General features: G+C 21.5%; 47 protein-coding genes and 3 tRNA genes (1 of these 50 running past the window's edge). 32 read left to right on the top strand and 18 right to left on the bottom strand.

All coding sequences use genetic code 11. The features are described from left to right. Positions 1-323: 323 nt before the first annotated feature. From H0H41_RS03050 to rpmA, 13 genes are all read left to right on the top strand, one after another. Positions 324-1,610, top strand: a complete 1,287-nt coding sequence (locus H0H41_RS03050) for a mechanosensitive ion channel family protein (RefSeq protein WP_185872226.1) — start codon at positions 324-326, stop codon at positions 1,608-1,610. Then, positions 1,603-2,358, top strand: a complete 756-nt coding sequence (locus tag H0H41_RS03045) for a pyridoxine 5'-phosphate synthase (protein WP_185872225.1) — start codon at positions 1,603-1,605, stop codon at positions 2,356-2,358. Before H0H41_RS03050 ends, H0H41_RS03045 begins: the two co-directional genes overlap by 8 nt. Before the next feature lie 474 nt (positions 2,359-2,832). Then, positions 2,833-5,091, top strand: a complete 2,259-nt coding sequence (locus H0H41_RS03040; protein WP_185872224.1) for an aconitate hydratase — start codon at positions 2,833-2,835, stop codon at positions 5,089-5,091. A gap of 11 nt (positions 5,092-5,102) precedes the next feature. Continuing rightward, entirely contained in the window at positions 5,103-5,324 is a 222-nt protein-coding gene (gene yidD / locus H0H41_RS03035; RefSeq protein ID WP_185872223.1) for a membrane protein insertion efficiency factor YidD, read from the top strand. A gap of 12 nt (positions 5,325-5,336) precedes the next feature. Continuing rightward, positions 5,337-6,218 (top strand): prolipoprotein diacylglyceryl transferase, encoded by an 882-nt coding sequence (gene lgt, locus H0H41_RS03030; protein ID WP_185872222.1) that lies wholly within the window; start codon positions 5,337-5,339, stop codon positions 6,216-6,218. Further along, entirely contained in the window at positions 6,205-6,714 is a 510-nt protein-coding gene (locus H0H41_RS03025; RefSeq protein ID WP_185872221.1) for a DUF192 domain-containing protein, read from the top strand. The genes lgt and H0H41_RS03025 overlap by 14 nt, the downstream gene beginning before the upstream one ends. 54 nt (positions 6,715-6,768) lie before the next feature. Beyond that, positions 6,769-7,098, top strand: coding sequence for a HesB/IscA family protein (locus tag H0H41_RS03020; RefSeq protein WP_185872220.1), 330 nt, complete (start codon positions 6,769-6,771; stop codon positions 7,096-7,098). Between the two features lie 3 nt (positions 7,099-7,101). Further along, complete coding sequence (gene sufB, locus H0H41_RS03015) at positions 7,102-8,547, top strand: Fe-S cluster assembly protein SufB (RefSeq protein WP_185872219.1); 1,446 nt, start codon at positions 7,102-7,104, stop codon at positions 8,545-8,547. Between the two features lie 23 nt (positions 8,548-8,570). Then, positions 8,571-9,329 (top strand): Fe-S cluster assembly ATPase SufC, encoded by a 759-nt coding sequence (gene sufC / locus H0H41_RS03010; protein ID WP_185872218.1) that lies wholly within the window; start codon positions 8,571-8,573, stop codon positions 9,327-9,329. Between the two features lie 29 nt (positions 9,330-9,358). Beyond that, complete coding sequence (gene sufD, locus H0H41_RS03005) at positions 9,359-10,684, top strand: Fe-S cluster assembly protein SufD (protein WP_185872217.1); 1,326 nt, start codon at positions 9,359-9,361, stop codon at positions 10,682-10,684. Positions 10,685-10,690: 6 nt separating this feature from the next. Then, positions 10,691-11,929 carry an aminotransferase class V-fold PLP-dependent enzyme gene (locus H0H41_RS03000; protein WP_185872216.1) on the top strand — a complete coding sequence of 413 codons (1,239 nt, stop codon included), beginning with the start codon at positions 10,691-10,693 and terminating at the stop codon, positions 11,927-11,929. Positions 11,930-11,935: 6 nt separating this feature from the next. After that, positions 11,936-12,262, top strand: a complete 327-nt coding sequence (gene rplU, locus H0H41_RS02995; RefSeq protein ID WP_185872215.1) for a 50S ribosomal protein L21 — start codon at positions 11,936-11,938, stop codon at positions 12,260-12,262. Positions 12,263-12,267: 5 nt separating this feature from the next. Continuing rightward, positions 12,268-12,558 carry a 50S ribosomal protein L27 gene (gene rpmA / locus H0H41_RS02990; RefSeq protein WP_185872214.1) on the top strand — a complete coding sequence of 97 codons (291 nt, stop codon included), beginning with the start codon at positions 12,268-12,270 and terminating at the stop codon, positions 12,556-12,558. 44 nt (positions 12,559-12,602) lie between these two features. Here the strand turns inward: rpmA and H0H41_RS02985 are convergent. Beyond that, positions 12,603-12,676: transfer RNA gene (locus H0H41_RS02985), tRNA-Ile, on the bottom strand. Between the two features lie 122 nt (positions 12,677-12,798). Here H0H41_RS02985 and H0H41_RS02980 point away from each other — a divergent pair. Both H0H41_RS02980 and H0H41_RS02975 read left to right on the top strand, forming a co-directional pair. Further along, entirely contained in the window at positions 12,799-13,116 is a 318-nt protein-coding gene (locus H0H41_RS02980; RefSeq protein WP_185872213.1) for a ribosome-binding factor A, read from the top strand. An 8-nt stretch (positions 13,117-13,124) separates the two neighbouring features. Further along, positions 13,125-14,330, top strand: coding sequence for an ABC transporter permease (locus tag H0H41_RS02975; protein ID WP_185872212.1), 1,206 nt, complete (start codon positions 13,125-13,127; stop codon positions 14,328-14,330). On the opposite strand, the gene H0H41_RS02970 is transcribed toward H0H41_RS02975, so the two are convergent. Together H0H41_RS02970 and H0H41_RS02965 are read right to left on the bottom strand one after the other, a co-directional pair. Then, positions 14,325-15,242 carry a ribonuclease Z gene (locus H0H41_RS02970; protein WP_185872211.1) on the bottom strand — a complete coding sequence of 306 codons (918 nt, stop codon included), beginning with the start codon at positions 15,240-15,242 and terminating at the stop codon, positions 14,325-14,327. The two genes, H0H41_RS02975 and H0H41_RS02970, sit on opposite strands and share 6 nt — an antisense overlap. Positions 15,243-15,346: 104 nt before the next feature. After that, on the bottom strand, positions 15,347-16,147 hold the full coding sequence (locus tag H0H41_RS02965) for a type II CAAX endopeptidase family protein (protein ID WP_185872210.1): 801 nt from the start codon (positions 16,145-16,147) through the stop codon (positions 15,347-15,349). A 252-nt stretch (positions 16,148-16,399) separates the two neighbouring features. On the opposite strand from H0H41_RS02965, the gene H0H41_RS02960 reads away from it, so the two are divergent. Continuing rightward, complete coding sequence (locus H0H41_RS02960; RefSeq protein ID WP_185872209.1) at positions 16,400-17,563, top strand: M14 family zinc carboxypeptidase; 1,164 nt, start codon at positions 16,400-16,402, stop codon at positions 17,561-17,563. A gap of 5 nt (positions 17,564-17,568) precedes the next feature. Here the strand turns inward: H0H41_RS02960 and rpmH are convergent, their stop codons facing one another. Next, positions 17,569-17,718, bottom strand: a complete 150-nt coding sequence (gene rpmH, locus H0H41_RS02955) for a 50S ribosomal protein L34 (protein ID WP_185872208.1) — start codon at positions 17,716-17,718, stop codon at positions 17,569-17,571. A gap of 234 nt (positions 17,719-17,952) precedes the next feature. Between rpmH and fabZ the strand changes: the two genes are divergently transcribed. From fabZ to gap, 7 genes are all read left to right on the top strand, one after another. After that, complete coding sequence (fabZ, locus tag H0H41_RS02950) at positions 17,953-19,272, top strand: 3-hydroxyacyl-ACP dehydratase FabZ (protein ID WP_185872207.1); 1,320 nt, start codon at positions 17,953-17,955, stop codon at positions 19,270-19,272. A 14-nt stretch (positions 19,273-19,286) separates the two neighbouring features. Continuing rightward, on the top strand, positions 19,287-19,850 hold the full coding sequence (locus H0H41_RS02945; protein WP_185872206.1) for an elongation factor P: 564 nt from the start codon (positions 19,287-19,289) through the stop codon (positions 19,848-19,850). A 28-nt stretch (positions 19,851-19,878) separates the two neighbouring features. Then, the gene (gene sucD / locus H0H41_RS02940) at positions 19,879-20,754 is read left to right on the top strand and encodes a succinate--CoA ligase subunit alpha (protein WP_185872205.1); all 876 of its coding nucleotides are present in this window, start codon (positions 19,879-19,881) and stop codon (positions 20,752-20,754) included. Positions 20,755-20,768: 14 nt separating this feature from the next. Next, the gene (gene pth, locus H0H41_RS02935) at positions 20,769-21,341 is read left to right on the top strand and encodes an aminoacyl-tRNA hydrolase (protein WP_185872204.1); all 573 of its coding nucleotides are present in this window, start codon (positions 20,769-20,771) and stop codon (positions 21,339-21,341) included. Further along, positions 21,340-21,412, top strand: a tRNA-Arg gene (locus tag H0H41_RS02930). The genes pth and H0H41_RS02930 overlap by 2 nt, the downstream gene beginning before the upstream one ends. Positions 21,413-21,454: 42 nt before the next feature. After that, the gene (gene lepA, locus H0H41_RS02925) at positions 21,455-23,245 is read left to right on the top strand and encodes a translation elongation factor 4 (protein WP_317168639.1); all 1,791 of its coding nucleotides are present in this window, start codon (positions 21,455-21,457) and stop codon (positions 23,243-23,245) included. A 35-nt stretch (positions 23,246-23,280) separates the two neighbouring features. After that, positions 23,281-24,291, top strand: a complete 1,011-nt coding sequence (gene gap / locus H0H41_RS02920; protein ID WP_185872202.1) for a type I glyceraldehyde-3-phosphate dehydrogenase — start codon at positions 23,281-23,283, stop codon at positions 24,289-24,291. Positions 24,292-24,310: 19 nt separating this feature from the next. On the opposite strand, the gene H0H41_RS02915 is transcribed toward gap, so the two are convergent. Next, positions 24,311-24,745, bottom strand: coding sequence for a type I restriction enzyme HsdR N-terminal domain-containing protein (locus H0H41_RS02915; protein ID WP_185872201.1), 435 nt, complete (start codon positions 24,743-24,745; stop codon positions 24,311-24,313). Positions 24,746-24,781: 36 nt separating this feature from the next. On the opposite strand from H0H41_RS02915, the gene trxB reads away from it, so the two are divergent. Further along, complete coding sequence (gene trxB / locus H0H41_RS02910) at positions 24,782-25,717, top strand: thioredoxin-disulfide reductase (protein ID WP_185872200.1); 936 nt, start codon at positions 24,782-24,784, stop codon at positions 25,715-25,717. Then, complete coding sequence (locus H0H41_RS02905) at positions 25,714-27,156, top strand: glycine--tRNA ligase (protein ID WP_185872199.1); 1,443 nt, start codon at positions 25,714-25,716, stop codon at positions 27,154-27,156. The genes trxB and H0H41_RS02905 overlap by 4 nt, the downstream gene beginning before the upstream one ends. Here H0H41_RS02905 and pheT read toward each other — a convergent pair. The 3 genes from pheT to H0H41_RS02890 form a co-directional block, all read right to left on the bottom strand. Then, a complete protein-coding gene (gene pheT, locus H0H41_RS02900; protein ID WP_185872198.1) occupies positions 27,144-29,249 on the bottom strand; it encodes a phenylalanine--tRNA ligase subunit beta in 2,106 nt (701 codons plus the stop codon). The genes H0H41_RS02905 and pheT overlap by 13 nt on opposite strands. Next, positions 29,246-30,433, bottom strand: a complete 1,188-nt coding sequence (locus H0H41_RS02895; RefSeq protein WP_185872197.1) for a DNA polymerase III subunit beta — start codon at positions 30,431-30,433, stop codon at positions 29,246-29,248. Before H0H41_RS02895 ends, pheT begins: the two co-directional genes overlap by 4 nt. A 33-nt stretch (positions 30,434-30,466) precedes the next feature. Further along, positions 30,467-30,540 (bottom strand) — tRNA-Met (locus H0H41_RS02890). A gap of 68 nt (positions 30,541-30,608) precedes the next feature. Here H0H41_RS02890 and pdxH point away from each other — a divergent pair. Then, positions 30,609-31,268 carry a pyridoxamine 5'-phosphate oxidase gene (gene pdxH / locus H0H41_RS02885; protein WP_185872196.1) on the top strand — a complete coding sequence of 220 codons (660 nt, stop codon included), beginning with the start codon at positions 30,609-30,611 and terminating at the stop codon, positions 31,266-31,268. Between the two features lie 52 nt (positions 31,269-31,320). Here the strand turns inward: pdxH and H0H41_RS02880 are convergent, their stop codons facing one another. Together H0H41_RS02880 and fmt are read right to left on the bottom strand one after the other, a co-directional pair. Further along, positions 31,321-31,587: an HU family DNA-binding protein gene (locus H0H41_RS02880; protein WP_185872195.1), complete on the bottom strand. Its 267-nt coding sequence runs from the start codon at positions 31,585-31,587 to the stop codon at positions 31,321-31,323. A gap of 139 nt (positions 31,588-31,726) precedes the next feature. Further along, complete coding sequence (gene fmt / locus H0H41_RS02875; protein WP_223843727.1) at positions 31,727-32,740, bottom strand: methionyl-tRNA formyltransferase; 1,014 nt, start codon at positions 32,738-32,740, stop codon at positions 31,727-31,729. 74 nt (positions 32,741-32,814) lie between these two features. On the opposite strand from fmt, the gene H0H41_RS02870 reads away from it, so the two are divergent. The 3 genes from H0H41_RS02870 to H0H41_RS02860 all read left to right on the top strand — a co-directional run bounded on the left by H0H41_RS02870 (position 32,815) and on the right by H0H41_RS02860 (position 36,987). Next, complete coding sequence (locus H0H41_RS02870; RefSeq protein ID WP_012840601.1) at positions 32,815-33,048, top strand: DUF2795 domain-containing protein; 234 nt, start codon at positions 32,815-32,817, stop codon at positions 33,046-33,048. A gap of 29 nt (positions 33,049-33,077) precedes the next feature. Then, a complete protein-coding gene (gene secA, locus H0H41_RS02865) occupies positions 33,078-36,377 on the top strand; it encodes a preprotein translocase subunit SecA (RefSeq protein ID WP_185872194.1) in 3,300 nt (1,099 codons plus the stop codon). A 100-nt stretch (positions 36,378-36,477) separates the two neighbouring features. Continuing rightward, positions 36,478-36,987: a SanA/YdcF family protein gene (locus H0H41_RS02860; RefSeq protein WP_185872193.1), complete on the top strand. Its 510-nt coding sequence runs from the start codon at positions 36,478-36,480 to the stop codon at positions 36,985-36,987. On the opposite strand, the gene menD is transcribed toward H0H41_RS02860, so the two are convergent. Genes menD through prfB form a run of 6 tightly spaced genes read right to left on the bottom strand, consistent with a single transcriptional unit; the run spans position 36,979 to position 43,540 of the window. After that, a complete protein-coding gene (gene menD, locus H0H41_RS02855; RefSeq protein WP_223843726.1) occupies positions 36,979-38,670 on the bottom strand; it encodes a 2-succinyl-5-enolpyruvyl-6-hydroxy-3-cyclohexene-1-carboxylic-acid synthase in 1,692 nt (563 codons plus the stop codon). The genes H0H41_RS02860 and menD overlap by 9 nt on opposite strands. Positions 38,671-38,713: 43 nt before the next feature. Next, a complete protein-coding gene (gene fabG, locus H0H41_RS02850; protein ID WP_185872192.1) occupies positions 38,714-39,448 on the bottom strand; it encodes a 3-oxoacyl-[acyl-carrier-protein] reductase in 735 nt (244 codons plus the stop codon). Next, positions 39,445-40,152 (bottom strand): (d)CMP kinase, encoded by a 708-nt coding sequence (gene cmk, locus H0H41_RS02845; protein ID WP_185872191.1) that lies wholly within the window; start codon positions 40,150-40,152, stop codon positions 39,445-39,447. Before cmk ends, fabG begins: the two co-directional genes overlap by 4 nt. An 11-nt stretch (positions 40,153-40,163) precedes the next feature. After that, positions 40,164-41,036: an agmatinase gene (gene speB / locus H0H41_RS02840; protein ID WP_185872530.1), complete on the bottom strand. Its 873-nt coding sequence runs from the start codon at positions 41,034-41,036 to the stop codon at positions 40,164-40,166. Next, complete coding sequence (locus H0H41_RS02835; protein WP_185872190.1) at positions 41,029-42,423, bottom strand: type III PLP-dependent enzyme domain-containing protein; 1,395 nt, start codon at positions 42,421-42,423, stop codon at positions 41,029-41,031. The genes speB and H0H41_RS02835 overlap by 8 nt, the downstream gene beginning before the upstream one ends. Before the next feature lie 19 nt (positions 42,424-42,442). Beyond that, on the bottom strand, positions 42,443-43,540 hold the full coding sequence (gene prfB, locus H0H41_RS02830) for a peptide chain release factor 2 (RefSeq protein ID WP_185872189.1): 1,098 nt from the start codon (positions 43,538-43,540) through the stop codon (positions 42,443-42,445). A gap of 110 nt (positions 43,541-43,650) precedes the next feature. Here prfB and clpB point away from each other — a divergent pair, with 110 nt between their 5' ends. Further along, on the top strand, positions 43,651-46,281 hold the full coding sequence (gene clpB, locus H0H41_RS02825; RefSeq protein ID WP_185872188.1) for an ATP-dependent chaperone ClpB: 2,631 nt from the start codon (positions 43,651-43,653) through the stop codon (positions 46,279-46,281). 163 nt (positions 46,282-46,444) lie between these two features. Here the strand turns inward: clpB and tyrS are convergent, their stop codons facing one another. Continuing rightward, on the bottom strand, positions 46,445-47,722 hold the full coding sequence (gene tyrS / locus H0H41_RS02820) for a tyrosine--tRNA ligase (protein WP_185872187.1): 1,278 nt from the start codon (positions 47,720-47,722) through the stop codon (positions 46,445-46,447). A 422-nt stretch (positions 47,723-48,144) separates the two neighbouring features. Next, positions 48,145-49,701 carry a hypothetical protein gene (locus H0H41_RS02815; protein ID WP_185872186.1) on the bottom strand — a complete coding sequence of 519 codons (1,557 nt, stop codon included), beginning with the start codon at positions 49,699-49,701 and terminating at the stop codon, positions 48,145-48,147. A gap of 143 nt (positions 49,702-49,844) precedes the next feature. Between H0H41_RS02815 and H0H41_RS02810 the strand changes: the two genes are divergently transcribed. Together H0H41_RS02810 and leuC are read left to right on the top strand one after the other, a co-directional pair. After that, positions 49,845-51,065 carry a 2-isopropylmalate synthase gene (locus H0H41_RS02810; RefSeq protein ID WP_185872185.1) on the top strand — a complete coding sequence of 407 codons (1,221 nt, stop codon included), beginning with the start codon at positions 49,845-49,847 and terminating at the stop codon, positions 51,063-51,065. Positions 51,066-51,067: 2 nt separating this feature from the next. Then, a protein-coding gene (leuC, locus tag H0H41_RS02805) for a 3-isopropylmalate dehydratase large subunit (RefSeq protein ID WP_185872184.1) crosses the window boundary here: on the top strand, positions 51,068-52,220 show its 5' portion. The gene runs 242 nt beyond the window's last position; 1,153 of the gene's 1,395 nt are visible here — the first part of the coding sequence; the start codon lies at positions 51,068-51,070; its stop codon lies beyond the right edge, outside the window.

Raw genomic sequence — 52,220 nt, 5'->3', positions numbered from 1 at the left:
AAATTTAAAATTTAAAAATTGAATCAAAATTTTTATCTTTCACAAGAAATAAATTCAATATCTATTATATTATTCAATCTAGCAAAACATAAGAAATAAAAATGAAATTTTTGAAAAAAACTTATAAAACAACTTAATGAATGTAATAATAATGTTATTATTTAATTATTTAATAACATTTAAATAATTAAATATTAGTATACATTATATACATTAGTAGTATATTACTAAATTATTTTGATCTATATCATAGATCAATATAAATATATATCAGTATATCATTATTTCATTATTATTAAGAATAAGAAGAAGAATATTTATTTATGTATTATAAAATTTTTATTGAAAAAATATTAGTAAAAATTTTTCAAATTCAAGGAATTTATGAAATTTTTCAAAATTTTGATTTAAAAAAATGGGGAACTGTAACTTTTATTATAATTGGAAAAATATTATTTTTTACTATTTTATTAATAATTTTAGAATTTATTTTTAATAAAGGTGTACGATTTATAGGTAGAAGAATTGTATATTCTACTCATTTTTTATGGGATAACATTTTATATGAAAATAAAGTTTTTGACAGTTTAGCTCATTTTTTTCCTTTATCTATTGGATTTTTATTAATTAAACCTTTTTTTAAAAATTATCATACAATTATTATTTATTTAGAAAAAATATTTGATATATTATTTGTTTTAATTGTTTTACAATTTTGGATTAGAATAGTAAATTCCATTATGAGAATAGCTACAAGTGAAAATAATCACCAAACAATAGCAGTTCGATCTTTTTCACAATTATTAAAAATTATATCTATTATATTTTGTATTTTAATTATTATTGCTATTCTTACAAAAAATGATTTAATCACTGTACTTACTAGTTTAGGTGCTATAACAGCTATTGTTATATTAGTTTTTAGAGATACTATTCTTGGATTTGTATCAGGTGTACAAATGGCATCTACTAAAATGATAAAAGTAGGTGATTGGATAGGAATTCGAAAATATAGTATAGAAGGAACAGTTATTGAAATTAATTTAACTTCTGCTAAAATAGAAAATTTTGATAAAACTATAACTAGTGTTCCTACTTATGATTTAATTTCTACTGCTGTGACTAATTTTGAAGTAATGCGTCAAAAAAATATACGTAGAATTAAAAGATCTATTTTATTTAATATACAGTCTTTTCATTTTTGTAACCAAGATAAATTAAAAAAATTTCAACATGTTTATTTAATAAAAAATTATATTCTAAAAAAACAAAAAGAAATAGATTTTTTTAATAAAGAAAAAAATATTGATATTCGTATAGATCTTAATGGAAGAAGATTAACAAATATTGGTTTATTTCGTCAATATGCATTAGAATATTTATATCAACATCCAAAAATTTCACAATCAGAAACTCTTATGGTTAGACATTTAGAGCCAACTCCTTATGGTCTTCCTATTGAATTATATTGTTTTACAAATACCTCTGAATCTATTAAATATGAACAAATACAAGCCAGTGTTTTTGATCATTTATTAACAGCGGCTAAAGAATTTAATTTAGAAGTTACACAAGTAACTAAAAAAGAATTTTTTTTAAAAAATGGTTAAATTAAGTGTAAATTTAAATAAAATAGCTACATTAAGAAATGCAAGGGGAGGAAATATTCCTAATCTTTTACAAGTAGCAGTAGATGTTCAAAAATTCGGATGTCAAGGTATAACAATTCATCCACGTCCTGATGAAAGACATATTACATATAAAGATGTTTATAATATTCGTTCTATAATAAAAACGGAATTAAATATTGAAGGGAATCCAACTGATAAATTCATGGAATTAGTATTGAACGTAAAACCGGATCAAGTTACTTTTGTTCCTGATAAAAATGATGCAATTACTTCAAATTCAGGATGGGATATGATTAATTATCATCATTTTTTAACTAAAAAAGTAAAAAAATTAAAAATTCATGGAATTAAAACTTCTATATTTTTAGATCCAAATCCGGAATTAGTTGTATATGCGGCTAAAACCGGAGTAGATAGTATAGAATTATATACTGGTAATTTTTCTATTGAATATGCCAAAAAAAAGTTGAATTGTATTCATCCTTATATTCAAACAGCAAAAGAAGCTGTTAAAAATAATCTTTTTATCAATGCTGGACATGATTTAAATTTAGATAATATTTCTTTTTTAATTGAAAAAATTCCTTATATATCAGAAGTATCTATTGGACATGCTTTAATTAGTGAATCTCTATATATGGGATTAGAAAATACAATTCAAAGTTATTTAAAAAGAATACATAGAATAACATCATTATCGTGTAAAAAAAGAGGATTTATAAAATAAATATGATATTACATTCTAAAATTTTTGGAAATGGAATACCTATTTTTTTTAGGTTTTCATGGATTATTTGGAAATGGATATAATTGGAATTTTTTTGCAAAAAAATTATTATTATTGATCTAATTCTTATAAAAATTAAAATTAAAAAAATTTTAAAAAAAGTTAATTTTTATATTCAAGAAAATATTTATAGGATTTTCATCTATCATGTATGATATATAAAGAAATAAGGTTTGTACAATGAATCGTTACTTTTTTTACGTGGAGAAAATTCCAATTATCTTTTTTTCTAAAGATTAGAATCATATATTCCATTTATTTCCAATAAGCAAAAATTTTAACGATAAAAAATGCAAAGCATTGTATACATGTATATAATCCAATATATTTTTATAAAAAAATTAATATTTTTATAAAAAAAAATAATTATTTATTGTATAAGTCTCACAATTACTTAAATTTATATAAAAATTTATGATTTTTGATTTTAATAAAATTCGAAATTTTTATTTAAATTTTCAAATTATAGTTCAAAAAGTTAGAAATATAATAGATCATCCTTTGACTTATTCAGAAAAAATTTTGTATTATCATTTATCTGAAATATCTGAAAAAATAATTTCTAAAAATTTAATAAAAAAACGTTATAATAATTTTATTCCAGATCGTCTTGCTATGCAAGATGCAACGGCTCAAATGACATTACTTCAGTTTATACAAACTAAAAAATGCAAGACTTTTATACCTACTACTATTCATTGTGATCATTTGATATATGCAAAAAATGGATCACAAATAGATTTAAAAAATTCTATAAAAGAAAATGAAGAAATTTTTAATTTTTTAAGATTAACATCACATAAATATGGAATAGGATTTTGGGGGCCAGGATCAGGTATTATTCATCAAGTTATTTTAGAAAATTATGCTTTTCCTGGAGGAATGATTATAGGGACTGATTCTCATACACCTAACGCTGGAGGATTAGGAATGTTAGCAATAGGAGTAGGAGGATTAGAGGCTGCTGAGGTTATGGCTGGTTATTTTTTAGAATTAAAATTTCCTAAAATAATTGGAGTTCATTTAAAAGGAAAAATAAATGGGTGGACATCTCCAAAAGATATAATATTAAAATTATCTGGAATGATTGGAGTTTCAGGAGCTAAAAATTCTATTATAGAATATTTTGGAAAAGATATTCATCATATTTCTTGTGTAGGAAAAGCTACTATATGTAATATGGGAGCTGAAATAGGTGCTACTGCATCTTTATTCCCTTATGATATTAGAATGAAGAATTATTTAGATAAAAATGGAAGAAAAAAAGTTTCTATGATGGCGGAAAAAATAAAAGATTTTTTAAAGGCAGATGCGGAGGTTTATAAAAATCCATGTAATTACTATGATAAAGTAATAGAGATAGATTTAAATATTTTAGAACCATACATAAATGGACCTTTTACTCCTGATAAAGCAACTCCTATTTCTAAAATGAAAGAAGAAGCAATAAAAAATAATTGGCCTACAAGGATAGAAGCAGGATTAATTGGTTCATGTACCAATTCTTCTTTTGAAGATTTATCAAAAGCAATATCTATTATTAAACAAGCAAAAAATAAAAAATTAAAAATTTCTTCAGAATATTTAGTATCACCAGGATCAAAAAAAGTTTATTCTTTGATTAAAGAAAAGGGTTTTATTTCTGATTTTGAAAATATTGGAGCAAAAATATTTTCTAATGCTTGTGGCCCCTGTATTGGACAATGGTTTAGAAAAAATAATAAAAATGATAAAAATACGATTATTCACTCTTTTAATAGAAATTTTGCATCTCGTAATGATGGAAATCCAAAAACACATGCTTTTATAGCTTCTCCAGAAATTGTCACTTCTTTAATTTTTTCTGGAAATTTGACTTTTGATCCTAGAAAAGATTCATTAAAAAATGAGATAGGAGAATATGTAAAATTTGAAGAACCTAAGGCAATGGAACTACCTAATAAAAATTTTAATTTAAAAGAATTAGGATATGAATATCCTTTAATAAATAAAAAAAAATTATCTGTAATAATAAAAAAAAATTCAAAAAGATTACAAATTTTATCTCCATTTCCTGAATGGAATGGAGATAATTTATTAAATGTAAGACTTTTAATAAAAGTTCAAGGAAAATGTACTACAGATGATATATCAATGGCTGGTCCTTGGCTTAAATATAGAGGACACTTAGAAAAAATTTCTGAAAATTTATTAATAGGAGCAGTTAATGCTTTTAATTATAAAAAAAATAAAGTAAAAAATATATTAACAAAAAATTATAATACAGTTTCTAATATAGCTAAATTTTATAAATCAAGAAATATATCTACTTTGATTGTAGGTGAAGAAAATTATGGAGAAGGTTCTTCAAGAGAACATGCAGCAATGGAACCTAGATTTTTAGGAGTTCGTGTTATTTTAGTCAAATCTTTTTCCAGAATACATGAAATAAATTTAAAAAAACAAGGAATTTTAGCTTTAACATTTTTGAATGTTTTGGATTATCAAAAAATTCAAGAAGAAGATATTTTTCATTTTTATATAAAAGATCTTAAACCAAAAAAACATGTAAATATAGAATTAATTCATAATAATGGATATAAAGAAAAAATTATAGTAAAACATTCTTATAATGAAAAACAAATTCAATGGTTTAAAGCGGGTTCTTCTTTAAATTTTATTAAAAAAAATTAAATTAATATTGCATGAAAATTATTATAAAATTTTTTATAAAAAGTATTCAATTATATCAAATGTGTATATCTCCATGGATAGGAAATCATTGTAGATATATTCCTACTTGTTCATATTATATGATTCAATCTTTAAAAAAATATAATATTTTCGTAGCCATTTTTATTAGTTTAAAGAGAATTATTAAATGTAATCCTTGGGGAGATTCAGGATTTGATCCTCCTACGATTTAATTTTTTATTACAATGTTAGAATATATCAATTGGGATCCTATTTATAAATTTTCTTTATGGAAAGGTTTTTATGTTCATGTTTATAGTTTAATGTTTATTATTTCTTTTTTATTAGGATGGTATATTATGAAAGTCATTTTTAAAAATGAAAATATACATTTAAAATATTTGGATCCTTTGTTGATATGTACTTTTTTTGGAACTATTATTGGAGCGAGATTAGGCCAAGTTTTATTTTATGATTTTTCATATTTTTCAGATCATTGGATAGAAGCTTTCCTTCCTATAAAAGAAAATAATAATCATTATTTATTAGGTTTTATAAAAGGTTATGAATTTGTTGGTTATAGAGGATTATCTAGTCATGGAGCTGCTATAGGTATTATTTTATCAAATTTTTTTTATAGTAGAAAAATTCTTAAAAAATCTTTTATTTGGATATGTGATAGATTTTGTATAGTTGTTTCTATATCCGCTGTTTTTATTAGAATAGGAAATTTTTTTAATTCTGAAATAGTAGGAAAACCATGTAATATAAAATTACCATGGGCAGTTAAATTTATGAAAATGGATACAGAATATGGAGAAATAGTTCCTAGACATCCTGCACAAATGTATGAATCAATTAGTTATTTATTTATTTTTTTATTATTATGGTATTTATATTCTTATAAAAGAAAAAAAATTTATAATGGATTTTTATCTGGAATATTTTTTACTTTCCTTTGGTCTGCTCGTTTTATATTAGAATTTTTAAAAGAACCACAAGGAGAGGAAATTTTTAATTTTTTATATTTAAATACAGGACAATGTCTTAGTATTCCTTTTATTATTTTTGGATTATTTATTCTTTTAAAGTTTAGAAAATATTTTTTTCATAATGAAAAAAATTAATATTTTTTTGATTATAATTTCATTTTTTTTTATTCTTTCTTCTGAAAGAAGTGATAATAATCTATTTTTAGATATAGGAAAATTATTAGAAATAGAATTTATTAAACATGGAGAATTATATATGAAAAATAAAAATTCTATTATAAAAAAAATAGATATAGAATTAGCTGATAAAGCTACAGAAAAAAGAAATGGATTAAAATATAGATCTTTTTTGAAAGAAAATAGAGGGATGTTATTTATTATAAAAAATCAAGAAGAATATAAAAGAATTGATATGGAAAATATGAGAATTTTTTTAGATATTATTTATATAAATCAATTTGATACTGTAATTTTTGTAAATCAATATGTGAGTCCTATGAGAAAATTTGAAATAGTTGATTTACCATCAAAAATAAAATACATTTTAGAAATTAATGCTGGAATGTCAAAAAAATGGGGAATAAAAAAAGGAATAACAAAAATTACTTGGTATTTAAATAAAAAAAAATGAAAATTGATTACATATCTTTGTTTTTAACTTTTTTTAAAAAAAATTATAAATATTATGGTTTTTATATCTGAAAATGCTAAAAGTAAATTGATTTCTCTTATGAAAGAGAAAGGTCTTTCTCATAATGTTTCATTTTTAAGATTTGGTGTTAAAAGTGGAGGATGTTCAGGAATGTCATATGAACTTTCTTTTGATCAAGAAAAAAAAACAGGGGATACTATTTTTCAATATCAAGAAATGAAAATATTAATAGATAAAAATAGTATTCCTTATTTAGAAGGAACAACGTTGGAATATTCAGATGGATTAAATGGAAAAGGATTTTATTTTAAGAATCCTAATGCAAAACATACTTGTGGATGTGGAAAAAGTTTTTCATCATAAATAATGAAAGACAATAATAAAATATTGGAAAATTTTACTGAATCTGAATATAAATATGGATTTTACACTCCAATAGAATCAGATAAAATTCCAATTGGATTAAATGAAGATATTATTCGTTTAATAACAGAAAAAAAAAATGAACCAAAATGGATGTTAGATTGGAGATTAGAATCTTATCATATATGGAAAAAAATGAAACCTCCAAAATGGGCAAATATTAAGTATAATGTTCCAATTTTTCAAGAAATAAGTTATTATTCTGCTCCTAAAAAAAAAATAAATTTAAAAAATTTAAAAGAAGTAGATCAAGAATTAATAAATACATTTGAAAAATTAGGAGTTCCTATAGAAGAAAAAAAAAATTATTCAGGAGTAGCTACAGATATAGTATTAGATTCTGTTTCTTTAGCCACTACATTTCAAAAAAAATTAAAAGATAAAGGAATTATATTTTGTTCTATTAATGATGCTTTAAATAAATATCCAGAAATTGTTAAAAAATATTTAGGATCAGTAGTTTTAAAAAATGATAATTTTTATGCTGCTTTAAATTCAGCTGTCTTTTCAGATGGTTCTTTTTGTTATATTCCAAAAGGAATTCGTTGTCCTATGGAATTATCAACATATTTTCGTATTAATGAAAGTGGAACAGGTCAATTTGAGAGAACTTTAATTATTGCAGATAAAGATTCTTATGTAAGCTATTTAGAAGGATGCACCGCTTCACAGCAAAAAGAAAATCAATTACATGCAGCGGTAGTAGAAATTATAGCTTTAGAAAATTCTGAAGTAAAATATTCTACTGTTCAAAATTGGTTTCCTGGAAATAAAAAAGGAGAAGGTGGTGTTTTTAATTTTGTTACAAAACGTGGATTATGTGATAAACATGCAAAAATATCTTGGATACAAGTAGAAACGGGTTCATCTATTACATGGAAATATCCATCTTGTATTTTAAAAGGAGATTATTCTATGGGAAAATTTTATTCTTTAGCATTAACTAAAGATTTTCAACAAGCAGATACGGGAACAAAAATGATACATATTGGAAAATATACAAAAAGTGTAATTATATCAAAAGGAATATCTGCAGGAAAAGCTCAAAATAATTATAGAGGATTAGTTAAAATAGCTTCTCAAGCTATTCATTCTAGGAATTTCTCTCAATGTGATTCTTTACTCATAGGAAACAAATGTGGTGCACATACTTTTCCATATATTAATGTATATAATAATTCGACTTCTCAAGTTGAACATGAAGCAACTACTTCAAAAATTGGAGAAGAACAACTTTTTTATTGTAATCAAAGAGGAATTGATACAGAAAAAGCGATTTCTTTAATAGTTCATGGTTTTAGTAATGAAATTTTAAAAAAATTACCTATGGAATTTGCAGTAGAAGCTCAAAAACTTTTAGAAATTTCTTTAGAAGGATCCGTAGGATAATTAGGATAATGTTTAAATAAATTATGTTAAGTATAAAAAATTTACATGTTTCTATAGAAAATAAAAAAGTTCTTCAAGGTGTTGATTTAACAATAAATGCAGGGGAAACTCATATTATAATGGGGCCTAATGGTTCTGGAAAAAGTACTCTTGCTTCTATAATAGCTGGTAAAAAAGAGTATAAAATAACCAAAGGAGATATCTTTTTTTTAAATAAAAATTTATTAAATTCTTCTCCAGAAGAACGTGCACATTTAGGAATTTTTCTTTCTTTTCAACATCCAATAGAAATACCAGGAATTTCAATTATTAATTTTATTAAAACAGCTATAAATTCTATTCGAAAAGCAAAAAATATGAAAAGAATGTCTGCTAAAGAGATTTTAGATAAAATAAAATATTTATCTTTTCAATTAAATATTGAAAAAGATTTTATTTACCGTTCTTTAAACGAAGGATTTTCAGGAGGAGAAAAAAAAAGAAATGAAATATTTCAGATGATGATGTTAGATCCTTTATTATCTATTTTAGATGAGGTAGATTCAGGTTTAGATATAGATTCTTTACGTATAGTTTCTCAAGGAATTAATACTTTTCGTAATAAAAAAAATTCTTTTTTAATTATTACTCATTATAAAAGATTATTAGATTATCTTCTTTCAGATTATATTGTACATATTTTATATAATGGAAAAATTATTCATTCAGGAAATAAAAAATTAGCTGAAAAATTAGAAGAAAAGGGATACGATTGGATTTTAAAAAAAAAAAATTTTTCATAAAATAAATAATATAATTTAACATTAATTGAATGCTATTAAAAGAAAAAATAATTTCATTGATCAATAAATATTATTTATGTCAAAAAAAAGACAACTCTTATATTTCATTTTTTAAAAAAAAACATATTAATTTTTTCAAAAAAAAAGGATTTTCTTATTTTACTGAAAATAAAGAATGGAAAAACATGAATATAAATTCAATTATGAATCATGATTATCATATTCTTTGTGAAAGTGAAAAGAATAATATAAAAAATATAGAATATAAAAATATTCAAAATTTTATTTTTCTCAAAAAAGAAAAATCTTTTCTTTTTATTTTTATAGATGGAAAATATGATTATTCTCTTTCTAAATTATGTGGAATAAAAAATAATGTTATATTATCAAATATAGCATCTCAAGAAAAAGATGAATTTAAAAATTTTTATGGAAAAATATCATATAAATATGATGTTTTTTATACTTTAAATACCATTTTTACAAAAGATCTAGCATATATTTACATACCTGATAATATTATTTTAGAAAAACCAGTCGAAATATTACATATTTCGACTGGTTTAGAATATCATAAAATTATGATGAATACTAGAAATTTAATTATAGTAGGAAAACATTCTTATGTAAAAATAATTGAACATCATAAATGTTTAAAAAAACATTTAACTTTTATTAATTCTGTTAGTGAAATTTATGCTTCTGATTATAGTAAAGTGGATTATTATAAAATACAAAATGATTCTTTGAAGGGAGAAACTTCTATAATAGATAATACATTTTTAAAACAAAAAAAATATAGTAAATGTTCCGTTTATACTTTTTCTTTTCAAAAAAATTTTATTAAAAATAATTTAAAATTTTCTTTTAGTGGAGAAAAAACTTATTCTTATTTATATGGTATTTCTATTTTATCAAAAAAACAACTTGTAAATCAAAATACTTTAATAGATCATTTATATTCTGATGCTTATAGTTATCAATTATATAAAAATATTTTATTTGATAAATCTAAAGGTATTTTTAATGGAAAAATAATTATTAATAAAGATATTAAAGGTATAAATGCTTTTCAAAGAAATAGTAATATTATTCTTTCTGATGAAGCATGTATGCAGACAAAACCTCAATTAGAAATTTATTCTGAAGATGTAAAATGTTCACATGGTTGTACTATAGGAAATATTCAAGAAAAAGAATTATTTTATCTTCAATCAAGAGGTATTTCTGAAAAAAATGGAAAAATTTTATTATTACTTTCTTTTTTAAAAGAAATATTAAATACTATTTCAATTTTTGAATTGAAAAAATTTATTTATCAAAAAATGAAAAAAAAATTAAATAAACACTTATAATTTAATATGTTTTCAGAAAAAGAAATACAAAAAATAAGAAAACAATTTCCCATTTTAAAAGAAAAAATTTATTCGAATCCTTTAATTTATATAGATAATGCAGCTACAACTCAAAAACCTTTACAAGTAATTCAAGCTATTCAAAAATATTATTTTACAACGAATGCTAATGTGCATCGTGGATTACATTATCTTAGTCAAAAAGCAACAAATCAAGTAGAAAATACAAGAAAAAAAATTCAAAAATTTATTCATGCAAAATATTCTTCAGAAATTATATTTACTAAAGGAACAACAGAATCTATTAATTTAGTAGCTTCTAGTATTAGTTATTTGATTAAAAAAGGAGATGAAATTTTAATTTCTTGTATTGAACATCATTCAAATATTGTTCCATGGCAAATTATCTGTAAAAAAAAAGGAGCTATTTTAAAAATAATTCCTATTTATAATAATGGATATTTAAAATTAAGAGATTTTGAATTTTTAATATCAAAAAAAACAAAAATAGTATCTATTAGTCATATATCTAATGTTCTTGGAATTATTAATCCTATAAAATATATTATTAAAAAATCTCATGAATATGGAGCATTAGTTTTAATTGATGGAGCTCAATCCCCTTCTAATTTACATTTAAATATGCAAGATTTAAATACAGATTTTTATGTTTTTTCTGCACATAAAATGTATGGTCCAACTGGAATTGGAATATTATACGGTAAAAAAAAAATATTGGAAACTATTTGTCCTTATCAATTTGGAGGAGAAATGATTAAAAATGTAAGTTTTGAAAAAACGACTTATTCAGATTTACCTTTTAAATTTGAAGCTGGTACTCCAAATATAGAAGGAATTATTGTATGGAGTTCAGCTATAGATTTTATAGAAAAAATAGGTTTATCAAAAATACAATCTTATAAAAAAGAACTTTTATCATATGCAATTCAACGTTTGAGTACTATAGATGGAATTCAATTATATGGAGAAATCAAAGATTTTTCTAAAAAATCTAGTATTATTTCTTTTAATTTAAATAAATTACATTGTTTTGATGTAGGAAGTATTTTAGATCGTTTAGGAATTACTGTTCGTACTGGACATTTATGCGCACAGCCTTTAATGAATTTTTTTAAAGTTTCAGGTATGATTCGTGCCAGTTTTTCTGTATATAATACTTTTAAAGAAATAGATTATTTATTTGAAGGACTTTTAAAAGCAAAAAAATTATTATTAAAATATTAAAATTTTATGACTTACGCTATTGTCAATATAAAAGGGAATCAATTTAAACTTTTTGAAAAAAAATATGTTTATATTCCTCATATTTCTATGAAAATAGGTGATAAAATATTATTAAATAAAGTTTTTATGTTTTCTAAAAAAGGACTTCATTTTTTTGGAAATCCTTTTTTAGAAAATATAAGCGTTCAAGTAGAAATATTACAACATATAAAAGGTAAAAAAATTTTTATTTTTAAAAAAAAAAGAAGAAAAGGATATAAAGTAAAAAATGGATTTAGACCTATTTTTTCAAAAATTCAAGTAATTTCTTTTTTAGAAAAAAACAATAATTAAAAAAAATGGCTCATAAAAAAGGTTCAGGAAGTTCTAGAAATGGTCGAGATTCAATAGGAAGAAGATTAGGAGTTAAAATATATGGAAATCAATATGTAAATCCTGGAAATATAATAGTTCGTCAACGTGGTACTAAACATCATCCTGGAATAAATGTAGGAATAGGGAAAGATCACACTTTATATGCTATAAAAAGTGGATATGTTCATTTTAAAAAAATGAAAAAAAATAGATCTTTTGTTTATATTATTTCAGATAAAATAAATAATAATATTAATACTATTAATAATAATTAATAATAAAATTAGGTACTTAAAAAGTAAGTATAGAAAAAATCAAATGGTCCCAGCTGGATTTGAACCAGCGACTCCCTGATTATGAGTCAGGTGCTCTAACCAACTGAGCTATGGGACCTAATAAATAATGTAATTTTTGCAAGTATACAACATTATTATTCCTATTACAAATTTTTTGAAAGTTTTTTTCATATTATTTATGATTTCTATAAAAATTTTTTTGATTTAATTTATAAAATTATGAAAGAAATTAGTTTTATTAAAAATGAAAAATTATCTTCAATATTTTCTATAGAAATAGCAGAAATTATTGATAATGAAATTAGAAATAAAAATAATAAAAAATTTTTAGTTACCATTATAAAGGTATCTATAAATAATGATATGAATTTTATGAAAATATACATAAAAATTTATCCTTATTTTAATAAATATATATTAAAATTAATACGTTCTAAATCTCATTTTTATAGAAAATTACTTTCTAAAAGACTTAGATATCGTGTAAAAAAAATACCAAAATTAGATTTTTTGGTATCAAAAAATGAATTTAATTAAATATTCCATTGTTTCAAACAGAATTTTATATAGCTATACGTTATTTTTTTTCTAAAAAAAAAACTAATATTGTAAATATTATTGTTTTTTTATCTATTATATCTCTTAATATTTCTACATTTTCTTTATCTATAATTTTATTTATTTTTTCTGGATTAGAAAATTTAAATAAAAAATTTTATCAAAATTATTATCCAGATATTATTATTTCTTCTTCTCATGAAGGAGATTTATTTATTTATGATAAACCTATAGAAAAAAAAATCACATCTATAAAAGAGATTATATCTTTTTCTAAAAGTATAGAAAAAAAAGTTTTTTTTTATTATAATAATCAAGAATTTTTTCTTTCTTTAAAAGGAATAGATGAAGAATACGATAAAGTTATAAAAAAATTTAAAAAAGTAGATTTAATAAATACTTTATATCCTAATTATTTAAATGTTTATGTAGGATTATCTACTATAGAATTTTATTTCCCAATCATATTTAGTAAAAAAAAAAATATGAATATTCCTTATCAAATATTATTTTTTTCTTATAAAAAAAAAAATAATATTTTTTTTCCATTTTTTATAAAAAAAAAAATTTGGATCAAAGGTTTTTTTCAATTTTTTCCAAAAATGGATATAGAATATTTATTTTGTAATTTATATGATATTCAAAATATTATAAAAAAAAAAGGAATTCAAAAATTAGAAATTAAAATTGATAAAAAAGCTAATATTCAAAAAATTAAAAAAATTTTACAAAAAAAATTTGGATCTAAATTTAATATAATCACACATGTAGAAAAAGAAAAAGCTTTTTATAAAGTTATAAATACAGAAAAAATATTTATTTATTTTTTATTCAGTTTAATAACATTTATTACTATATTAAATTTATTTAGTGCTATTTGTATATTACAATTAGATAAAAAAAAAGAAATTTTTACATTATGGAGTCTTGGATTCACTATTAATAAAATAAAAATTATTTTTTTTTATATAGGTTTTTTAATTACTATTTTTGGATGTTTTAGTGGATTATTTATGTCATATTTAATTTCTTTTATACAAAAAAAATATCATATAATTAAAGTAACAGAAAAAATTCCTTTTCCTATAAAAATAACAATGATAGATTCTTGTATAGTAATAAGTATTATTTTTATATTAGGAATAATTATATCTATTTTTTCTTCAAAAAGAATAAATAATATTATTTTATAAATAATATGTTTTTAATGGGAGTGATGCTTCTACATTGGAAAATATTTTTTTTGCTTCTTTTTCAAATTCTTTAATATTTGGGAATCGATTCGAATAGTGTCCTAATAATAATTTTTTAACTTTAGCATTTTTAGCTATGTATGCAGCTTGATTTGCTGTTGAATGTCCTGTATTCATAGCTCTATTTTCTTCTATTTTTAAAAAAGTAGATTCATGATATAATAAATCTACATATTTGATATGTTCAATTATAGGAAGATAAAAAGAAGTATCTGAACAAAAAGCATAAGATAATCTTTTAGGAGGATCAAAAGTTAATTTTTTATTTTGAATTATTTTTCCATCATTTGTTTTAAAATCTTTTCCCAATTTTAAATTTTTATAGTCTAATATTTTTATATCAGGAATTTTTCTAATTTCTTCCATATTTAATTTTCTTTTACTAGATTTTTCTTTAAATAAAAATCCATTAGTATAAATTCTATGTTTTAATGGAATAGAAAAAACTTCTATTTTTTCATTTTCCATTATTTTTTCCAATTTTTGAGATGATAATTCAATATGATCGATATAGTATTTTAATTTAGTATAAGACCATTTAAAATGAACATCTATAATTTCTTTTAATCCTTTTGGTGCATAAATATTAACAGATTTTTCTCTTCCTAATAAATGAAATGTAGATAATAGTCCAATTAATCCAAAAAAGTGATCTCCATGTAAATGAGAGATAAATATATGTATTATTCTATTAAATTTTATTTTAGCTTTTCTTAGTTGAACTTGTGTTCCTTCTCCACAATCAATAAGAAAAGAAAACCCTTTCATTTCCAATATTTGAGCAGTAGGATGAAATTTATTTGTAGGAATGGAAGAATGACATCCCAAAATAGTTAATGAAGGTTTTTGCATTATCAAAAATTTCTTTTATTTAGAAAATAAATTAATTTTTTAAAAATTAAATTTTTATTATCAATATTTATTTCATATAATTTTTTTTTATAAAAAAAAGTTTTTCATAATTGTTTTCTTTTTTTAAATAAAAAAATCGAACCTATTATTATTATAGTGAAAGAAGTTATTAAAATTAATAAAAAATTAGGCTCTTTATCTTGTTTTTGTGAAATAATATTTTCATTTTTTATGAAAAAAAACATACTCAATATGGCAAAAGAATTATTAAAAATATGTAATAATATACAATTTATAATAGAAGATGTGACATAATAAATATATCCTATAAAAGATCCAATAATAAGACCACCTACAAATTGCCATGGATTCATATGAGTTAATCCAAATAAAAATGAAGAAAATAAGATAGCTTTAATTGGATGTATTTTATTTTTTAACATTCCATTTAAAATAATTCCTCTAAAAAGAACTTCTTCACATATAGGGGCTAGTAATATTGTGGTTGAAAAAAAAGGAATTGTATTTTTTATTTCTTTTTTTAAAAATTCTTCAATTTCTTTATACATATTTCCTAATATAGGTCCTTCTCTAGGAAGAAATGAAGAAATATATTCATTAATAATAATCATACAAAACATCATGCAAAAAATAATAATATAAGTATACCATGGTGAAAATCTCATAGAGAGATCTATAAAAATATTTTTTTTTTGAGATTGATGAGAAATAAAAATAAATAAGAATAGAAAAGGTAAAGTATATGATATTGAAAATATCATATTATCAGGTAAATTAATAGAAATTAATAATTTTCTAAAAATTACATTAAAAAAATTTAAAGCAGTAAATGCAACTATTAATAAAAAAGACTCTATGTAATTTATTTTAAAATAATTCTTCATAATAAAAAATTCATTTTTTCCTGTTCATATATATAATATATATAATATGAAATTATATATCATTTATATCTAAAATACAATTTAATATTTAGATATTAATATATTAATGATTTATAAAATCATTTAATTTTAATTTAGTAATTATAATTCATTTTTTATTATTTATTATTTTTTGTAATTTTTTCATTTTTATTTATTTTTTTACATAAAAAAATAAATATATAATTCTTTTAAAGAAAAAATAAAAAAAATATGTCGTTATTTAATATTAAATCTATATTTCATAATTATGAATTTTTTAAAGATCATAGTATAAAACCTTCTAAAATATTTAGATACTGTAATTTATTAGAAATTATTGAAAAATATAATAATATATGCTCTATTAATCCTATAGGTTTATCTATAGAAAAAAGAAAAATTTTTCAAATTCAATGGGGAGTTGGAAAAATTAAAATATTTATTTGGTCTCAAATGCATGGAAATGAAACTACAGGAACAAAATCTATGTTTGATATTTTTCATTTTTTTTCAAAACAAAAAGATCATGATTTAGTTCAATTTTTCAGAAAAAATTTAACTATTTTTTATATTCCAATGTTAAATCCTGATGGATCTGAAAAATTTCAAAGAAGAAATGCAATAAATATTGATTTAAATAGAGATGCAATTCGTTTACAATCTCCAGAAATAAAAATTCTTTTTCAACAAATTTATAAATATAAACCTCATATTCTTTTTAACTTACATGATCAAAGAAGTATATACAATGTAGGGGATAAATATTTTAATCCTGCTATTTTATCTTTTTTATCACCTTCTGTTTCTGTAAAAAAAGATATTAATTTTTTTTCTTCTAGAAAAAAATCTATGGCAATTATATATTTTATTACAAAAGAAATACAAAAAGTATTACCTAATATTGGATCAATTGGTCGATTTTCTGATAATTTTTATCCTACAGCAACTGGAGATACTTTACAAAAAGGAGGTTATCCTTGTGTATTATTTGAAGCAGGAAATTATCCTAAAGATAATCAAAAAGAAAAAATAAGAAAATATAATTTTTTATCTATTATTGCAGGATTTTATTTTATTTCTTATCAAAAAGATAATCTTGAAAAAAATTATAAATTTTATTTTTCTATTCCAGAAAATAAAAATATTTTATTAGATAAAATTTATCGAAAAATTCAAATCAAAAAAAACAATGATAAGTTTATAATAGATATAGGATTAATGAATTTTGAAAAATTCAATTTTGATAAAAAAAATCTTTCTTTTGTTTATAAGATTGTTGATATAGGAGATTTATCAAATTTTTTTGCTTATGAAGAATTTATTCTACCAGGACAAACTTTTTATGGAAAAAATTATCCAAAAATTGGAGATATAGAATATTTTAATATTTTTTAATTTGATTATTTTTTATAATTAGAAACTGCTAATTTTTTTCTTCCTTTTTTTCTTCTATTAGATATAATCATACGTCCTGCTTTTGTATTCATTCTTTTCATAAACCCATGAACATTAACTTTTTTTCTATTAGAAGGTTGATATGTTCTTTTCATATTATTTTACTTTTACTTAAAAAATTTTTATTTATACTATTTTTTCTATTTTAATAAAAAAAATAAAATTAAAATACCAATAATAAAACCTATAAAAAAAAAATAATACGTCTTAAAAAATTCATATTTTAAAAAAATAAACGATTAGTAAATTACATAAATTTTTTTATTTTTTTTAAATATTTTTTTTAATAAAATTGAAATCCTAAAAAAAGGGAATAAATTTCTTATTATATGTTTGATAAACAAAAAACTATTACAAAAAAAATTTCTTTACAGGGATTCGGTTTATATACTAAAAAAAAAGTAACTATTACTTTTAAACCTGCTCCAGAACATACAGGATTTATTTTTATAAGAACAGATATAAAAGAAAAATTTTGTATAAAAGCTCATTTTTATTTTTTATTAAAAAAAAGAATAGATCAAGGTATTATTTTAGAAAAAAATGGATTTAAAATTTATACAATTGAACATATTCTCGCTGCTCTTACTGGAATGGATTTAGATAATATTATTATAGAATTAGATAATATAGAAATTCCAATAATGGATGGTTCTTCTAAATTTTTTGTAGAAGCAATTGAAAAAGTTGGAGTTATAGAACAAACTGCAAATAGAAAATATTATTCAATAAAAGAAATTATTTATTATGAAAATAAAAAAACAGGATCATTAATTATAGCTTTACCTTCTAAAAAACTTGAAATTATAAGTATTATAGATTTTGAATCAAAATTTATGAATATACAAAATGCAATACTAAAAAGTATCAATCAATTTAAAGAAAAAATAGCTAATTCAAAAAATTTTTGTATTATTCATGAAAAAAAAAATAATTTTTTATTAAAAAATCAATTGGAAAGAAAAAAAAAATTTATGTCTCCTTTTTTTTCTTTTTTTGATGTTAATTTTCAAGAATCTAATGAAATAGCTAAACATTTTATTTTAGATATTATAGGTTTTTTAACTTTAATAGGAGCTAAATTAAAAGGTAAATTAATTTTTTATAAGCCAGATAATTATATTATTATGCAATTTTTAAAAAAAATAATTAAAAAAGTTAAAAAATTCAAAAAAAATGATATTCCTAAATTGAATTTAGCAAGTAAACCTATTTTAGATATCAAAAAAATTATGAAAATTTTACCTCATAAACCTCCATTTCTTATGGTAGATAAAATTATAGATTTAACAGAAAATAGTATAACAGGAGTTAAAAATGTAACTATGAATGAATCTTTTTTTATAGGACATTTTCCAAAAGAACCAATTATGCCTGGTGTTTTACAAATAGAAGCTATAGCTCAAGTAGGAGGAATACTTATATTAAATAAATTAGATAATCCTGAATTATATTCTACTTATTTTTTAAAAATAGACAAAGTTAAATTTAAACATAAAATAGTACCTGGAGATATCATTATTTTTCAAGTAGATTTATTAGAAGCATTGAAAAGAGGAATAGTTCATATGCAAGGAAGAGGGTATGTAAATAATAAACTTGTAGTAGAAGCTGAAGTTATGGCTAAAATAACTAAAAATTACGAATAATATTAAAAAAAAAAATGAAGATTAAAAAAGGTTTATATATACAATGGAATAAAGAAGTATATAAAATAATTGATTTTCTTCATGTAAAACCAGGAAAAGGATATGCTTTTATAAGAACTAAATTAAAAAATATAATTACAGGTAATATTTTAGAAAATAACTTTTCATCAAAACATAAAATTAAAGAAGTAAAAGTAGAATCTAATTTTTATCAGTATTTATATAAAGAAAAAAATTTTTTTTATTTCATGAATGAAATAAATTATGATCAAATACAAATAGAAAAAAAACTAATTAAAAATATAGATTTTTTAAAAGAGGGAATGAGGATTACTATTTTTTTTCATATTAAAAATGAAAAAGAAAAGATTTTTTTATTTTTAAAGATGCCTTCTACGGTTATTTTAAAAGTAAAACATACAGAAATTGTAAAAAAAGGATATACTATTAATAATACCAATAAAATTGCTATTTTAGAAACAGGAATTAAATTATTGGTTCCTTCTTTTATAGATATAGGAGATTTTGTTAAAATTAATACGGATAATAGATCTTATATAGAAAGAATTAGAGAGTAAAAATTTTTCATAAATTAGAAAAAAAATTATGAGTATTTTAATAGATCAAAATATTAAAGTTATTGTACAAGGATTAACTGGAAAAGAGGGGTTATTTCATACTGAACAAATGATTAATTATGGAACATCTATAGTAGGTGGAGTTACTCCAGGAAAAGGAGGTCAATTTTATTTAGGAGTTCCTATTTTTAATACTGTTGAAGAAGCAGTTCAAAAAACAGGAGGAAATGTAAGTGTTATTTTTGTTCCTTCTCCTTTTGCTTCAGATGCCATTTTAGAATCTGTATTCTCTGATATTGAATTAATTGTTTGTATTACAGAAGGAATACCTGTTTCGGATATAATTAAAGTAAAATCTTTCTTAAAAAAAAGAAAATCTTGTTTAATTGGTCCAAATTGTCCTGGAATTATTTCTCCAGAAAAATCTAAAGTAGGAATTATGCCTAATTCAGTTTTTAGAAAAAAAGGTAAAATAGGTATAATATCTAGATCAGGGACTCTTACTTATGAAGCAGCAGATCAAATTATTAAATATGGGCATGGAATTTCCACAGCTATTGGTATAGGAGGAGATACTATTATTGGAATGAGTATGAAAGATATTATAAAATTATTTTTAGATGATCAAGAAACAGAATGTATTGTTATGATTGGAGAAATAGGAGGAAGTTTAGAGATTGAAGCTGCAGAATATATAAAAAAATTGAATAAAAAAAAACCAATAATAGGTTTTATAGCAGGACAAACAGCGCCTAAAGGAAAAATAATGGGACATGCTGGGGCTATTATAGGTAAAAAAATAGAAACAGCACAAGTAAAAATGAAAATAATGGAAAAAAGTGGAATACATATAGTGAAATCTCCGTCAAATATCGGTATTACCGTATATGAAATTATTCATTAATTTTTTAAAAAAAAATGGATAAATTTTTAATAATAGGATTAGGAAATCCTGGATTTTTTTATGAAAAAACAAGACATAATTTAGGATTTTTTATTTTAGATCAAATTTCTAAAAAATATTCTATTTTTTTTTCAAAAAAAAAATTAGGATTTATTTCTGAGTTTATTTATGATCATAAATCAATTATTTTTTTAAAACCTTCTACTTGGATGAATAATAGTGGTATTTCTGTTAAATATTGGATGATACAAAAAAAAATTTTATTAAAAAATATTCTTATAATATCTGATGATATTTATTTAAATTTTGGTGATTTTCGTTTAAAAAGTCAAGGAGGTAGTGGAGGTCATAATGGATTAAAAAGTATAGAAAAAGAAATAGGAACATCACATTATGCACGTCTTCGTTTTGGAATTAATAATCATTTTAAAAAAAAAATTAATTATTATGTATTAGAAAATTGGAAAAATGAAGAAATAGATTATTTATTATCTAAATTAGATATAGGTATGAAAATAATATTTTCATTTATAAAAAATGGAATTCAAAAAACAATGAATATATTTAATAACAATAATCTCAAATAACCTTGTAGTTTAATAGGAAAGAATATAGGATTCCGATTTCTATGGTATGGGTTCGAATCCCTTCAAGGTTATTATTCTATTATTTTATCATATAATTAATTTTATTTATTATGATTCATAATATTCGTAATTTCTGTATTATTGCACATATAGATCACGGTAAAAGTACATTAGCAGATCGTTTATTAGAATTTACAAAAACTATTTCAAAAAAAAACAGAAATCAGTTATTAGATGATATGGACTTAGAAAGAGAACGTGGAATAACTATAAAAAGTCATGCTGTTCAAATGGAATATAAATATAATGGGAAAGTATATATATTAAATTTAATAGATACACCTGGTCATGTAGATTTTTCATATGAAGTATCACGTTCTATTGCTGCTTGTGAAGGTGCTTTACTCGTTGTAGATTGTACTAAGAGTGTACAAGCTCAAACTATATCTAATCTTTCTTTAGCTTTGAAAAAAAATCTTGTTATTATACCAATTTTGAATAAAATTGATTTATCATGTTCTACTTATGACGAAGTTATGGAAGAGATAATGGAATTAGTCCAATGTAAAATGGAAGATATTATTCCTGTTAGTGCTAAAAATGGATTAGGAATTCATCATATTTTAGAAAAAATTGTAACATGTATTCCTTCTCCAAAAGGAGATACAAAAGCACCTTTACAAGCTATTATTTTTGATTCTTTATATAATCCATTTACAGGAATTAAAGTTTTTTTTAGAGTAAAAAATGGTTCTATTCAAAAAGGACAAAAATTACGATTTATGTCAACGGGAAAAATTTATTCTGCTTATGAAATAGGTACATTAAAATTAAAACATATTTCTAAAAATAGAATTAATACAGGAGATGTTGGTTATGTTGTTTCTGGAATAAAAAATACTTATGAGGTTAAAGTAGGTGATACAATAACAGATGCTAATAATCCGGCAGAAAAAGCTATTGAAAAATTTGAAGAAGTTAAACCTATGGTTTTTGCAAGTATTTATCCAGTTGATTCTGATAAATATGAGGAGTTACGTTCTTCTATGGAAAAATTACATTTAAATGATGCGTCTCTTTCTTTTAAGAGTGAATCATCTCCTGCTTTAGGTTTTGGTTTTTACTGTGGTTTTTTAGGATTACTTCATATGGAAATAGTTAAGGATCGTTTAGAACGTGAATATAATATTTCTGTTATCCTTACATTTCCTAATGTTTCTTATAAAGTCCATTTAAAAAATAATAAAACTATTGTAGTTAGTAATCCTTCAGATTTTCCAGAAATGGAAAAATTTAAAAAAATAGAAGAACCTTATGTTTTAGTTTCTATTATTACTAAAAATATTTATATAGGAAATGTAATATCTTTATGTATTGGAAAACGTGGTAAAATGATTGATAATAAAAATTATTTAACATCTGAAAGAATAAAAATTATATTTGAAATGCCTTTATCTGAAATTGTATTTGATTTTTATGATAAATTGAAAACAATATCTAAAGGATATGCTTCTTTTGATTATAGTTTTATTGGTTATAAAAATTCAGATTTAAGGAAAATAACAGTATTGATTAATCATGAAAAAATAGAACCTTTATCTCTTTTAGTTCATAAAACTAAAGTTTTCATTTTAGCTAAAAAAATATGTCAAGAACTATCTACTTTGATTCCAAAACATCAATTTAGTATTCCTATTCAAGTTTCTGTATATGGAAAAATTATAGCAAGAGAAACTATTAAAGCTTTGAGAAAAAATGTAACTGATAAGTGTTATGGAGGAGATTTTACTCGTAAAAAAAAACTTATAGAAAAACAAAAAAAAGGAAAGAAAAAAATGCGAAAAATAGGAAAAGTGGAAATACCTTCATCTGCTTTTATGACTTTTTTGAAAGTTAAAAATTAATTTTATAAAATAATCAATAAAAAATTATTTAATATATGTCTATTAAAATAGGAATAAATGGTATTGGTAGAATAGGAAAACTAGTTTTATTATCTTCCTTAAGAAGAAAAAATATTGAAATTATATCTATAAATGATCTAGTTCCTATAGAATACATAGCTTATGTATTAAAATATGATTCTGTTCATGGTTCTTTTAAAGGAAAAATTAGAATAGAAGATGAAAATTATTTAGTATTTAATGAAGAAAAACGTATAAAAGTAACTAATCAAAAAGATCCTAGTAAATTAAATTGGGGAAATTTAAATGTAGAATATGTTGTTGAATCAACTGGATTATTTTTAACAAAAGATTTAGCTAATGCACATTTAAAATCAGGAGCTAAAAAAGTTATTTTATCAGCTCCTCCTAAAGATGATATTCCTATGTTTGTTATGGGGGTGAATCATAAAAAAATAAAAAAAAGTCAAAATATTGTATCAAATGCTTCTTGTACTACAAATTGTTTATCTCCAATTGTAAAAGTTTTAAATGATAATTTTGGAATATTAGAGGGATTAATGACTACTATACATGCTTCCACTGCTATTCAAAAAGTAGTAGACTCTGTTTCTACAAGAGATTGGAGAGCGGGAAGATCTTCGTTAATTAATATAATTCCATCATCTACAGGTGCAGCTAATGCTGTTGGAAAAATTATACCAAGTTTAAATGGAAAATTAACTGGTATGGCCTTTAGAGTTCCTATTTCAGATGTATCTGTATTAGATTTTACAGTTCGTTTAAAAAATAGTACTAATTATGATAAAATTAAATACTGTATGAAGAAATCTTCTGAAACTATATTAAAAGGTATACTAGGATATACAGAAGAATCGGTTGTTTCATCAGATTTTATAGGAGATGATCGAATTTCTATTTTTGATGCAAATTCTAGTATAATGTTAAATCCTAATTTTTTAAAAATAATTTCTTGGTATGATAATGAAGTTGGTTATTCTACAAAATTAGTTGATCTTATTGATTATATGCATTCTATAAATTAATAGAAAAAAATATAAAATTTTAAGGAATTTTTTTCAAAAAAATAAATTTTTTTTGATATTTATCAATTTTATAAATAAAATTTTTTATTCCGTTACTTATCATTAAAAATGGAGCTTGTATTACATTATTATATATTGCAATTTGATCAAAAGTTTTTTGTTTTATCCTAATTTTAGGGGATTTACATTCTATAAGAATATGTGGATTTCCATTTAATTGAACTAGAATATCTATTCTTTTATTTAAGTTGTTTATTTGTAAAGGAAATTCTACCCATATATTTTGATTTGTATAATTTTTTATTTTTTTTAATAAAAAAATTATATATTGTCGAATAACTTCTTCTTGAGTGAAGGAATAAAATTTTTTTCTAATTACGCAGAATATAAAAATTTTATTTTTTATTTGATTTAAATATAAATGTTTTTTAATAAAAAAATTAAATAAATACATATAATATAATAATGTAAATATAACTATAATTATATTATGGCATTAAAAAAAATACAAGATTGTGTAATTATTGGATCTGGACCGGCTGGTTATTCTGCTGCAATTTATGCATCAAGAGCGGATTTAAATCCTATTTTATTTGAAGGGACGCAACCAGGTGGACAATTAACGACTACAACTAGTATTGATAATTATTTAGGATTTCCTGTAGGAATTGATGGAATTAATTTTATGCAAAATTGCAAAAAACAAGCAGAACGTTATAATACTAAAATAATTAATCAATCTGTAATAAATGTATGTTTATCCAATAAAAATAGAGGAATTCATCATATTTTTTTTGAAAAAAAGTGTATTAATAGTAGAGGAGTGATTATAGCTACAGGTTCAAATCCTAAATTATTAGGAATACAAAAAGAAAAAAAACTAATTGGATTAGGAATTTCTTTTTGTGCTACTTGTGATGGATTTTTTCATAAAGATAAAGATGTTGCAGTAGTAGGAGGTGGAGATACTGCTTTATCAGATACTAATTATTTATCCAAAATTTGTAAAAAAGTATATTTAATAGTTAGAAAAAATTATTTTAAAGCATCTAAAATATTACAATCTTATATTTTAAAAAAAAAAAATGTAAAAATATTATTTTGTTCTCAAATTACAAAAATTATTGGAAATAATTTTTTAGAAGGGATTAAAATATTTAATCATGAAAAAAAAACAAATATTACTATTTTAGTAAATGGTTTATTTATTGCAATTGGTCATATACCTAATACAGAAATTTTTAAAAATCAATTAGATTTGGATAATAAGGGATATATTATAGTAAAAAAAGGAAGCACTATCACTAATAAACCAGGAGTATTTGCTGCAGGAGATGTACAAGATCCAAATTATAGACAAGCTATAACATCTGCAGGTACTGGTTGTATGGCAGCATTAGATTTGGAAAAGTATTTAATATCATGAAAAAATGTTATATTTTTGATTTTTTAATTTCTCATGCAAAAATTTATGGTTTTATTTTTCCTTCTAGTGATATTTATGGAGGATTAAATGCTGTATATGATTATGGACCATATGGAATTGAATTAAAAAATAATATTAAAAAATTTTGGTGGAAGTCAATGACTTTTCTTCATGAAAATATAGTAGGGATTGATTCATCAATATTGATGCATTCTAATATTTGGAATGCTTCAGGACATATTGATGAATTTAATGAATTATTAATTGATAATAAAGATTCTAAAAAAAGATATCGTCCAGATATTTTAATAAAAGAATACGTAGAAAAAAATTTTTCCAAAAATCCTAAAAAAAAAGAAGATATATTATTTCGTTTATCTAAATCTTTAAAAAAAAAAGATTTTTTAGATTTAAGAATTTTAATTGATGAATTAAACATTTGTGATCCTATTTCTAAAACAAAAAATTGGACAAAAATTCGTTATTTTAATATGATGTTTAAAATAAAAAATGAAAATGAGAAAGATTTATATCTTCGTCCAGAGACAGCTCAGGGTATATTTTGTAATTTTCATAATGTTAAAAAATCTAATAGAATGAAAATTCCATTTGGAATAGCTCAAATAGGAAAGTCATTTAGAAATGAAATATTTTCCAAAAAATTTCTATTTAGAATGCGAGAATTTGAACAAATGGAAATGCAATTTTTTATTCTTCCTGAAGAAGAAAAAAAATGGTATGAATATTGGAAAAATATTCGTTTAAAATGGCATTTATTTTTTTTTGGAGATAAAAAGAATTATAAATTACGTAATCATGATCATTTAGCACATTATGCTAGTTATGGAACAGATATTGAATATAAATTTCCTTTTGGATTTCAAGAAATAGAAGGTATTCATTCTCGTAGAGATTTTGATTTAAAAAAACATGAATTTTTTTCTAAAAAAAAATTCAAAGTATATGAATCAAAAAAAAATTATATTCCTTATGTAATAGAAACATCTCTTGGTTTAGATCGTATTTTTTTAGCTATATTTTTTTCTTCTCTTAAAAAAGAAAAATTAGAAAATGGAAATATACGGATAGTATTAAAATTACCTCATTATTTATCACCTATAAAAGCTGCTATTTTTCCATTAGTTAAAAAAGATGGATTACCAGAAATTGCTAAAAAAATATTTAATAATTTTAAAATAAAGCATAAATTAATTTATGATCAAAAAGAATCTATTGGAAAATTATATAGAAGACAAGATGCAATAGGAACACCTATATGTTTTACTGTTGATTATGAAACTAAAGAAACAAATACAGTTACTATGAGATATAGAGATAGTATGAAACAAAAAAGAGTTCATATTAAAAATATATCCAAAATCATTCAAAAAGAAACTGGATTAGAAAAAAATTTAAAAAAATTATCTCATTTAATATAATTATTTTTTTTTTCTCTAATTATAACTTTTAATTCTTTTTTTAAAAAAAATTCAATTTTTTTCATATAATTATTAATAATTTTTTCAGTTAGTGTTTTTGTTTTACTTTCCAAAAAAAAACTAATAGTATATGATTTTTTTGATTTTGGTAAATTTTTTCCTTCATAAAAATCATATATTTTAATTTTTTTTATTATATGATTTTCTTTTTTCTTTATTAATTGATTAATTGTTTCAAAAGAAATAGTTTTATCAACTAATAAAGATAAATCTCTCCTAGAAGTTGGGTATTTAGAAAAAGGAATATAAATTATTTTTTCTTTTTGAATAATAGAAATGAAATAATCCCAATCAATTTCTGCATAAAAAATTTCTTTTTTTTTCAAAAAATTATTTTTTAATTTTCCTAATTCAACTAAATTTTTTTTATTATATAATATAGAAATACTATTTTCTAATAAAGGATGTTTAGAAAATATTTGAGTATAATTGGATATTCCTGTTTTTTGAAAAATTTGTTCAACAATTCCTTTTAAATAGAAAAAAGATTGGAATTCAAAATAATTTTTGTCTTTTTTTTGTAAAAAAGCAATTCCAAGATATGTTTTTTCTAAAAATTTATTATTTATTTTAAAATATATTTTTCCTTTTTCAAATAATTTTATATTTGAATTATAATAATTTATTTTATTACAATTATATTTTATACAATCTATTATTCCAAATAATAAACTAGAACGCATAAATTTATAATTTTGATTAACTGGATTAATAATTTTAATTTCTTCTCTATTAAAAATAGAATTTAGTAAAATTGAATATTTATTTTTATCTCTCATAGTAGAAGAAATAATTTCCTGAAATCCATAACAAACTAATTGTTCAAAAAGTATTTTTTGTATTTTATGTTCTGTTTTATAAAAAAAATTAGGAAGTGGAGATATTTTTATTTTATTAGATATTTTAATTTTATTAATTCCATTAATACGTAAAATTTCTTCAATTAAATCAATTTCTCTTTTAACATCTATTCTATAAGATGGAATTTCTACAAATAAATATTTGTCATTTTCATAATGAATTATAATTTCTAATAATGATAAAATTTTTTTAATTTTATTATTAGATATTTTTTTTCCTAAAATTTTTTTAATTTTATTATATCTAAGTTTTATTTTTGAAGGAGATATAGGATTAGGATAAATATCTATGATATGGAAATATATTTTTTTTTGTATTATTTCTTTTATAAGAAAAGCAGCTCTTTGTAAAGCATATATAGTTTGATTAGGATCTATTCCTCGTTCAAATAGATATTTTGATTCTGTTTGAATTAAGTGTTTTTTACTAATAAATCGTATAAAAGAAGGGTTAAAATAAGCACTACCTAAAAAAATATTTTTAGTAATATTTTCATTTATATTAGATTGAATACTATTAATTATTCCAGATATAGATAATGGTTTTTGTGTATCACAAATAATTAAATCATCTTCATCGAGTTTTCTTATAATTTTATCTAAAGATTGAAAATTTGTATTTTTTTTAGCATTTTGTATTATAATTTTTTTTTCTTCTATTTTATCAATATCAAAAACATGAATTGGTTGTCCTAATTCATACATGACAAAATTTATAATGTCTATTATATTATTAATTGGTTTAATTCCTATAGATTTTAATCTAAAAACTAACCAATGTGGAGAAGGTTCTATTTTTATTTGATAAATAGACATTCCAGAATATCGTATACATTTTTTATTTTCTTTTATAAAAATTTGTATATTATGATTTATATTTTCATTTATATTTTTATTTACTATTACAGATATTTTTGGTTTTAATAAATTTACTGTATATCCACGATATTTTAATACAGTGTATAAATCACGTGCTATTCCATAATGACTCATAGCATCTGTACGATTTGGTGTAATTTCTACATCTAGAATAGAGTCTTCTTCTTTTTCTTTTGAAAATATTTTTTTGATATTTTTTACAGGTAATCCAATTTCAGTCAAAATATTAGATATTTTTTCTGCATTAATATCAATAGATATATATTGTTTAAGCCAATTGTATGATATTTTCATATTGTAGACATTATTAATATAGAAATGGATTCTTCTGTTTGTTTATTTTTATTCAAAAATGGTTTTAAAATTCCTATTTTATAGGAATGATATAATTCAAATAAAATTAAATTTTCATTTAAAGAAGATAAAATTTCAATTAAAAATTGAGAGTTAAATCCCATTTTCATATTTTTTAATTTTGTTAATTTATTAAAAATTGGTTTACACTTTATTTTTAATCCAAAATTATAATCATTAATAGTTTCTTGATCATATTCACATATTTTTAAATTATTACGATTTAAATGTAAATGGATAAAATTTTTTTTCTTTTTTTTAGAAAAAATAGAAATTCTTTTTATTATATTTAATAATAAAAGTCGGTTGATAACAAATGAAACATCCCAATTTTTATTTGGAATAATAGAATTGTAATCTGGATATTTTTCATTTATTAAACTGCATGAAAAAATATAATTTTTAAAATGAAATATAATATTAATATTATTATTATATTCAATAATAATATTACTTTTTTTTTCATTTTTTAAAATTTTTTTTATGATATAAAGTGATTTTTTTGGTATTATAAATTTGATATTTTTATTAAATTTTATATTTTTTATAGTATATTTTACAAGACGAAAGCTATCTGTAGCTACAAAATTTGCTTCATAAGGAGAAAATTGAAAAAAAACTCCATTTAATATTGGTTGAAATTTTTTGTTACCAACGGCAAATAATGTTCTATTTAATATTTTTAAAAGAGTATTTGAAAATAAAGTTATTTTTATAGTATTTATAGTAGTAGATAATTTCAATGTTGATTTTTTTTTATAAAAAAAATCTATTAAATATTTATGAGAATGAGAGTATGTGGGTATTTTATAAGATACTTTTTCAAAATAAATATGAAGTGTATTTTTTTTTCTTTTAAAAAGAAGTATATCATTATGAAAGGTAGTTAAAATATCTATCATAAATTTAATAGATACAATAACTTTTTTTTTTGTATATTTTTTTACATTAATTTTTATATATGTTTTTACTATGTTTTCTGAATCAGAGAATACTATAATTTTTAATTTATTTTTTATAATATTAAAAATTAAATATTTTGAATTTAAATTATGGGAATTTATAATTTGATATAAAGTATGTAATTTTTGTAACAAAAAACGACTAGAAACAAAGAAATACATATTTTTTTTTTATTATTTTATTTTGTAAAATAATAGCGTGAGGGGGATTTGAACCCCCGACCTCTGGGTTATGAATCCAACGCTCTAACCAACTGAGCTATCACGCCTTATATTTTTTAAGAGATAAAAATATTATAAAGATAATATATTTTCATTTTAAAAAATAAAAAAAATTATGATTTTTGACTTAAGTAATTATAGAAAAAATTATTATCAAAATTCTTTATTAGAATCTGATGTTCCAAAAAAACCTTTTCAATTATTTCATTATTGGTTTGAACAAGAAAAATTGTTTTATAAAAAAAAAAATAATAATGATGAAATAAATGCCATGTTTATTTCTACTATAGGAAAAGATGGAGCTCCAGAAACTAGAGTTGTTTTGTTAAAAGAATATTCTGAAAAAGGATTTATTTTTTATACAAATTATTATAGTTTTAAAGGAAGATCTATTCAAAATATTCCAAAAGTATGTATTTCTTTTTATTGGAAAAATACAGAAAGACAAATTATTATTAAAGGAATAACATTTAAAATAAAAAAAGAAAAATCAGATAAATATTTTCAAAAAAGACCTAAAGAAAATCAAATAGGATGTTGGGCATCTCAACAAAGTTCTAAAATTTTATCTAAAGAATATTTATTAAAACAATATAAAAAATGGAATAATTTTTTTCAAAAAAAAATGATAAAACGTCCTTTTTATTGGGGAGGATATATTATTAAACCATATAAAATGGAATTTTGGCAAGGACAACCTAATAGACTTCATGATAGACTTGTTTATAGTTTAAATAAAGAAAAGAAGTGGATTTTATATAGATTATCACCATAAAATTATAAAATTTAAAGATAAAGTTATATATACAAAACTTTATCTTTAAATTTTATAATTTTGTTAATTCTGCTCCTATTTTAAATTTAGCAACTTTTTTTCCTGGAATTTGTATTTTTTTACCTGTTCTAGGATTGACTCCATTTCTAGGATGTCTTTCTACAACAGAAAAAGTTCCAAATCCTACTAATGTAACTTTATCTCCTTTTTTTAAAGATTCAATGACTGTTTCAATAAATGCATCTGTTATATTTTTAGCTTTTATTTTTGTTATTCCAGTTTTTTCAGCTATTGAGTTTACCAATTCTGTTTTATTCATGAATTTAATTTATATATTATATAATTATTTACTTATTTATATTTATAATTAACCTATTAACCTATAATTAACGATAGCAAATATAAAATATTTATTATAAAAAGTATAAATGATTAAAATTTTATAAAAAAATATTATTTTATTGAACAAAAATATTTTTTTTTATTTTTATTCCATTAATTAAATTTTTTACATTCATTCTTTTTTTACCTTCTATTTGTGCTTCAATAATAGATATAAAACCTTCTTTTACGGATATTTTCATTTTATTTGATGAAATAATAAATATTAATCCAATAGGAAAAAAATGTTTTTTTCGTATTATATTAACAATAAAAATTTTTAATCTAATAAATTTTTTTTGATTAAAAAATAATAAAGTCCATGCAGTAGGATGAGGACTTAATCCTCTTATTTTATTATAAATTGATTCAATAGAAGGATTATCCCATTGTATTCTACAATCTTTATTGTATATTTTTGGAGCATATTTTAAAAAATTAATATTTTTTTGATCAGTAGGTTTTATTTTATTTTCTATAATTTTTTCTAAAGTTTCTATAATTATAGATCCACTCATTTTTTTTAATTTATTTTCTAATTCTCCTGCAGTTTCATTTTTTTCTATTTTTACTTCTTTTTGAAGTATTATTTTTCCATAATCTATTTTTTTTTCTATAAAAAAAGTAGTTAGACCAGTTTTATTTTCTCCATTAATAATAACCCAATTAATAGGAGCTGCTCCCCTATATTGTGGAAGAAGAGATGCATGTAAATTAAAAGATCCCATTTTAGGTAAATTCCATACATTTTTAGGTAAAATTTTAAAAGAAACAACAATTTGTATATCTGCATTCCATATTTTTAGATTTTTTAAAAAAAAATCGTCTAAAAGATTTATAGGTTGCAAAAAAGGAATATTATTTTCTATAGCATATTTTTTTATAGGAGAAAAACCTTTGTCTTTTTTTTTTGGAAAATCAGGTATCGTAATTATTCCTACAATATTATATTTTTTCATATGTAATTCTTTTAAGGAAAAAAGTGAAAAATATGTTGAACCTATAAATACAATTTTTGGAAACTTTTTCATATAATTTATTTGTAATTTAAATTCACTAATTTTATCTTGTAATTTTATGGAAAAGTTCATTTTTTTTTGAAAATCAAATATATAAAAATATCATTATTTTGATTTTTAATATTAAATATAGAAAATATCAATATATGTATTGGACTTTAGAATTAGCTTCTCATTTAGAAGATGCACCTTGGCCAGCAACAAAGGAAGAATTGATAGATTTTGCTATTCGTACTGGAGCTCCTTTAGAAGTCGTTGAAAATTTACAACAATTAGAAAATGGAGAAGGAGAAATTTTTGAATCTATAGAAGATATATGGGCAGATTATCCACGTGATGATGAAGATTTTTATTGGAATAGAGATGAATATGAACTTTAAATTTATTTATTTTTTAATATATATTTTGAATGAATTTCATTAGAAATATTTTAAATAAATTATTAGTTAATAAAAATGAAAAAGACCTTAAAGAGGTTAGAAAATTTTTGATTTTAATCAAAAAAGAGGAGAGTAATATATCTTTATTATCTGATGATGAATTAAGAAATAAAACTTTTTATTTTAAAAAAATTATAAAAGATTCTACAAAAATTTTTGAAGAAGAAGAAAAAAATTTTTTAAAAAAAATAAAAGAAAAATTTTATTCTATTAGTGTATTGCAAAAAATATATTCTAATATAGAGGAAATTAAAGAAAAACGTTATGTTGCAGAACAAAAAGAATTGATGAATATTTTACCTCAAGCTTTTGCTCTTATCAAAGAAACAGCAAAACGTTTTAAAGAAAAAAAAAAACTTATAGTAAAATCAACTTCTTTTGATAAAGAATTATCTAAAACAAAATCTTATGTTATTTTAAATGATAATGAAAATAAAACTATTTGGAAAAATAAATGGGATGCATATGGTAAATTAATAATTTGGGATATGGTTCATTATGATGTTCAATTAATGGGAGGAGTTGTATTACATCAAGGAAAAATATCGGAAATGTCAACAGGAGAAGGTAAAACTTTGGTAGCTACTTTATCTGCTTATTTGAACGCTTTATCTGGTAGAGGTGTCCATATTGTAACAGTTAATAATTATTTATCTAGAAGAGATACTGGTTGGATGGCTCCTTTAATGGAATTTCATGGATTGAAAGTTGATTGTATTGATAATTATTCTCCTACTGATGTACAAAAACGTAAAAAAGCATATCAAGCGGATATTACTTATGGAACAAATAATGAATTTGGTTTTGATTATTTAAGAGATAATATGGCATCTTCTAAAAAAGAATTAGTTCAAAGAGAATTGAATTATGCTATTATAGATGAAATTGATTCTGTTTTGATAGATGAGGCTCGTACTCCTTTAATTATATCTGGACCTGTAGATTCTAATAAAGATAATAAAGATGAGTTTGAATTTTTTAAAGAAAAAGTAGAAAATATTGTCATTCAACAAAATGTAATAGTTAATAATTTTTTGCTAGAAGCAAAAAATTTGATAAAAAATGGAGATAAAAAATTAGGTGGATTTAAATTATTTCAAGCATATAGGGGATTACCAAAAAAAAAATCATTAATTAAATTTTTAAGTGAAGAGAATATACGTTTTATTTTACAGAAAACTGAAAATCAATATTTACAAGATTATGGAAGAGAAATGTATAAAGTAGATAAAGATCTTTATTTTTTAATTGATGAAAAAAATAATACAGTAGAATTAACAGATAAAGGAATTGAATTTTTATCTAAAAATGTAGAAGATATAGGATTTTTTATATTACCAGATGTAAACGTAGAACTTTATGAGTTGGAAAAAAATAAGTTATCTAAAGAAAAAGAAATAAAAGAAAAAGAAAAAATTTTAAAAAATTTTTCTATTAAATCACAAAGAATACATACTATTAATCAACTTCTTAAAGCTTTTACTTTATTTGAAAAAAATATAGATTATGTTGTTTTAGGAGAAAAAGTAAAAATAGTAGATGAACAGACTGGTCGTATAATGGAAGGAAGACGTTATTCAGATGGATTACATCAAGCTATAGAAGCAAAAGAAAATGTAAAAATAGAATCATCTAGTCAAACATTTGCTACAATTACTTTACAAAATTACTTTAGAATGTATAGGAAAATATCAGGAATGACGGGAACAGCAGAAACAGAATCTGGAGAATTTTTGCATATCTATAAATTAGATGTAGTAGTAATTCCTACAAATAAAATTGTACAAAGAAAAGATTTTCAAGATCTTGTTTTCAAAACAAAACGAGAAAAATATAATGCAATTATAGAAAAAATTATTCATTTATCTCAAAATAAAAAATGTCCAGTTCTTGTTGGAACAACCTCTGTTGAAGTATCGGAATTTTTAAGTAGATCTTTAAAATTTAGAAAAATACCACATAATGTTTTAAATGCTAAATTACATGAAAAAGAAGCGGATATTATAGCAAAAGCAGGATTTCCTGGCTCGGTAACTATTGCAACTAATATGGCTGGTCGTGGAACAGATATTAAATTGTCAAAAGAAGTTATAAAAAATGGAGGATTATACGTTTTAGGAACAGAAAGACATGATTCTAGAAGAGTTGATAATCAATTAAGAGGAAGATCTGGACGTCAAGGAGATCCAGGAAGTTCTCAATTTTATGTATCATTAGAGGATAATTTGATTCGTCTATTTATTGATTCAGAAAGACTTTCCAAACTTATGGATAGATTTGGGCATAAAGAAGGGGATATAATACAACATACTTTATTAACAAAATCTATTGAAAAAGCACAAAAAAAAATAGAGGATAATAATTTTAGTATGCGAAAACGTTTATTAGACTATGATGATGTTATTAATAAACAAAGAGAATTTATTTATAAAAAACGTAAAAATGCATTATTTGGTAAAGAATTAAGTTTAGACATTTCTAATATGGTTTATTTTTTATTAGATGTTATAATTTCAGTTAATAAATCTTTAAATGATTTTAAAAATTTAAAATATGAATTTACTCAAATTTTTAATATAGAATTTCCATTTCATGAAAAAGAATTTTTATCTTATAAAGAATTTTATTGTATAAATAAACTTCATGATATTGTTATAAATTTTTATGATCAAAAAAAGAAAATTATAATTAATAAAGATATCATGCCAATTACATCTAATTTTATAAAAAATAAGGATGATAAATCTTATCAAATACAAGTTATTTTTACTGATGGATTAAAAAATATCATTTCTATATCAGAATTGAAGGAATTTTATAATACTAAAGGGGAATCTTTATTATCAATATTTGAAAAAAAAACTATATTATGTTTTTTGGATGAAAAATGGAAAGAACATTTACGTGATATGGATAGTTTAAGATATTCTGTGCAAAATGCAGTTTTTGAACAAAAAGATCCTTTAATCGTCTATAAACAAAATGCTTTTAATTTATTTCAAGAAAAAATTTATGATATTAATAAAAAAATTGTTTCTTTTTTATTTAAATCTACCATAATAATAGGAGACATTTTATATATTCCAAAAAATAAAAATAATATAAAAATGGATTTTTTAATGATAGGAAAAAACGGAAAAAAATTAGGAAGAAATAATAGAATTAATATTCGTCATTTAATTACAGGAGAAATTAAAAATATTAAATTTAAACAAGCAGAGTTTTTTTTAGAAAAAGGAGAATGGGTGATAGAAAATGATTCTTTTTAAATTAAAAAAAGATGATTGTGTTTATTAAACAATAAAACGTATATTATTTATCATAATTTCATTTATTTTTTCTTGTTATTTTATAGTTAGTTTTTGGTCAATGAGAAAAAATTTTGATTATGTCAATTATATTCCATATAATACATTTGGTGTTGTATTAGGAACTTCTAAATATTTACATGGAGGTGGTGTAAATGCTTATTTTAAGTATAGAATTGATGCTGCTTATTATCTTTTTTATCATAAAAAAATACGTTATATCATTGTAAGTGGTGATAATAGAGAAAAAAATTATAATGAACCCAAAATGATGAAAAAAGAATTAATAAAAAAAGGAATTCCTTCTTGTTTTATATATGAAGATTGTTATGGTATTAATACATTACAATCTATATTAAGAGTTTATAAAATTTTTCATCAAAAAAGATTCACTATTATATCTCAAAAATTTCATAATGAAAGAGCTATTTTTATTGGAAATTGTTTAGGATTAGATGTTATAGGGTTTAACGCTAAAAACCTATATTTTGATAGTAGAATACAATTAAGAGAAATATTTGCTAGAATTAAAGCTTTATGGGATATTTTTTTAATTTTTCAATTAAAATAAATAGGATAAATATTTTTTTAAAATTTCCGCATTTTTATATTTATGAGTATCTATTTCTAATAAAAAAGGATTATCTGATTTGTTCCAAAAAAAAGATAAACTTTTTTTTAAATTAGATTGATTAGAAACTTTTTTATATTTCCAATTATGCATTTCACATATTTTTTCTGCAGAAAAAATATGTTTTGTTTCGAAAAAATTGAAAATTTTTTCAGGAAGTTTCGTTTTGGAAATAAATCTGAAAATATTTCCACCTCTATTATTAATAAGTATAATTCTAAAATTTTTTGGAATATAATTATTCCATAAGGCATTACTATCATAAAAAAAACTTATATCTCCAATGATTAATGTTACAATTTTTTTACTACTTGTTGCAGAACCTATAGCTGTTGAAACACATCCGTCTATTCCTGATGTTCCACGATTACAATAAGAATGAATAGAAGATTTTTTTTTATAAAAAAGTTCATAATATCTAATAATCATACTATTTCCTAATTGTAAAATAGAATTATTAGGAATAGATTGAAATATAAAAAAAAGAACTTTTAAATCTGAAAAACTTTTTTCTTTTTTGATAAAAAATTTATGTTTTTTAATTCTTTTTTTTCTTAATTTTTCCCATTGATATTTATAATCTGAAATAGATAAATTCAAATTTTGAAAAATTTGAAAAAATGATTCTAAAGTCATAGACCAATAAGTAGTTAACTTATAATAAGTATCTGGGTATTTTTCATAATTTTTTCCTATATGCCAATGATATATTGGAGGATATTTTCTCAAAAAAAATTTTATTTTTTTAGATATAATATTTACACCAATAGTTAATAAAATATTAGGTTTAAAATGATTCCACTCTTTAACAGTCATATTAAAAATAAGTTGATCTATACTTGAAAAAAATAATTTTCCACATACATGAGATGTTGTTTCTGTAAAAATTACAATAGATGAATCATAACTAAATTTTTTTAAAATATTTTCCATATTTTTTTCTGGATAATGTAATCCTAATAAAATCATTTTTTTTTTATATTTTTTCCATATAGATTGTTCTATATGATAATGATTGGATGTTTTAATACGAAAATTTTTTTCGTATATAATTTTTATAATTTTAGGGTTTACTTGTAGTCGATTTGTTGTTTTATAAAGTGGTTCAGAAAAAGGAATATTAATATGTATAGGTTTATTTTTTAAAATACATTTATTGATAGATTCATTAATTAATTTTTCATTATACCACATACCTAATTTAGATTCGTCTTCTGTTAGTTGAACAGATGTTTCTACATGTTTTTGAAAAATATTTTCTTGATGAATTGATTGTCCTTCAAAAATATCTATAATTTCTTTTGGCCTATCTGCCGTTATTAAAATAAGTGGAATATTTTGATAAAAAGCTTCTGTAATTGCAGGATAATAATTTACAACAGCAGATCCAGAAGTACAACTAATGACTACAGGTTTTCTAATTTGTTGTGCAATTCCTAAAGCAAAAAAACCAGCACAACGTTCATCTACAATACTATAAGTATTAAAATACTTATTTTGTGTAAAATGAATAATGATAGGAGCATTTCTAGATCCTGGAGATATAATTATATTAATTACGTATTTTTTTTTTAATATTTCCCCTAAACTTTGTACAATTTTTTTATTTGAATATATTTCCATAATAAAAATAAAAAACACTCATATATTATATATAAATCAATGATTAAATTAATCCTCCATTTACATTTAACACAGAACCGGTAATATAATTAGATAAATCTGAAGCAAGAAATAAAGTGCAGTTCGCTATATCTTGAGGAGTTCCCGGTCTTTTTAATGGAATATTTTTTATCCAATCTTCTTTGATTTTATATTTAAAATGAGAATTCATTTTTGTCATAATATATCCAGGAGCTATAGCATTACAACGAATATTTTTTTTTCCTAATTCTCTAGCTATAGATTTAGTAAATCCAATAATACCTGCTTTAGATGTTGCATAATTAGATTGTCCAATATTTCCTGTTAATCCTATAACAGAACTCATATTAATAATACTTCCTTTTTTTTGTCTCATCATAGGAAAAATCGCAAATTTAGTTAAATTAAAAATAGAATAAAGATTAGTTTTTATAACGTTATCCCAATCTTTTTGGGAAATCTTAAGTAAAAAATTATCTTTAATAATACCAGCATTATTGACTAATATATCTATTTTTCCATATTTTTTTATAATTTTTTCAACTAAATTTTTTGAAGAATTAAAATCTGAAAGATCAATTTGATATGCTTCTACTGAATTTTTAAATTCTAAAACTAATTTTTTAGCCTCCTTTATTGAGGAAAAAAATGTAAAAATAACATTAGCTCCATGTTGTACAAAAGTTTTTACAATAGATCTTCCTATATCTCCTGAACCTCCTGTAACTAAAGATATTCTTCCATTTAATAATTTCATATAATAATATGATTATTTTTTTTCATTTTATTTATTAATTGAAAAATTAAATTTAATTGTTTTTCCATACTTATAAAAGTATTATCTATTTCTATATAATCTTCATATTTTTTTAATGGAGAAATTTTTCTAGAAGTATCCATTATATCTCTATGAATAATATCTTTTTTAACTTCTTCATAAGAAATTTTTTCTCCTCTTTTTTGAAGATCTTTATATCTTCTATAAGAACGAACTTCTATAGATCCTTTCATAAAAATTTTTAATTCAGATTTAGGAAAAACAGAATTACCGATATCTCTTCCATCCATAACAATTCCTTTTTTTTCTCCAATATTTCTCTGAAAAATAGTTAATATTTTACGAATTTCAGGAATCTGAGCTATTAAACTCACTTTTTTTGTTACTTTTAATGATCTAATCTCATATTGTATATTTTCTTTATTTAAAAAAATATCAGTTTTATGAAATTTATTATTCCATTTAAATTTAAAATTAATATTTTTTAAAAAAGGTATAAAATTACGTATATTCCATAAATCACTATTAAAAATTTTTTTTCGAATAGCTAATAAAGTTATTCCTCTATACATAGCTCCGGTATCTATATATTTATATTTTAATTTTTGGGATATTTTTTTTGCTAAAGTACTTTTTCCCGATGAAGAATATCCATCTATAGCTATAATAATTTTATTGTTCATATTTATGATGTTTATGATGTTATTAATTCATATTTATATGATAGTAATTTATAGTAAAGTTTCACAGCTAAAAAATCTGTAGATGATTCTTTTTGATTTGGCAAAAGTTCAACAATATCAAATCCTTTTATTTCTTTTTTTTGAAAAACTTTTTTTAAAAATTTTAACGTTGTATACCAATCTAATCCTCCTGGTTCTGGAGTTCCAGTAGAAGGAGCTATACTAGGATCAAAAACATCAATATCTATACTAATGAATACATTTTTTGTAAGTTTTTGAATAGCTTTTTTCATCCAAAAATCGTTTTTATAAATTTTATGCATATAAAAAACGTTTCCTTTTTGAATAAATTTTTTTTCCAGTATATCCATACTTCGAATACCTATTTGTATTAAAGGATATTTTTGAGATGCTTCATGCATAGAACATGCATGATTATATGGATCTCCTTTATATACAGAACGTAAATCTATATGTGCATCCATATGAAGAATACTTAAATTTGGATATTTTTCTCCAAAAGCTCTAATACTACCTATAGATATAGAATGATCTCCTCCTATAAGAGTTACAAATTTTTCTTTAAAAAGGTATTTTTTTGTAATATTATATACTTTTTTAACCATTTCTCTAGAGGAAATTGAATTATTTACGGGTGGAGAAACAATAAAAATTCCTCTTTTATAGACTTCTGAATCCGTTTCAATATCGTATAATTCCATATGTTCTGATGCAGCTAAAAAAGCTTTTGGTCCTTTTTTAGCCCCTTTTTTCCATGTTTGAGTAGAATCATATGGAACAGGAATTAATACTGTTTTTGATTTTTCAAGTGTAGAATATTTTTTATATATTCCAGAAAAATAAAAAATTTTTTTTTCATAAATAACCTAATATTTTTAATATTTCTTCAGGACTTTGTGATTGACGGAATATTCTATATACAAAATTTTTTTTTTCATCATGATTTATTAATATATGAATAGGTTGTGGAATTAAACAATGATGAACTCCTCCATATCCACTAATTGTATCTTGATAAGCTCCAGTATTAAAAAAACCAATATAAAGTGGAGTTTTTTCACAAAAAAAAGGAAGATATATAGCATTCATATGTTGTTCTGAATTATAATAATCATCACTATCACATGTTAATCCTCCTAAAAAAACTCTTTCATAATAATCATTCCAACGATTAATAGCCATCATAATAAATCTTCTACTTATTGCCCATGTATCAGGAAGTGTGGTCATAAAAGAACTATCTATCATATTCCATTTTTCTCTATCATTTTGACGTTTTTGATTAAGTATTTTATATAAAATACCTCCACTTTCTCCAACTGTATAAGCTCCAAATTCTGTATATATATGTGGTTCCAAAACATTTTCTTCTTGACAAAATTTTTTAATTTGATAAACAATTTCATTGGTCATATATTCATAATTATAATTAAAAGACATAGATGTTTTTATTGGAAACCCTCCTCCTATATTTAAAATATCTAATTCTGGTGCTATTTTTTTTAATATTGCATATATATGTAAACACTTAAAAAGTTCATTCCAATAATAAGCAGTATCTTTGATACCTGTATTAATAAAAAAATGTAACATTTTTAATTCTATTTTGGGATTATTTTTTATTTTATTTAAATAAAAAACAACAATATCTTTATATCCTATTCCTAATCTAGAAGTATAAAATTCAAATTTTGGTTCTTCTTCAGAAGCTATACGTATACCAAGTTTAAAAGGATAATTAATAACTAAATTAAGTTTTTCTAATTCATCTGAATTATCTAATATTGGTATAGTATTACAAAAACCATTATTTATCAATTCTGATATATTTTTAATATAATTTTTTGTTTTAAATCCATTACATATTATTTCTATTTTTTTATTAGTTTTTCCTTTTTTATAAAGATTTTTGATGATTTCTATATCATAAGCATATGAAGTTTCAATGCTAATATCATTTTTTAATGCTTCTTCTAAGACAAAATAAAAATGAGAACTTTTTGTACAATAACAATAAGTATATTTATTATTATATTGATTAGAATGAATAGCTTTTTTAAACCATTTTTTAGCTTTTTTTATATTTTGAGATATTTTTGGTAAATATGTAAATTTTAATGGAGTTCCATATTTTTTTATTAAATCCATTAATGGAATACCATGAAATTCTAATAAATTATTTTTTATAGAAAATTCCTCAGTGGGAAAATCAAAAGTTTGATCTATAAGATCAGTATAACGAATTTTCATTGAAAAATAAATAGTTTAATTAAATTTTATTTTCTTTATTTTTTTTATATATTAAAAATTTTTTTAAAAAAGAATCTATTTCACCATCCATTACTGATTGAATTTTTGAAGTTTCATAACCTGTTCTTAAATCTTTTACTAATTTATAAGGATGCATAATATAATTACGAATTTGAGATCCCCATTCTATTTTTTTTTTTTCAGATTTTATTTTTTCTTTTTTCTCATTTTTTTTCATTATTTCTATTTCAAATAATCTAGATTTTAAAATCTGTAAAGCTTTTTGTCTATTTTGTATTTGAGAACGTGATTCTGTATTTTCTATAATAATTCCTGTTGGATTATGACGTAATCGAACTCCTGTTTCAACTTTATTGACATTTTGTCCTCCTGCGCCACTAGAACGAAAAGTTTCCCATTGAATATCAGAAATTTTAATATTTATATCTATATTATTATCTACCATAGGATAAACATAAACAGAAGAAAAAGAAGTATGCCGTTTAGAATTATTATCAAATGGAGATATACGTATTAATCTATGTACTCCATTTTCTCCTTTTAAATATCCAAAAGCATAAATTCCATCTATTTCTAGAGTTACAGATTTAATTCCAGTTACATCTCCAGATATAAAATTTATTTTTTTTACAGAAAAATTATGTTTTTCAGCCCACATAAAATACATTCTCATTAACATAGAAGTCCAATCACAACTTTCAGTTCCTCCTGCACCAGAAGAAATTTGTAAAATAGCGTTTAAAGAATCTTCTTTTTCTGATAAAAGATTTTGAAATTCTATATTTAAAAGTAAATTTTTAGTTTTATTTAATTGAATTTGTAATTCTTTTTCTACATTTTCTTCTTTAGAAAGAGAAAATATTATTTCTAATTCTTCTAAAGATGTTTTCAAGGTTTTAAAATCTTTTATGCATTTTTTCATATGATGCATATCTTTAATAAAATTTTTATATTTTTTATAATTATTCCAAAAATTAGGATTTGATATCATTTTTTGATTTTTATCAAGTAATTTTTTAATTTTATTAATTTTTAAAATATCATATATTTTATAAATTCTTTCTGAAAGAGATTGAATTTCTTCTTTTTTTATCATAAATACGAAAATAAATATTTTAAAAAAACTATGATGATCATAAATTTTTTTTATATTATTAATATTTTACATTCCTATAACTGAAAAAAAATAAAAAATTTCATTTTTATATGAATTATAATAATAAGTTTACTACAAAATCTCAAGAAATCATACAGGAATCACAACATATTGCACTAAAAAATCATCAACAATCTATTGAAACGGCTCATATTTTAAAAGCTCTTTTAAAGAGAGATAAAAATATGATACCTTTTATTTTAAAAAAATTAAAAGTTAATAATCAATTAATCATAAAAGGATTAGATCATATTATTTCTTCTTACCCAAAAATAATAAGTGGATCTTATACTCAACATTTGAGTTCAAATGTTACCAAAATGTTAAATATAGCGGAAAATTACGCTAATTTATTACAAGATAAATTTATATCAGTAGAACATATTTTTTATGGAATTTTTATCATATCAGATCGTACATCACAATTATTAAAAGATCATGGAATTATAGAAAAAAATATTAAAGAAATTATTGAAAATATTAGAAAAAAAAGTGGTAATATAGTTTCCTCTACAGTTGAAAATACTTATAATGCTTTAGAAAAATATGCAAAAAATCTTAATGAATGGGCTAAAAAAGGAAAATTAGATCCAGTTATTGGACGAGATGAAGAAATACGTAGAGTTTTACAAATATTATCTAGAAGAACAAAAAATAATCCCATTTTAATTGGTGAACCAGGAGTAGGAAAAACAGCTATTGCTGAAGGATTAGCTCATCGTATCATTAGTGGAGATATTCCGGATAATTTAAAAAATAAACAAGTTTTTTCTTTGGATATGGCTTCTTTAATTGCAGGAGCAAAATATAAAGGAGAATTTGAAGAACGTCTTAAAGCTGTTGTAAAAGAAGTTACGTTTTCAGATGGAGAAATTATTTTATTTATTGATGAAATTCATACTTTAGTTGGAGCAGGTGGTGGAGAAGGTTCTATGGATGCAGCAAATATTTTAAAACCAGCGTTAGCAAGAGGAGAGTTAAGAGCTATAGGTGCTACAACTTTAAATGAATATCAAAAATATTTCAGAATAGATAAAGCTTTGGAAAGAAGATTTCAACAAGTATACGTAAATGAACCTTCTGTTTCTGATACTATATCTATATTGCGTGGTATTAAAGAAAAATATGAGAGTCATCATAAAGTAAGGATTAAAGATGAATCCATTATAGCAGCTGTAGAATTATCAAAACGTTATGTTAATGAAAGATTTTTACCTGATAAAGCTATAGATCTTATAGATGAAGCCGCTTCTAAATTAAGAATGGAAATTAATTCAAAACCAGAAGAATTAGATGTATTGCAAAGAAAAATTATGCATATGGAGATACAAATAGAAGCTTTAAAAAGAGAAAATGATGAAAAACAACTTATCCCCTTAAAAAAGGAATTATTAAAATTAAATGAACAAAAAATACAATTAGAAGATCAATGGCAAAATGAAAAAGATTTAGTTGAAGGAATACAAAAATCTAAAGATAAAATAGAAAATTATAAATTTGAAGCAGAACAAGCAGAAAGATCAGGAGATTATGGAAAAGTAGCAGAATTAAGATATGGAAAAATAAAAGAAGAAGAAAATAAAGTTCAAGAATTTAAAAATGAATTAAAAAAACAGGAAGATAAAGGAAAAAAAATGATACAAGAAGAAGTATCTAGAGAAGATATAGCTCAAATTGTATCTAAATGGACAGGAATTCCCGTTACTAAAATGTTACAAAGTGAAAGATATAAATTATTATTTTTAGAAAAAGAATTACATAAAAGAGTAATAGGACAAAATGATGCAATTAAATCTGTAGCAGATGCAATAAGACGTTCTAAGGCTGGATTACAAGATGAAAAAAGACCTATAGGATCTTTTCTTTTTATGGGTAGTACAGGAGTAGGTAAAACAGAACTAGCTAAAACTTTAGCAGAATATTTATTTAATGATGAAAATAATATGGTTCGTATAGATATGAGTGAATATCAAGAACGTCATTCTGTAAGTAGGCTTATAGGAGCACCTCCTGGATATATAGGTTATGATGAAAGTGGACAATTAACAGAATCTATACGTAGACGACCTTATAGTGTTATTTTATTAGATGAAATAGAAAAAGCACATTCAGATATTTTTAATATTTTATTACAAGTTTTGGATGATGGTAGATTAACAGATAATAAAGGAAGAACAGTTAATTTTACAAATACCATTATTATTATGACTTCTAATATAGGATCGGATATTATTCATGAAAATTTTGATCAAGAAATATCTTATAATCGAATGAAAGCTACAAAAAAAACTTTAATAGATTTATTAAAAAATATTGTAAGACCGGAATTTATTAATCGTATTGATGAAATTATTTTATTTAAACCTCTTTCTAGAAAAGAAATCATAGGTATTGTAAAATTGCAAATGGAAAAATTAGGTATTTTATTATTAAAAAATAATAACATTCATATAGAATATACTCATGAAGCCATAGAATATTTATCAGAAAAAGGATACGATCCACATTTTGGAGCTCGTCCTTTAAAAAGAGTTATTCAACATGATATTTTAAATAATCTTTCCAAAGAAATCCTTGGAGGAAAGGTACAAAAAAATCATAAAATATTGATAGATTTTTTTAAAGAACAAGGAATTGTATTTCGTCGATCAGAAAAATTAGAAAATGTTAATAATTATTAACAATTATGATTTATAAAAATAAACAATTGATTAATATTTAATATTAATATTATTAAGTATAAAAAATATCCATTATATGAAAAATAATTTGTCATTGAGTATAAATAAAATAATTTGAAAAGATTAATTATATTAATAAATTAAAATTTTTTATATATTAAATTTATTCAATTTTTATGATAAAAAATTCTTTTTTTCCAAATTGGAAAATAATATATTTATTTTTTATAACGTTATTTTTTTGAAGTAAAATATTTTTTTTTATTGGAATTTTATTTAAAAAAATGGAATTGGATTTTAAAGCACGATTAGCTTCACTTTTAGAATCAAAAAAATCACTTTTTTTTAAAATATCTAATAAAAAAATTCCTTTTTGAAATTCTTTACAAGAAATATTCATATGTGGAATATGATTATATATAGAAACAAGAGTATCCTTATTTAGGGATTGAAAAGTTTCATTTTTTTTATTAAATAATATATTTGTTATTTTAATTATTTCTTCAGAAATTTTATTTCCATGAATCCATTTAGTTATTTCATAAGCTAGTTTTTTTTGCAAAAACCTTTTATTGGTATTTTTTCTATGTTTAATAATTAATTTATTAATTTCTTCTTTTGAAAAAAAAGTATATATTTTTATATATTTTTCAATTTCAAAATCAGAAATATTTATCCAAAATTGATAAAATTTATATGGAGAAGTTTTATTTTTATCTAACCATATATTTTCTCCTTTTTCACTTTTTCCAAATTTTATTCCATTAGATTTTGTAATTAAAGGAAAAGTTAATCCATACGCTTTTTTTTTTGTTTTTTTTCTTATTAATTCTATTCCTGTTATTATATTTCCCCATTGATCAGATCCACCTATTTGTAATAAACAATTTTTTATTTTATTTAAATATAAAAAATCATATCCTTGTATAAGAGAATAAGAAAACTCAGTAAAAGAAATTCCATTTTTTTGATCATTAATTCTTTTTTTTACAGTTTCTTTAGAAATCATATAATTAACAGTAAAATATTTACCAATTTTACGAATAAATTCTAAGAAAGAAATATTTTTAATCCAATCTATATTATTTAATAATTCTATTTTTTGTGAATGACTTTTTAAAAGTATTAAAATTTGATTTTTTATAGATTCTGTATTTTTTTTTAACATTTCTTGAGTAAGAAAAATTCTTCTATTTTTTTTTCCAGAAGGATCACCTATAAAACCTGTTCCTTCACCAATTAATATTAAAGATTTATGTCCCATTTTTTGAAAATGAATAAGAATAATAATAGGAACTAAACTTCCTAAATGAAGAGAATCAGATGTTGGATCAAATCCTACATATATTGTAGTAGGATTTTGTAATTGATTTTCTATTCCTGGAACTTTATTTTTTATTAATCCTCTCCATGAGAGTTCATCAATAATGTTTTTTTGCATGTATGTATCATATAATATATTAGAATATATAATCTTTATGAATTAATGATAAAAAAAATCATAGGGTATAATTTTTTTACTTTTTTTTTTAGTTTTATGCATATTATTTTTAATGCTTTTTTTTTTAAAAAAAATTTGATATTCATATCAAGAATATATATTTTTTTATTACCTTTTAGTAGTTTTTTATTTTTTATTTGTTTACTTATAAGTCATAATATAAAAAAAAATAAATCACAATTAATTATATGTATTTATATTTTATGTGGTATAATAAATTTATTTTTTAATATTTTTATTTTTTTTTATTTAATAGATGAAATTTATAATTTTTTTTTATTAAGAATTTTTTTAAATTTTATTTTTTCATATTTTATGGTTCTTTTTTTTAGAATTTTTTTTCTATTGAAATAATTATATTTTTATTTTTGATAATTAGTTTTTATAAATTTTTCATTTATAATGACTTCAACTGATTTATTTTCTATTTTAGAATTTAACCAAGAAATAATATCTAAATATAAAAAAGTTCTTTTTTCATAAGGATGATTATAATATTTAATTAATTTATCTCTTAATTTTTTAAACTGACTTTTTATTTGATGTGGATATACATTTCCCAGATTTTTAAAAAAATAAATGATTTCTTTTTGTACAATATACCAATCATCCATTTGGATAAAAAATTTATATGTAGATTGAATTTTTTGATCCATATTTTCATCTAATCCACTTTCATAACAAGCAATTAAATATAATAATCTTGCGAAACATTGTAAATCTTGTCGTAAATTTTTTTTCTTATTTTCCATTATTTTGGACAAATATAAAATGGTATTTTTATTATCTCCACTTCCAAAATATAAACAAGCAATTTTATAATAAAGAATCATAATATAATGAGAATCTAAACGATTAAATATCTTTTTAAAATTTGTAAATAATGATGGAATAACTTTTTTAATTCCTTCTGAAAAAGTTCCTTCCATATAATGTTTATTAATACGATTAGTATATATATACATAAAAATCAATATTTTTGTATTTCCATTCATAAGTATTTCTCCATTTTGAACTTCTTGTTCAAATTTTTTTAATACATCAATGAATTTAGAATAATGATTTAAATAAAATAAAGTTTCTAATAAATAATGATATCCTTTTAAATAACTGACAGGAGAAATTTTTTTTTCTTTTGTATGATTTTTAAATAATTCTACCCATTTATGAGATGATCTATAACACATAATAAAATCTTGTCGTATATAATGATACCATACTTGAGCTTGATATAAAAATAACTTTTCATAAAAACTAAGTTTATCAATATCAAATTTTGGTAAATTTGTACGAAAATATGTCTCTATAAATACTTTATCTTTTTTATTTCTTACATATCCTACTTTTAAATATAAACCATATAATTCTAGAGAAAGATTGGATAAAGCATTATTACATTGTATTTTTTCAATTAATTCTTTAGATTCTGATGATAATTCTCCGGATCTAGAATAAAGACTTCTAGTTATATGTTGAGATTCTATCATTTTCTCAAATTCTACTAATTCTAAAAGAATAGTATTAGACTCATAATATCTAGCAATAATTTTTGCTTTTTTTAATAATTTTAAGCTTTGTATATATAATCCTTTATTATATAAAATTTTAGAAAAATCTAAATATTCACGTATTTGTATGTCATAATTTTCTTCAGTATATTGTAATTTAAGACTAATCAAAATTTGTTTATATAAATGAGCTTTTACATTAGATAATTGCATTTTACTTATATGTGTATTTTTTAATATTTTTTTTTCATCATAAAAATTCATTTTTTTCATTATTTCAAAAAGTTTTATAAACTTAGAAAAAGTATTTTTTTTTATACGATTAACATAAAGTTTAAAATTTCTTTTTTCTGATTTTGATAAAGTTTGAATTAATAAAAGAAGATGATCCAATTTATTATATTTAGACATTGTAATTATATAATAATATTTAATTTGATTACTAGAAAAATATCAAATAATTTTTACAATTAGATATTGTAAGTATTATAATAATTTATTTCTATTTTCTTTTTGGAAAAAATAGTTTTGATATTATCAAATAATCCAATGATATGGAAAATAAAAAAATACAAATTTTTGATACAACTTTACGGGATGGAGAACAAGTTCCAGGTTGCAAATTAAATACAAAAGAAAAAATAATAATATCTAAAAAATTAGAAGATTTGGGTGTTGATATTATTGAAGCAGGATTTCCTACTTCTAGTCCAGGAGATTATAAATCTGTTCAAGAAATTTGTAAATCAGTTTCAAAAACTACTATAGTTTGTGCATTATCAAGAGCAGTAGAAAAAGATATAGAAATAGCAGCTCAAGCATTACAATATGCTAATAGACCAAGAATTCATACAGGGATAGGAACATCTAATTATCATATACTTTATAAATTTAATAGTACTCCGCATAAAATTATAGAAAGAGCTATTCATGCAGTAAAATATGCAAAAAAGTTTGTAGAAGATGTTGAATTTTATGCAGAGGATGCAGGACGTACAGAAAATGAGTTTTTAGCAAAAATTTGTGAAAATGTCATTAAATATGGAGCTACAGTTATTAATATACCTGATACTACAGGTTATTGTCTTCCAAAAGAATATGGAGAAAAAATACGATTTTTAAAAGAAAACGTTAAAGGAATTCATAAAATTATATTATCAACTCATTGTCACAATGATTTAGGATTAGCTACAGCTAATTCTTTATCTGGAATTATAAATGGAGCACAACAAGTGGAATGTACTATAAATGGAATTGGAGAAAGAGCTGGAAATACTTCTTTGGAAGAAATAGTTATGATTATTAAACAGAATTCTCATTTAAATTTATTTACGAAAATTAATACAAAATTAATTTCTTCTACAAGTTATTTAGTGTCTAAATGTACAGGGATGAACGTTCAAGCTAATAAAGCTATTGTAGGAATTAATGCATTTTCTCATTCATCAGGGATTCATCAAGATGGAGTTCTTAAAAAAAGAGAAACTTATGAAAGTATTAATCCAGAAGATGTTGGTATAAATAAATCTTCAATTATTCTAACGGCTAGAAGTGGAAGATCTGCCTTATCTTATCGTTATAAAAAATTGGGTTATTTTTTAAATAAAAATTCTTTAGATTTGGTTTATTCTATATTTTTAGAATATGCAGATAGAAAAAAAGAAATTACTGATATAGAATTAAAAATAATATTAAAAAAAGCTAATATAAATAATAATTTTTTGCATAAAACTAATAATAATACGACGAATAATAGAAGAATAAATGTTGTGTAAAAATGTCAAAATCATTATTTGATAAAATTTGGGAAACTCATATAGTTAAAAAATTAGATAATAAAATAGATGTTATTTATATTGATAGGCATTATATACATGAAGTAACTAGTCCTCAAGCTTTTTTAGAATTAAAAAAAAGAAATATTTCTATTTTTAGACCTAAAAAAATTATAGCAACTGTGGATCATAATGTACCTACAATAAATCAACATTTACCTATTTCAGACCCTTTATCTAAAAAACAAATAAATTTATTAACAGTTAATTGTAAAAAATTTAAAATAAAATTATATCAATTAGGTCATAAAAATAATGGAATAGTTCATGTTATTGGACCAGAATTAGGATATACATTACCTGGAATGACAATTGTTTGTGGAGATAGTCATACTTCAACTCATGGAGCTTTTGGCTGTATTGCTTTTGGAATTGGAACTAGTCAAATAACAATGGTTATGGCTAGTCAATGTTTATTGTTATCCAAACCAAAACAAATGAAAATTCAATTAAATGGAAGTTTAAATAGAGGAGTAACACCAAAAGATGTTATTTTATATATCATTTCTAAGTTAGGTGTTAATGCAGGAATTGGTTATTTTGTAGAATATACAGGATCTGTTATTGAAAAAATGAGCATGGAAGGAAGAATGACTATTTGTAATATGAGTATTGAGATGGGAGCAAAAGGTGGATTAATTGCTCCAGATAAAATTACTTTTGATTATATTCAAAAATATACAAATTTAAATATTAAAGAATCCAAAAAAAAAATAGAATATTGGAAATATTTTGTAACAGATAAAAATAAAATTTTTGATAAAGAATATGTTTTCAATGCTAAAGAAATTGAACCTATGATTACTTATGGAACAAATCCTGGTATGGCAATAAAAATTTCTGAATCTATTCCAAAATTAAATTTTTATCAAAAATCTTTAAATTATATGGGGTTTTGTCCAGGAGAATATTTAATAGGAAAAAAAATTCATTATATTTTTATAGGAAGTTGTACTAATTCTAGAATAGAGGATTTAAGATTAGTAGCTTCTATAGTAAAAGGGAAAAAAAAAGCAATTCATGTTCGTGTAATGATAGTTCCTGGATCAAATAATGTAGTAAAACAAGCTAAAAAAGAAGGGTTAGATAAAATTT

The sequence above is a fragment of the Blattabacterium cuenoti genome, assembly GCF_014252255.1.
Classification (GTDB): domain Bacteria; phylum Bacteroidota; class Bacteroidia; order Flavobacteriales; family Blattabacteriaceae; genus Blattabacterium; species Blattabacterium cuenoti_J.
Note: the sequence above shows the minus strand (reverse complement) of the source record. Positions and strands in the feature narration are given on the sequence as shown.

Bases quoted from the DNA above. Each gene is read 5' to 3' on its own strand.
- H0H41_RS03050 (WP_185872226.1), top strand. From the start codon at position 324: ATGTATTATAAAATTTTTATTGAAAAAATATTAGTAAAAATTTTTCAA.
- H0H41_RS03045 (WP_185872225.1), top strand. From the start codon at position 1,603: ATGGTTAAATTAAGTGTAAATTTAAATAAAATAGCTACATTAAGAAAT.
- H0H41_RS03040 (WP_185872224.1), top strand. From the start codon at position 2,833: ATGATTTTTGATTTTAATAAAATTCGAAATTTTTATTTAAATTTTCAA.
- yidD (WP_185872223.1), top strand. From the start codon at position 5,103: ATGAAAATTATTATAAAATTTTTTATAAAAAGTATTCAATTATATCAA.
- lgt (WP_185872222.1), top strand. From the start codon at position 5,337: ATGTTAGAATATATCAATTGGGATCCTATTTATAAATTTTCTTTATGG.
- H0H41_RS03025 (WP_185872221.1), top strand. From the start codon at position 6,205: ATGAAAAAAATTAATATTTTTTTGATTATAATTTCATTTTTTTTTATT.
- H0H41_RS03020 (WP_185872220.1), top strand. From the start codon at position 6,769: ATGGTTTTTATATCTGAAAATGCTAAAAGTAAATTGATTTCTCTTATG.
- sufB (WP_185872219.1), top strand. From the start codon at position 7,102: ATGAAAGACAATAATAAAATATTGGAAAATTTTACTGAATCTGAATAT.
- sufC (WP_185872218.1), top strand. From the start codon at position 8,571: ATGTTAAGTATAAAAAATTTACATGTTTCTATAGAAAATAAAAAAGTT.
- sufD (WP_185872217.1), top strand. From the start codon at position 9,359: ATGCTATTAAAAGAAAAAATAATTTCATTGATCAATAAATATTATTTA.
- H0H41_RS03000 (WP_185872216.1), top strand. From the start codon at position 10,691: ATGTTTTCAGAAAAAGAAATACAAAAAATAAGAAAACAATTTCCCATT.
- rplU (WP_185872215.1), top strand. From the start codon at position 11,936: ATGACTTACGCTATTGTCAATATAAAAGGGAATCAATTTAAACTTTTT.
- rpmA (WP_185872214.1), top strand. From the start codon at position 12,268: ATGGCTCATAAAAAAGGTTCAGGAAGTTCTAGAAATGGTCGAGATTCA.
- H0H41_RS02980 (WP_185872213.1), top strand. From the start codon at position 12,799: ATGAAAGAAATTAGTTTTATTAAAAATGAAAAATTATCTTCAATATTT.
- H0H41_RS02970 (WP_185872211.1), bottom strand. From the start codon at position 15,242: ATGCAAAAACCTTCATTAACTATTTTGGGATGTCATTCTTCCATTCCT.
- H0H41_RS02965 (WP_185872210.1), bottom strand. From the start codon at position 16,147: ATGAAGAATTATTTTAAAATAAATTACATAGAGTCTTTTTTATTAATA.
- H0H41_RS02960 (WP_185872209.1), top strand. From the start codon at position 16,400: ATGTCGTTATTTAATATTAAATCTATATTTCATAATTATGAATTTTTT.
- rpmH (WP_185872208.1), bottom strand. From the start codon at position 17,718: ATGAAAAGAACATATCAACCTTCTAATAGAAAAAAAGTTAATGTTCAT.
- fabZ (WP_185872207.1), top strand. From the start codon at position 17,953: ATGTTTGATAAACAAAAAACTATTACAAAAAAAATTTCTTTACAGGGA.
- H0H41_RS02945 (WP_185872206.1), top strand. From the start codon at position 19,287: ATGAAGATTAAAAAAGGTTTATATATACAATGGAATAAAGAAGTATAT.
- sucD (WP_185872205.1), top strand. From the start codon at position 19,879: ATGAGTATTTTAATAGATCAAAATATTAAAGTTATTGTACAAGGATTA.
- pth (WP_185872204.1), top strand. From the start codon at position 20,769: ATGGATAAATTTTTAATAATAGGATTAGGAAATCCTGGATTTTTTTAT.
- gap (WP_185872202.1), top strand. From the start codon at position 23,281: ATGTCTATTAAAATAGGAATAAATGGTATTGGTAGAATAGGAAAACTA.
- H0H41_RS02915 (WP_185872201.1), bottom strand. From the start codon at position 24,745: ATGTATTTATTTAATTTTTTTATTAAAAAACATTTATATTTAAATCAA.
- trxB (WP_185872200.1), top strand. From the start codon at position 24,782: ATGGCATTAAAAAAAATACAAGATTGTGTAATTATTGGATCTGGACCG.
- H0H41_RS02905 (WP_185872199.1), top strand. From the start codon at position 25,714: ATGAAAAAATGTTATATTTTTGATTTTTTAATTTCTCATGCAAAAATT.
- pheT (WP_185872198.1), bottom strand. From the start codon at position 29,249: ATGAAAATATCATACAATTGGCTTAAACAATATATATCTATTGATATT.
- H0H41_RS02895 (WP_185872197.1), bottom strand. From the start codon at position 30,433: ATGTATTTCTTTGTTTCTAGTCGTTTTTTGTTACAAAAATTACATACT.
- pdxH (WP_185872196.1), top strand. From the start codon at position 30,609: ATGATTTTTGACTTAAGTAATTATAGAAAAAATTATTATCAAAATTCT.
- H0H41_RS02880 (WP_185872195.1), bottom strand. From the start codon at position 31,587: ATGAATAAAACAGAATTGGTAAACTCAATAGCTGAAAAAACTGGAATA.
- fmt (WP_223843727.1), bottom strand. From the start codon at position 32,740: ATGAACTTTTCCATAAAATTACAAGATAAAATTAGTGAATTTAAATTA.
- H0H41_RS02870 (WP_012840601.1), top strand. From the start codon at position 32,815: ATGTATTGGACTTTAGAATTAGCTTCTCATTTAGAAGATGCACCTTGG.
- secA (WP_185872194.1), top strand. From the start codon at position 33,078: ATGAATTTCATTAGAAATATTTTAAATAAATTATTAGTTAATAAAAAT.
- H0H41_RS02860 (WP_185872193.1), top strand. From the start codon at position 36,478: ATGAGAAAAAATTTTGATTATGTCAATTATATTCCATATAATACATTT.
- menD (WP_223843726.1), bottom strand. From the start codon at position 38,670: ATGGAAATATATTCAAATAAAAAAATTGTACAAAGTTTAGGGGAAATA.
- fabG (WP_185872192.1), bottom strand. From the start codon at position 39,448: ATGAAATTATTAAATGGAAGAATATCTTTAGTTACAGGAGGTTCAGGA.
- cmk (WP_185872191.1), bottom strand. From the start codon at position 40,152: ATGAACAATAAAATTATTATAGCTATAGATGGATATTCTTCATCGGGA.
- H0H41_RS02835 (WP_185872190.1), bottom strand. From the start codon at position 42,423: ATGAAAATTCGTTATACTGATCTTATAGATCAAACTTTTGATTTTCCC.
- prfB (WP_185872189.1), bottom strand. From the start codon at position 43,540: ATGATAAAAAAAGAAGAAATTCAATCTCTTTCAGAAAGAATTTATAAA.
- clpB (WP_185872188.1), top strand. From the start codon at position 43,651: ATGAATTATAATAATAAGTTTACTACAAAATCTCAAGAAATCATACAG.
- tyrS (WP_185872187.1), bottom strand. From the start codon at position 47,722: ATGCAAAAAAACATTATTGATGAACTCTCATGGAGAGGATTAATAAAA.
- H0H41_RS02815 (WP_185872186.1), bottom strand. From the start codon at position 49,701: ATGTCTAAATATAATAAATTGGATCATCTTCTTTTATTAATTCAAACT.
- H0H41_RS02810 (WP_185872185.1), top strand. From the start codon at position 49,845: ATGGAAAATAAAAAAATACAAATTTTTGATACAACTTTACGGGATGGA.